Annotated in this window: 55 protein-coding genes and 3 pseudogenes (2 of these 58 cut by a window edge); 34 read left to right on the top strand and 24 right to left on the bottom strand. The window is 72.6% G+C overall.

The features are described from left to right. On the bottom strand, positions 1 to 534 hold the 5' portion of the coding sequence (locus tag ABZ721_RS06475) for an MBL fold metallo-hydrolase (protein ID WP_358787453.1). Its footprint begins 381 nt before the window's first position; the window shows 534 of its 915 coding nt (coding positions 1–534); the start codon lies at positions 532 to 534; its stop codon lies beyond the left edge, outside the window. Between the two features lie 99 nt (positions 535 to 633). Between ABZ721_RS06475 and ABZ721_RS06470 the strand changes: the two genes are divergently transcribed. Both ABZ721_RS06470 and ABZ721_RS06465 read left to right on the top strand, forming a co-directional pair. Further along, entirely contained in the window at positions 634 to 1548 is a 915-nt protein-coding gene (locus ABZ721_RS06470) for an AraC family transcriptional regulator (RefSeq protein WP_358787452.1), read from the top strand. A 223-nt stretch (positions 1549 to 1771) separates the two neighbouring features. Next, a complete protein-coding gene (locus ABZ721_RS06465) occupies positions 1772 to 2149 on the top strand; it encodes a hypothetical protein (RefSeq protein ID WP_358787451.1) in 378 nt (125 codons plus the stop codon). Here ABZ721_RS06465 and ABZ721_RS06460 read toward each other — a convergent pair. The 3 genes from ABZ721_RS06460 to ABZ721_RS06450 all read right to left on the bottom strand — a co-directional run bounded on the left by ABZ721_RS06460 (position 2146) and on the right by ABZ721_RS06450 (position 4183). Beyond that, entirely contained in the window at positions 2146 to 2877 is a 732-nt protein-coding gene (locus tag ABZ721_RS06460; RefSeq protein ID WP_358787450.1) for a class F sortase, read from the bottom strand. The genes ABZ721_RS06465 and ABZ721_RS06460 overlap by 4 nt on opposite strands. A gap of 174 nt (positions 2878 to 3051) precedes the next feature. After that, positions 3052 to 3489 carry a hypothetical protein gene (locus ABZ721_RS06455; RefSeq protein ID WP_358787449.1) on the bottom strand — a complete coding sequence of 146 codons (438 nt, stop codon included), beginning with the start codon at positions 3487 to 3489 and terminating at the stop codon, positions 3052 to 3054. A gap of 259 nt (positions 3490 to 3748) precedes the next feature. Then, positions 3749 to 4183, bottom strand: coding sequence for a MarR family transcriptional regulator (locus ABZ721_RS06450; RefSeq protein ID WP_358787448.1), 435 nt, complete (start codon positions 4181 to 4183; stop codon positions 3749 to 3751). Between the two features lie 85 nt (positions 4184 to 4268). Between ABZ721_RS06450 and ABZ721_RS06445 the strand changes: the two genes are divergently transcribed. Continuing rightward, positions 4269 to 5333 carry a hypothetical protein gene (locus ABZ721_RS06445; RefSeq protein ID WP_358787447.1) on the top strand — a complete coding sequence of 355 codons (1065 nt, stop codon included), beginning with the start codon at positions 4269 to 4271 and terminating at the stop codon, positions 5331 to 5333. Positions 5334 to 5491: 158 nt separating this feature from the next. On the opposite strand, the gene ABZ721_RS06440 is transcribed toward ABZ721_RS06445, so the two are convergent. The 3 genes from ABZ721_RS06440 to ABZ721_RS06430 all read right to left on the bottom strand — a co-directional run bounded on the left by ABZ721_RS06440 (position 5492) and on the right by ABZ721_RS06430 (position 8122). Continuing rightward, the gene (locus tag ABZ721_RS06440) at positions 5492 to 6916 is read right to left on the bottom strand and encodes a lipase family protein (protein WP_358787446.1); all 1425 of its coding nucleotides are present in this window, start codon (positions 6914 to 6916) and stop codon (positions 5492 to 5494) included. Then, the gene (locus tag ABZ721_RS06435; protein WP_358787445.1) at positions 6913 to 7086 is read right to left on the bottom strand and encodes a hypothetical protein; all 174 of its coding nucleotides are present in this window, start codon (positions 7084 to 7086) and stop codon (positions 6913 to 6915) included. Before ABZ721_RS06435 ends, ABZ721_RS06440 begins: the two co-directional genes overlap by 4 nt. 367 nt (positions 7087 to 7453) lie before the next feature. Next, positions 7454 to 8122 (bottom strand): DUF4097 family beta strand repeat-containing protein, encoded by a 669-nt coding sequence (locus ABZ721_RS06430; protein ID WP_358787444.1) that lies wholly within the window; start codon positions 8120 to 8122, stop codon positions 7454 to 7456. A 108-nt stretch (positions 8123 to 8230) separates the two neighbouring features. Between ABZ721_RS06430 and ABZ721_RS06425 the strand changes: the two are divergent. Together ABZ721_RS06425 and ABZ721_RS06420 are read left to right on the top strand one after the other, a co-directional pair. Then, positions 8231 to 8545 (top strand): annotated as a pseudogene (locus tag ABZ721_RS06425) (helix-turn-helix domain-containing protein); the annotation flags it as partial. A 99-nt stretch (positions 8546 to 8644) separates the two neighbouring features. Continuing rightward, positions 8645 to 9118, top strand: coding sequence for a MarR family transcriptional regulator (locus ABZ721_RS06420; RefSeq protein WP_358787470.1), 474 nt, complete (start codon positions 8645 to 8647; stop codon positions 9116 to 9118). Between the two features lie 33 nt (positions 9119 to 9151). Here ABZ721_RS06420 and ABZ721_RS06415 read toward each other — a convergent pair whose 3' ends face one another. Next, a complete protein-coding gene (locus ABZ721_RS06415) occupies positions 9152 to 9883 on the bottom strand; it encodes a 3-keto-5-aminohexanoate cleavage protein (RefSeq protein ID WP_358787443.1) in 732 nt (243 codons plus the stop codon). A gap of 65 nt (positions 9884 to 9948) precedes the next feature. Here ABZ721_RS06415 and ABZ721_RS06410 point away from each other — a divergent pair. Then, positions 9949 to 10086 (top strand): annotated as a pseudogene (locus ABZ721_RS06410) (short-chain dehydrogenase/reductase); the annotation flags it as partial. A gap of 27 nt (positions 10087 to 10113) precedes the next feature. Here the strand turns inward: ABZ721_RS06410 and ABZ721_RS06405 are convergent. Further along, the gene (locus ABZ721_RS06405) at positions 10114 to 11310 is read right to left on the bottom strand and encodes an MFS transporter (RefSeq protein WP_358787442.1); all 1197 of its coding nucleotides are present in this window, start codon (positions 11308 to 11310) and stop codon (positions 10114 to 10116) included. 99 nt (positions 11311 to 11409) lie between these two features. Between ABZ721_RS06405 and ABZ721_RS06400 the strand changes: the two genes are divergently transcribed. Together ABZ721_RS06400 and ABZ721_RS06395 are read left to right on the top strand one after the other, a co-directional pair. Continuing rightward, the gene (locus ABZ721_RS06400) at positions 11410 to 12495 is read left to right on the top strand and encodes a helix-turn-helix domain-containing protein (RefSeq protein WP_358787441.1); all 1086 of its coding nucleotides are present in this window, start codon (positions 11410 to 11412) and stop codon (positions 12493 to 12495) included. A gap of 146 nt (positions 12496 to 12641) precedes the next feature. Continuing rightward, positions 12642 to 13820 carry an acyl-CoA dehydrogenase family protein gene (locus ABZ721_RS06395; protein WP_358787440.1) on the top strand — a complete coding sequence of 393 codons (1179 nt, stop codon included), beginning with the start codon at positions 12642 to 12644 and terminating at the stop codon, positions 13818 to 13820. A gap of 56 nt (positions 13821 to 13876) precedes the next feature. Here ABZ721_RS06395 and ABZ721_RS06390 read toward each other — a convergent pair whose 3' ends face one another. Next, complete coding sequence (locus tag ABZ721_RS06390; protein WP_358787469.1) at positions 13877 to 14368, bottom strand: amino acid transporter; 492 nt, start codon at positions 14366 to 14368, stop codon at positions 13877 to 13879. Positions 14369 to 14570: 202 nt separating this feature from the next. On the opposite strand from ABZ721_RS06390, the gene ABZ721_RS06385 reads away from it, so the two are divergent. Together ABZ721_RS06385 and ABZ721_RS06380 are read left to right on the top strand one after the other, a co-directional pair. Continuing rightward, positions 14571 to 15488, top strand: a complete 918-nt coding sequence (locus tag ABZ721_RS06385) for an NADP-dependent oxidoreductase (protein WP_358787439.1) — start codon at positions 14571 to 14573, stop codon at positions 15486 to 15488. Between the two features lie 46 nt (positions 15489 to 15534). Further along, positions 15535 to 15852 carry an NIPSNAP family protein gene (locus ABZ721_RS06380; protein WP_358787438.1) on the top strand — a complete coding sequence of 106 codons (318 nt, stop codon included), beginning with the start codon at positions 15535 to 15537 and terminating at the stop codon, positions 15850 to 15852. A gap of 1 nt (position 15853) precedes the next feature. Here the strand turns inward: ABZ721_RS06380 and ABZ721_RS06375 are convergent, their stop codons facing one another. Further along, positions 15854 to 16396 (bottom strand): GNAT family protein, encoded by a 543-nt coding sequence (locus ABZ721_RS06375; RefSeq protein WP_358787437.1) that lies wholly within the window; start codon positions 16394 to 16396, stop codon positions 15854 to 15856. Between the two features lie 146 nt (positions 16397 to 16542). Between ABZ721_RS06375 and ABZ721_RS06370 the strand changes: the two genes are divergently transcribed. The 3 genes from ABZ721_RS06370 to ABZ721_RS06360 all read left to right on the top strand — a co-directional run bounded on the left by ABZ721_RS06370 (position 16543) and on the right by ABZ721_RS06360 (position 18507). Further along, positions 16543 to 17082 (top strand): isochorismatase family protein, encoded by a 540-nt coding sequence (locus tag ABZ721_RS06370; protein WP_358787436.1) that lies wholly within the window; start codon positions 16543 to 16545, stop codon positions 17080 to 17082. Next, positions 17079 to 18095, top strand: a complete 1017-nt coding sequence (locus tag ABZ721_RS06365) for a GNAT family N-acetyltransferase (protein ID WP_358787435.1) — start codon at positions 17079 to 17081, stop codon at positions 18093 to 18095. The genes ABZ721_RS06370 and ABZ721_RS06365 overlap by 4 nt, the downstream gene beginning before the upstream one ends. Positions 18096 to 18171: 76 nt before the next feature. Further along, positions 18172 to 18507, top strand: coding sequence for a HEAT repeat domain-containing protein (locus tag ABZ721_RS06360; RefSeq protein ID WP_358787434.1), 336 nt, complete (start codon positions 18172 to 18174; stop codon positions 18505 to 18507). 64 nt (positions 18508 to 18571) lie between these two features. Here ABZ721_RS06360 and ABZ721_RS06355 read toward each other — a convergent pair whose 3' ends face one another. After that, entirely contained in the window at positions 18572 to 19801 is a 1230-nt protein-coding gene (locus ABZ721_RS06355) for an amidase domain-containing protein (protein ID WP_358787433.1), read from the bottom strand. Between the two features lie 257 nt (positions 19802 to 20058). On the opposite strand from ABZ721_RS06355, the gene ABZ721_RS06350 reads away from it, so the two are divergent. After that, complete coding sequence (locus tag ABZ721_RS06350; RefSeq protein WP_358787432.1) at positions 20059 to 21048, top strand: winged helix-turn-helix domain-containing protein; 990 nt, start codon at positions 20059 to 20061, stop codon at positions 21046 to 21048. A gap of 2 nt (positions 21049 to 21050) precedes the next feature. Here ABZ721_RS06350 and ABZ721_RS06345 read toward each other — a convergent pair whose 3' ends face one another. Then, positions 21051 to 22385 (bottom strand): MFS transporter, encoded by a 1335-nt coding sequence (locus ABZ721_RS06345; RefSeq protein WP_358787431.1) that lies wholly within the window; start codon positions 22383 to 22385, stop codon positions 21051 to 21053. Positions 22386 to 22457: 72 nt separating this feature from the next. Here ABZ721_RS06345 and ABZ721_RS06340 point away from each other — a divergent pair, with 72 nt between their 5' ends. From ABZ721_RS06340 to ABZ721_RS06330, 3 genes are all read left to right on the top strand, one after another. Beyond that, positions 22458 to 23447 carry a helix-turn-helix domain-containing protein gene (locus ABZ721_RS06340; RefSeq protein ID WP_358787430.1) on the top strand — a complete coding sequence of 330 codons (990 nt, stop codon included), beginning with the start codon at positions 22458 to 22460 and terminating at the stop codon, positions 23445 to 23447. A gap of 122 nt (positions 23448 to 23569) precedes the next feature. Further along, a complete protein-coding gene (locus tag ABZ721_RS06335; protein WP_358787429.1) occupies positions 23570 to 24064 on the top strand; it encodes a DUF4396 domain-containing protein in 495 nt (164 codons plus the stop codon). Positions 24065 to 24339: 275 nt separating this feature from the next. Then, positions 24340 to 24744, top strand: a complete 405-nt coding sequence (locus ABZ721_RS06330) for an STAS domain-containing protein (protein ID WP_358787428.1) — start codon at positions 24340 to 24342, stop codon at positions 24742 to 24744. A 28-nt stretch (positions 24745 to 24772) separates the two neighbouring features. On the opposite strand, the gene ABZ721_RS06325 is transcribed toward ABZ721_RS06330, so the two are convergent. From ABZ721_RS06325 to ABZ721_RS06315, 3 genes are read right to left on the bottom strand one after another with little or no spacing between them, the layout of a single operon-like run. Further along, complete coding sequence (locus tag ABZ721_RS06325; RefSeq protein WP_358787427.1) at positions 24773 to 25120, bottom strand: STAS domain-containing protein; 348 nt, start codon at positions 25118 to 25120, stop codon at positions 24773 to 24775. Between the two features lie 23 nt (positions 25121 to 25143). Continuing rightward, entirely contained in the window at positions 25144 to 26274 is a 1131-nt protein-coding gene (locus ABZ721_RS06320; RefSeq protein WP_358787426.1) for a cobalamin-dependent protein, read from the bottom strand. Further along, positions 26271 to 27887, bottom strand: a complete 1617-nt coding sequence (locus tag ABZ721_RS06315; RefSeq protein WP_358787425.1) for a PP2C family protein-serine/threonine phosphatase — start codon at positions 27885 to 27887, stop codon at positions 26271 to 26273. The genes ABZ721_RS06320 and ABZ721_RS06315 overlap by 4 nt, the downstream gene beginning before the upstream one ends. A 513-nt stretch (positions 27888 to 28400) precedes the next feature. Here ABZ721_RS06315 and rph point away from each other — a divergent pair. The 3 genes from rph (at position 28401) to ABZ721_RS06300 (ending at position 32068) form a co-directional block, all read left to right on the top strand. Next, a complete protein-coding gene (rph, locus tag ABZ721_RS06310; RefSeq protein WP_358787424.1) occupies positions 28401 to 30998 on the top strand; it encodes a rifamycin-inactivating phosphotransferase in 2598 nt (865 codons plus the stop codon). A 261-nt stretch (positions 30999 to 31259) separates the two neighbouring features. Continuing rightward, on the top strand, positions 31260 to 31604 hold the full coding sequence (locus tag ABZ721_RS06305; protein ID WP_358787423.1) for a metalloregulator ArsR/SmtB family transcription factor: 345 nt from the start codon (positions 31260 to 31262) through the stop codon (positions 31602 to 31604). After that, positions 31601 to 32068 (top strand): SRPBCC family protein, encoded by a 468-nt coding sequence (locus ABZ721_RS06300; RefSeq protein ID WP_358787422.1) that lies wholly within the window; start codon positions 31601 to 31603, stop codon positions 32066 to 32068. The genes ABZ721_RS06305 and ABZ721_RS06300 overlap by 4 nt, the downstream gene beginning before the upstream one ends. Positions 32069 to 32162: 94 nt before the next feature. Here the strand turns inward: ABZ721_RS06300 and ABZ721_RS06295 are convergent, their stop codons facing one another. Next, complete coding sequence (locus ABZ721_RS06295) at positions 32163 to 34262, bottom strand: MMPL family transporter (protein WP_358787421.1); 2100 nt, start codon at positions 34260 to 34262, stop codon at positions 32163 to 32165. 161 nt (positions 34263 to 34423) lie between these two features. Between ABZ721_RS06295 and ABZ721_RS06290 the strand changes: the two genes are divergently transcribed. Both ABZ721_RS06290 and ABZ721_RS06285 read left to right on the top strand, forming a co-directional pair. Continuing rightward, positions 34424 to 34924 carry a MarR family transcriptional regulator gene (locus tag ABZ721_RS06290; RefSeq protein ID WP_358787420.1) on the top strand — a complete coding sequence of 167 codons (501 nt, stop codon included), beginning with the start codon at positions 34424 to 34426 and terminating at the stop codon, positions 34922 to 34924. 293 nt (positions 34925 to 35217) lie between these two features. Next, on the top strand, positions 35218 to 37023 hold the full coding sequence (locus tag ABZ721_RS06285) for an arabinofuranosidase catalytic domain-containing protein (RefSeq protein WP_358787468.1): 1806 nt from the start codon (positions 35218 to 35220) through the stop codon (positions 37021 to 37023). A 35-nt stretch (positions 37024 to 37058) separates the two neighbouring features. Here the strand turns inward: ABZ721_RS06285 and ABZ721_RS06280 are convergent, their stop codons facing one another. After that, positions 37059 to 37577 (bottom strand): DUF402 domain-containing protein, encoded by a 519-nt coding sequence (locus ABZ721_RS06280; RefSeq protein ID WP_358787419.1) that lies wholly within the window; start codon positions 37575 to 37577, stop codon positions 37059 to 37061. A 60-nt stretch (positions 37578 to 37637) separates the two neighbouring features. Beyond that, positions 37638 to 38048 (bottom strand): STAS domain-containing protein, encoded by a 411-nt coding sequence (locus ABZ721_RS06275; RefSeq protein WP_358787418.1) that lies wholly within the window; start codon positions 38046 to 38048, stop codon positions 37638 to 37640. Between the two features lie 181 nt (positions 38049 to 38229). Here ABZ721_RS06275 and ABZ721_RS06270 point away from each other — a divergent pair, with 181 nt between their 5' ends. The 5 genes from ABZ721_RS06270 to ABZ721_RS06250 all read left to right on the top strand — a co-directional run bounded on the left by ABZ721_RS06270 (position 38230) and on the right by ABZ721_RS06250 (position 41854). After that, a complete protein-coding gene (locus tag ABZ721_RS06270) occupies positions 38230 to 38580 on the top strand; it encodes a helix-turn-helix domain-containing protein (RefSeq protein ID WP_358787417.1) in 351 nt (116 codons plus the stop codon). 228 nt (positions 38581 to 38808) lie between these two features. Then, positions 38809 to 39552 (top strand): GAF and ANTAR domain-containing protein, encoded by a 744-nt coding sequence (locus tag ABZ721_RS06265; RefSeq protein WP_358787416.1) that lies wholly within the window; start codon positions 38809 to 38811, stop codon positions 39550 to 39552. Next, complete coding sequence (locus ABZ721_RS06260) at positions 39549 to 40277, top strand: GAF and ANTAR domain-containing protein (RefSeq protein ID WP_358787415.1); 729 nt, start codon at positions 39549 to 39551, stop codon at positions 40275 to 40277. The genes ABZ721_RS06265 and ABZ721_RS06260 overlap by 4 nt, the downstream gene beginning before the upstream one ends. A 7-nt stretch (positions 40278 to 40284) precedes the next feature. Continuing rightward, positions 40285 to 40977, top strand: a complete 693-nt coding sequence (locus ABZ721_RS06255; protein WP_358787414.1) for a GAF and ANTAR domain-containing protein — start codon at positions 40285 to 40287, stop codon at positions 40975 to 40977. Positions 40978 to 41089: 112 nt separating this feature from the next. Continuing rightward, on the top strand, positions 41090 to 41854 hold the full coding sequence (locus ABZ721_RS06250; protein WP_358787413.1) for a hypothetical protein: 765 nt from the start codon (positions 41090 to 41092) through the stop codon (positions 41852 to 41854). A 76-nt stretch (positions 41855 to 41930) separates the two neighbouring features. On the opposite strand, the gene ABZ721_RS06245 is transcribed toward ABZ721_RS06250, so the two are convergent. Further along, positions 41931 to 42902: an alpha/beta fold hydrolase gene (locus ABZ721_RS06245; RefSeq protein WP_358787412.1), complete on the bottom strand. Its 972-nt coding sequence runs from the start codon at positions 42900 to 42902 to the stop codon at positions 41931 to 41933. A 408-nt stretch (positions 42903 to 43310) separates the two neighbouring features. On the opposite strand from ABZ721_RS06245, the gene ABZ721_RS06240 reads away from it, so the two are divergent. After that, positions 43311 to 43859: a DUF1062 domain-containing protein gene (locus ABZ721_RS06240; RefSeq protein ID WP_358787411.1), complete on the top strand. Its 549-nt coding sequence runs from the start codon at positions 43311 to 43313 to the stop codon at positions 43857 to 43859. Between the two features lie 930 nt (positions 43860 to 44789). Here ABZ721_RS06240 and ABZ721_RS06235 read toward each other — a convergent pair. Next, a complete protein-coding gene (locus tag ABZ721_RS06235) occupies positions 44790 to 45518 on the bottom strand; it encodes an SDR family oxidoreductase (protein ID WP_358787410.1) in 729 nt (242 codons plus the stop codon). Between the two features lie 126 nt (positions 45519 to 45644). Here ABZ721_RS06235 and ABZ721_RS06230 point away from each other — a divergent pair, with 126 nt between their 5' ends. Continuing rightward, positions 45645 to 46550, top strand: coding sequence for a LysR family transcriptional regulator (locus ABZ721_RS06230; protein ID WP_358787409.1), 906 nt, complete (start codon positions 45645 to 45647; stop codon positions 46548 to 46550). Here the strand turns inward: ABZ721_RS06230 and ABZ721_RS06225 are convergent. Together ABZ721_RS06225 and ABZ721_RS06220 are read right to left on the bottom strand one after the other, a co-directional pair. Continuing rightward, a pseudogene (locus tag ABZ721_RS06225) lies at positions 46528 to 46632 on the bottom strand (cysteine hydrolase); the annotation flags it as partial. The gene ABZ721_RS06230 and the pseudogene ABZ721_RS06225 overlap by 23 nt on opposite strands. Before the next feature lie 79 nt (positions 46633 to 46711). Next, positions 46712 to 47905, bottom strand: coding sequence for an amidohydrolase (locus tag ABZ721_RS06220; RefSeq protein WP_358787408.1), 1194 nt, complete (start codon positions 47903 to 47905; stop codon positions 46712 to 46714). A gap of 197 nt (positions 47906 to 48102) precedes the next feature. Between ABZ721_RS06220 and ABZ721_RS06215 the strand changes: the two genes are divergently transcribed. Beyond that, positions 48103 to 48483, top strand: coding sequence for an STAS domain-containing protein (locus tag ABZ721_RS06215; RefSeq protein ID WP_358787407.1), 381 nt, complete (start codon positions 48103 to 48105; stop codon positions 48481 to 48483). A gap of 4 nt (positions 48484 to 48487) precedes the next feature. On the opposite strand, the gene ABZ721_RS06210 is transcribed toward ABZ721_RS06215, so the two are convergent. After that, positions 48488 to 49450: a helix-turn-helix domain-containing protein gene (locus ABZ721_RS06210; protein ID WP_358787406.1), complete on the bottom strand. Its 963-nt coding sequence runs from the start codon at positions 49448 to 49450 to the stop codon at positions 48488 to 48490. Positions 49451 to 49610: 160 nt separating this feature from the next. Between ABZ721_RS06210 and ABZ721_RS06205 the strand changes: the two genes are divergently transcribed. From ABZ721_RS06205 to ABZ721_RS06190, 4 genes are all read left to right on the top strand, one after another. Then, complete coding sequence (locus ABZ721_RS06205) at positions 49611 to 50537, top strand: NAD-dependent epimerase/dehydratase family protein (RefSeq protein ID WP_358787405.1); 927 nt, start codon at positions 49611 to 49613, stop codon at positions 50535 to 50537. A gap of 166 nt (positions 50538 to 50703) precedes the next feature. Continuing rightward, the gene (locus ABZ721_RS06200) at positions 50704 to 53070 is read left to right on the top strand and encodes an Orn/Lys/Arg decarboxylase N-terminal domain-containing protein (protein WP_358787404.1); all 2367 of its coding nucleotides are present in this window, start codon (positions 50704 to 50706) and stop codon (positions 53068 to 53070) included. Positions 53071 to 53126: 56 nt separating this feature from the next. Continuing rightward, positions 53127 to 53411 (top strand): polyprenyl synthetase, encoded by a 285-nt coding sequence (locus tag ABZ721_RS06195; protein ID WP_358787403.1) that lies wholly within the window; start codon positions 53127 to 53129, stop codon positions 53409 to 53411. Further along, a protein-coding gene (locus tag ABZ721_RS06190; RefSeq protein WP_358787402.1) for a polyprenyl synthetase family protein crosses the window boundary here: on the top strand, positions 53404 to 54436 show its 5' portion. The gene runs 20 nt beyond the window's last position; 1033 of the gene's 1053 nt are visible here — the first part of the coding sequence; the start codon lies at positions 53404 to 53406; the stop codon falls past the right edge of the window. Before ABZ721_RS06195 ends, ABZ721_RS06190 begins: the two co-directional genes overlap by 8 nt.

Here is a 54436-nt window from a genome sequence, read left to right as displayed (position 1 = left end):
GTCCTCGTAGACCAGCCGGTCGTCGTCCCTGACGCCGTTGCCGTAGGCGTTGTCCGGGCCGAAGTGGAAGTCGTCCGCGGCCGGTATGAGGTAGCGGGCGTTGGGGAACGCCGGCTCCCACCCTCCGTCCGTCCCGACGGTGTTCCATCCGACGTGGTCACCGTGGACGTGCGTGTTGACGACGACGTCGACGTCCGCCGGCTGGATGCCGACGCGCGCGAGCCCGCCCAGGAAGTCGCCCTGCCAGTGATGGAACTGCGGGGACCCGGGACGCTCGCGTCCGTTGCCGACGCCGGTGTCGACCAGGACGGTCCGCCCGCCGCTGCGCAGCACCCAGGTCTGCAGCGCCATCACGGCCCGGTCGCTGTCCGGCTCCCAGTGATCCGGCGCCAACCAGTCCTCGTTGTCCTTCCACTGCCCGGCCTCGGAGTCCGGCACCAGCCCGCGCGCGGGCGCGAACGCCCCCTGCCACTCGACGACTCGGATGACCTCGACATCGCCGAGCACGATGCTCTGCTTGCTCTCATTCGTCATGACACGAGCCTAGGAGCGGAAAATCAGCCTCTCAATGCCTGTTCTGCTCATCTGAATACGCTTCCGTCTCATGGTTGATGCTCCAGGTACGCTGACCCCATGGACGTGGTGAGCGACGCAGTCTCCGCGATACGCATCGGACAGCCTTCCTCGAACCGGGTCGCCGTGAGCGGACGCTGGTGCGCGCGGCTCGCCCCGTACGACGGCGCCGGCTTCCACGTGGTGCTGGAGGGCAGCTGCTGGCTCCTGCCGGACGGCGGCTCACCGGTATCGCTCGGTGCGGGCGACGTGGTGCTGCTGCCGCACGGCACGGGACATGTGATCGCGGACGCACCCGCCGATGCGGCGACCGTGCGGCAGGCGGTGCCCTTCGAGCGGTGGCTCACGGGCGACGCACCGCCCCGCCGGGCGTCCGCCACCGGCAACAAGGTGGCGATGCTGTGCGGCAAGTACCGACTGGACCGCAGCCGCCTGCACCCGCTCATGGCGGAGATGCCGGAGGTCGTGCATCTGCCGAACCGCGTCGGTGCCCACGCCGAACTGCGCGCCGCCATCGATCTGCTGGGTCACGAACTCGGCACGCAGGGACCGGGCTCGTGCATCGCGGTCCCCAGCCTCCTCGACCTCCTGCTCGTCTACATGATCCGCTCCTGGACGGCCCAGGGGCGCGGCACGTGGCCGGCCGTACTGGGCGACCCGGTGGCGGCCGCCGCCCTGCGGGCCCTGCACTCGGACCTGGCCGCCCCGTGGACGATCGACCGGCTGGCCGCCGAAGCGGGCGTGTCCCGCGCGACCCTGTCCCGCCGCTTCACCACCCTGGTCGGCCGCCCGCCGATGGCCTACCTGACCTGGTGGCGCCTGACCTTCGCCGCCACGCTGCTCCGCGACACCCCGGATCCCCTGGCCGCCATCGCCCGCCGCGTCGGCTACGGCACCCCGTACGCCCTCTCGCACGCCTTCACCCGGGAGTTCGGCACCACCCCGGGCCAGTACCGGGCATCGACCACGGGGTGAGCGGGGCCAGTTACACGCGGCAGCGACAGCCGTCGGCGCTGGTGGCCCTCGACTTCGAGACCGCCTGGCGCCTGTGCACGCGGGGCGTCGGACCGGCTGCCGCCCCGGCGCGCGCCCGCGTCGACGGGGATCGCCGACTCGGCCGGGCCGTCTGCCGGACCCTATCCATCGTGTACTGAGGCCCGGCTCCGGTCGCCCGGTCCGGCCGTGCAGGATACGACGCATGAGTTACCACTACGAAGTCGTCCTCACCTGCTTCCTGCGCGCCGACACGCCCGACACCGTATTGGCGGCTCTGCGCTGGCATCTCGGCCTGGACCAGGAGCGACCCGCCGGCCTGGACGAGGACCTGCACCCGTACCAACTGCTCGCCCCGGACCCGGACAGCCGTCTTCCCGGAGGGGACTTCGCCGCCCTCTCGGCTGAGGGCGGACTGCACGCATGGGGTCTGTTCAGCCGGAACCACTGGCTGGACGACGACCTGGGCGAGCTGGCGACGATCCAGGACCTGCTCGCGCCCCATGTCGAGGACCCGGGATACGGCGGGTACTTCCGCGAGGAGCACGACGCCGAGCCGACCGTTCTCACCTTTCGCCGCTAAGGCAGGGGGCGCCGCGTGTCGGTGAGGTGGGCGAAGGCGACGACGTTGCCCAGGTACTGCTTGCGGCGCTTGTCGAAGCCGCCCCCGCAGGTGATCAGGCGCAGTTCGGGGCGCGGGGTGGGCCCGTAGACCTTCTGGTCGGGGAATGCCTTGGCGGTGTAGGCCTCGACGGCGTCGATGGTGAACCGTGCGACGGTGCCGTCGGCGCGGTCGATGTCGATCAGCGCGCCTTTCGGGAGGGCGCCCAGGTTGTAGAAGACCGCCGGTCCGGTGTGGGTGTCGACGTGGCCGCCGATGATGGCGGTGCCGACGGATCCCGGCGTGGTCCCGTCCTGGTACCAGCCGGCCAGGTTGGGGTCCTTCTCGGGGGGCGAGGCCAGTTGGCCGTTCTTCAGCAGGGACAGTCCGGTCAGGGGGGCGTCGACCCTGATCGCGGGGATCCGTACGCGCGTCGGGCGTGACGGTGCCAGCGGCGGCGGGACCAGGTCCGTGGGGGGAGCCGGGGCGGCGGGGGAGGGCGCCGGGTCCGCGGGGGCGACGGGGTCGGGAGTGGGCGGTGCGGTGTGCGGCGCGAACTGCTGGGCCGCACTCGGCTGCGGCGGCGGCGCCGCGCGCTGCAGACCGTGGTTGATCAGTCCGATCCCCAGGGCCACCATGACGAGCGCCGGCAGCATCCATCGCGCCCAGGGCGGGAGGGAGCGCGCGTGCGGGCGGGGAGGTCGGGCCACTCGTCCCCCAAAAGGGTGTGTCGGCCGCCCGGAGGAGCACCGGTCGGCGGCCTGCGTACGTCCTGCGGTCGGCCCTGTGCCGCGGGTCCGGTGCCCCGCCTTCGCGCGGCGGGGCACCGGACACGGTCACGGCCGCAGCTACGACTGCGGCATCAGGCCGGCGAAGGGTTCCGGTCAGGCCTGGTTGCCGTTGTGGCGGCGGCGCAGCATCAGCGCGCCGATGCCGACCGCGCCGATCAGGGCGCCGCCCGCCGCCAGGTCTCCGATGCCGGAGCTCTCGCTGGTGGAGCCGGTACCGGTGTGCATGGTGCCGCTGGGAACCTTGGCGTCCGGGCACGCGCGTGCGGCGAAGGAGGCGGCGGCGTTGGCCTCGCTCTCCAGCTTGGTGACGTTGTCCTGCTCGGCCTTACCGGGGTGGCCGCCGGCGGCGACGGTCTTCTTGTAGTCCGCCACCGCTGCGTTGTACGCGGACTCCGCCGTCTGGGCGTCCGCGACGGCCTTCGCGCACTCGGTGGTCACCGGCAGTGGGGCAGCGGCGTGAGCGGCCGGAACGGTCAGGACGAGTGCGGCACCCAGAGCAGCGGTACCGCACAGAGTCGAGAGGGAACGCATGTGATGGACCTCCAGCGAGAACCGGGCGCGGCACCACGCACCGCGAGGAACCCTGGCTCACAGTGACCACGCAATCCCAGCCCCGCGCGGACCGCAGCACGGGCCGGCCCCGGATACGCCGTTCCTCGGGCGCGGGGCTCGCCGGATGTCGCCATCAGCGCAGTTCACCGCGCCCGGCGGCCCGGCGGAGGGCGAAGCGGCGGCCTGCACGCCGAACGGGTGACCGGCGGCCTGCGGGTGCGCCGCGGTCGCCGGGTGTTCACCGCCCCTGCGGGCCGCCGTCGTTGTAGCGCAGGAGGTAGTCGGCGAAGCGGTGGAGGTCCTCGGGGTCCCAGTCGGCCAGCCGCTCGTGGAAGGCGGTCCGGCGGCGGCCGGTGACCTGGGCGAGGGTGTGCAGTCCGGCCGGGGTGAGGTGCAGGACGTGGGACCGGTGGTCGGCGGGGTCGGGGCGGCGCTCGACGAAGCCGAGGCCCTCCAGTGCGGCGACCTGCCGGCTGACCGTCGACTTGTCGAGCAGGTAGTGGGCCGCGAGGTCCGCCGCGCGGCAGCCCTGCTCGTCCTCCAGGTGGGCGAGCAGGGTGAAGGAGACGAGGGACAGCTCGGGGTGCATGCGGGCCGCGGAGGCGCGGGCGCGGCGTGCGAAGGCGGTCATCTCGCGCTGGATGATCTCGACGTTGTCGTCGCGGGAGTCCATGGTTCGGCCTTTCCGGGAAGTAGTTGTATAGTACAACGTAAAGAAAGTTGTATAAGCCAACTACTTCGCATTGCGAGCCGCGACGATGACCTCCCCCTCCCACCACAGCCGGCCGGCAGCCTCCACCGGAGACCTCCGCCACGTGGTCGTCCACCTGCTCACCCCGCTGCTGATGTGTATCGGCATGGGGCTGGCCTACCTGGGCGCGTTCGCCGATCCCGCGCCGCACCACCTGCCGGTGGCGGTCGTCGGCGCGGGCCCCAGCGCGCAGGTGCTCGCCCAGACCCTGAACGACACCTCCGACGGCAAGCTCGCGGTCCGCACCGTCGCCGACCGGGCGACGGCGGAGCACCAGCTCGCGTCGCGGGACATCTACGGCGCCTACGTCATGGACGCCAAGGCGCCCGCGCTGCTGGTGGCGTCCGCCGGATCCGACACGACCGCCACCGTCGTGCAGAAGGTCTTCACCCCGATAGCCGCCCGGCAGGGAGCCCCGCTGGCCGTGACCGACATCGTGCCGTCCACGTCGCACGACCCGACCGGCCAGGGCATCTTCTTCCTGCTCGTCGCCCTCAGCATCGGTTCCTACGCCTCGGTCGCGGTGATCGGGGGAGTGGGCGGCGTGCTGCCGATGCGGGTGCGCGCGCTGCTGGCGGTCGCGACCTCCGCCGTCGTCAGCGTGATCGGCGTCGCGCTGGCCGGCCCGCTCTTCCACCTCGTCGACCACGGGCTGTGGGGGGTGTGGGGGATGGCCTGGGTCTACTCCGCCGGAATCCTGCTGGCGGGCACCGGACTGCACTCGTTCCTCAAGCGCTGGACGACCCTGAGTCTGATGGTCCTGTTCGTCATGCTCAACTTCACCAGCTCCGGCGGCATCTTCCGCCCGGAGATGCAGAACGGCTTCTTCGCCGCCCTCCACGCCTTCTGGAACGGATCGGGCTTCGTCGAGGGCACCCGCAGCCTGGTCTACTTCGGCAGCGACGGACTCGCCCCCCAAGTGGTCAAGTTGGTGCTGTGGCTGATCGGCGGCCTGGCCTTGGCCGGCGTGGCCGGCCTCGCCGAGGCCCGCGCCGCGCGCCGCGGTGCGTCAGCCGCTCCCGAGACGTCGGCCGAGGTGGAGGAGGAACTCGAGGAGGCGGTCGCGGTCTGACAGGCCGCCTGCGCCGCCGCGAGAACAAAGAGGTTGCGCACCCGTGGAGTTGAGGGTGGACCGGGTGTCGCGGGCGGCCACCGTGTTCCCTCCCGTGCCGCGCCCCTGGGGGTTGCGGTGGACGCGGCACGGGAGGGAACGGGCAACGGGCCGGCGGGTCAGGGCTGGAGGGGCATCGTCCAGCAGTTGGAGGGGGCCGGCTTGCCGGAGAGGCGGTCGGTGATCCAGGAGACGGCGTCACCCTGGTCGGTGATGAGCGGGACGAGGTGGTTGCTGAGGATCTTGTCGCCGAGGTTCGGCAGGTTGATGGGGTCGTAGGTGACGTTGCCGCCCTTGCGGCACCAGTCGACGGCCAGCTGCCGGGCCTGGGCGTGGGGAACGATGTCGTCCTGGACACCGGTGGCCACTCGGACCGGGCCGGAGGGCTTGAGCGTGCCGATGCGCTGCTTGTCCAGGGCGGCCTGCGCGCTGGGTTCGGCGGCGATGATGTCGCCGATGGACTGGCCGTTCTTGGTCCACTTGCTGCTCTTGGCGAAGCCGTAGCCGAAGATCGCGTCGCCGACGCACATGGTCGACGCGTCGAGGAGAGCGGCCTTGCCGCTTGCGCTGATGTTCGCCTCGACGACCGCCCGCAGGTCGGGCTCGGCCTGGGCGAATCCATTGATCGACCAGGCCAGCGCACCCGCGAGCGCGCTGCCGTCGATGCCCTTCATGACCGCGGTGAGGTTGGCCGGCGGTGCGCCCGCGTAGGTGCCGGCCAGGGGAACGTCCGGTGCGTAGGCGGGCTGGAGTTCCGCGGCGGCGGCGCTGGCGCCGCCGCCCTGGCTGTAGCCGTACAGGCCGGTACGGGATGACGCGGTGATCGACGCTCCGGGGACGGCGTGCGCGGCCCGGGCGGCGTCCAGCAGGGCGTGCGCCTCGTCGAGGCGGTTGACGTAGGTGTGCAGGCGGTCGGTGGCGCCGAGCCCGACGTAGTCGGTGACGACGACCGCCGTGCCGGTGGCGAGGAGTCGGTAGATCGCCAGCGCCTCGTAGCCCACGGAGACCGTGTCGCCGTTGAGGGTGAGGGGGTGCTGCAGGGCGAAGGACGGGGCGCACTGGTCGCCCTGGCCCATGGTGCCCGAGGCCAGCGCGACCAGGGGGCGCGGTCCGGCGCCCTTCCAGGCCGCCGTCGGTTCGATGTAGGCGCCGGTCACGGCGACGGGCAGCCCCGCCGAGTCGGTGGACTTGTACATCAGGCGGGTCGCCGTGCCCGGCATCGGGCGGCCGTCCAGGCCGGGGATGCTCAGCCCGAGTGGCAGCGGCTCGGTACGGATCACGGCACCGTTGGCGGCGGGCAGTTCGGCGGGCGGATTGTAGAACGCGGGGATGGTGACTCCGCGCGAGACGACGGGTTCGGTCGCCGCCGCCGAGGCGGGGACCGCCGACAGGCCCGCGCAGATCGTGCCGGCGGCGACGAGGCCGGCCAGGAGGCGCAGGCCCGCGGGCGAGCTGCGGCGGGCCGTCTCCCTTGCCGGCCGGGAGGCGGACCGGCTGACGGGGCCGGCGAGGGTGGAACGGGAACGGGCTCTCTTGCGGCTCATGCGTGCTCCTCGTTCGTCGTGGGGAAGGTCGCGCCGGTGGGGCGGAAGCGCGAGTCCGGCAGCCCGGGGGAGCGGTGCGCGCCCTCCGGGCGGGCATGCGCCTCGGGGAGGGGGCCGCCGTCCGGGATCCGTCCTCGATCCGTCGGCGATCCGTCCGGTCGGGCGGTCATCGAGCTGCCCGAGCGGGTCCCGCTCCGCAGGGCTCGATGACGCCTGACCTCCTCCGATGCGGCGCAGCGCACGCCAAGGACCGTACGGACCAGCGTGGTTACTCGCCAGTCAGTTACCGCAGCGTAGGTCCGGCCGCCAGCCAGTGACAAGACGTCTGCATGCGCCATTTCCGCGCCGCGCGCCAGGCCGCGGGCACCGGTGGACAGCCGGAGGGGAGGGCGCGCGAGCGCGGCCCCGGACAGGTCCGGGGCCGCGGGACGGGCGTGTGGGTGTGCGGATGTGTCGGCTCTGCCGCGTGCGCAGAGCGGTGGTGAACCGGCCGAAGCCGGGGTGGGGGTGGGCGGTACGGGATGGAGGGCTGCGGGATTACAGGCTGCGGGCGGTGATGTCGCCGTAGGCGGTGGTCGCGTGGATGGTCAGGTCCGCGGTGCCCTCGGTGTTCTTGAGCGCGTTGTGGATCCGGCCGTAGGTGGTGCCGGCGTCCAGGGAGGCGGAGACGCCGGGGGCGGCGCCGACCGACACGGAGCCGGCGTCGGTGCGCAGGACGACGGTGCCGCTCATGGCCTCGGTGACGTGCAGGTCGCCCTTCTTGGTGCTGATCTCCGCGGAGCCGCCCAGGCGGCCGACCGCGATGTCGCCGGCGAGGAGGGCGAGTCGGGCACCCAGTGCCTCGTCGAGCTTGACCGTGCCCTCGGCGCTCTCGAAGGTGACGTCGCCGAGCCGTCCGACGCCCCGGAGGTCGGCGCTGGCCGCCTTCGCCTCGACGCGGGAGCCGGCGGGCAGCTGAACGGTCACCTCGACCGATCCGCTGCTGCCGAGAACCCGGTGCTTCGCCGGGGCCGCGTCGATCCGCAGGACGCCGTCCTCGTAGGCGACCGTGACCTGTTGCGCCGCCTTCACATCGCGACCGCTCTTCGGGTCCACCGGCAGGACCTCGACCGTGGTGTCGGCGCGGTCGGCGGCGATGAACTGGATGCGTCCGGCGGGGACGTTCACGACGGCGGAGATCGGGGCGGTGGTGTCGAAGTTCTGCATGGTGCTCTCCTTGGCCTCGGTGTTTCTGATGAGTGAAACGCTACGTTGCGTTCGAGGGTCGAGCAATGGTCTTGTTGCATCGTAAATAGATATGTGCTGGTGAGAGCTATGAAAGTGTTGCAATGGCCCTGTGAAGCAATGCAACGCAGTGTCTTTTCGCGTTGCAATGAGATGGAAGTGAACGCTATGGTGGCGGCACCGCCTAGCCCGAAGGAGCCCGCGATGCCGGGAGGCAGACTCACCCAGCAGGAGCGCCAGCAGATCGCGCTGGGGCTGGCCGACGACCTCGCCTACGCGGAGATCGCGCGACGCCTGGACCGTCCGACCTCCACCATCACGCGCGAGGTGATGCGCAACGGCGGTCCCACCGCCTACCGCGCCGATCTGGCCCACCGCGCCACCGAACGCCGTACCCACCGCCCGCGGCAGGCCCCGCCCCGGGGCCCGGCCCTGCCGCCGCAGCCGCACGGACGCGACGCCGAAGCCGTGCGTGCGTACGAGGACGTGTTCACCGATGTCCTCATGCAGGCGGGCACGCCCAAGATGATGGCCCGGGTGCTGGTCTGCCTCTACACCACTGACGAGGGACGTCTCACCGCGTCCGAACTCGTCGAGCGGTTGCAGGTCAGCCCGGCGTCCATCTCCAAAGCGATCACGTTCCTCGACAGCCAGGGCCTGATCCGCCGGGAAAGCGACGGCCGCCGCCGCGAGCGCTACGTCGTCGACGACGACGTCTGGTACCAGGCGATGATTTCCAGCGCCCGGTCCAACGCCCTGATCATCGATACCGCACGCCAGGGCGTCGGCGTCCTCGGCCGGGAAACCCCCGCCGCCGCCCGCCTGGAGAACATCGCCCGCTTCCTCGACTTCGTCAGCGAGGGCATCACCCGCGCCGCGGAGCAGGCCAGGGAAGTCCTCCACACGCAGGCCGCGACGGTGCCGGGCGGCAGCGCCGCGCCCGGTCCGGGCGCCGCGCAGGCGGCCCCGGCCGAGTGAGGTCCGTCAGCTCGGGTCGTCGGCTCACATCCGTCAGCGGAGCGGCGTGCGCGCCTGCTGGATCAGGTCGTGGGCGGCGTCGAGGAGGCCGGTGTTGCCGGCGGCGGGGGTGCCGTCCGGGAGGTGCAGTACGTCCTCGAGTCCGATCCGCATGTGCAGGCCGAGGGAGGCGGCCAACTGCAGGACGGGCCAGGCGGCGGCGTCCGTTCCGTGCAGCAGGATCGGCGACGCGGCGGGACGCAGCTCGTCCAGCAGGCGGGTGGCCGCGTCGGGTGCGGTTTCCGGAGCGGTGTCGGTGACCTCCGCGAGGACGCGCAGCACGCGGTGCGCGTGTGGCCAGCCCAGGAAACGCTGTGCTGCCGGAGTGCCGGAGTAGATGCCCGCCTCGACGCCGATGCCGCGCTCCAGCAGCGCGGTGGCCACGACGTCGGCACCGTCCTCGTGCCAGTTCACCGAGGCATGGTCGGGGAGCACGGTCCACGAGCGGACCTGGGCGGCGCGCTCGTCGGGGTCCGGCGTGGTCCAGGCCCCCGTGGTGACCCCGACGGCGACGCCGGGGACGGCGGCGCGGACGGCCGTGAGCGCCGCGGCCACGCCCGCGGCGTCCAGCGTGTCGTCCCCGTCGGGGTTCTTGGGATGGAGATGGATGTCCTGGGCCCCCGCGCCGACGGCCGCGGCAGCCGCGGCCGCCAGCTCGTCGGGAGTCAGCGGGAGTTGGGCACATGCGGCGCGATCCCGGGCACCATTGAGGCATACCTGCAGCATGGTCGCCATCCTCGCAGGTCGCTGCGGCCGGCAGCGGTAACCGCGCGAGCGCAAGCGCGGCGCAGGCCGACAACACCCCGCTGCGCCTGGCGCTCGGCGGCGACGCGGTCGACGCTCTGGCCGGAGACCTGGACGCGGTGCGGGCCGAACTCACCGCGTGGGAGAAGGTCTCGCGGGGGACGGACTTCGACGCGCCCCAGTAGCCGGACCGGGTAGGCGGGCAGGCTCTTTCAGGTGCCCCCTTCGGCGGCCACGGCGCCGGCGGACAGCAGCGTCGCGGCGGCCAGGCTGCCCCACAGGGCGGCCGCCCCGTGGGGTGCGAGTGCGGTGATGGCCGCGGGGGAGACCGCGAGGCCGAAGCCCGTGGAGAGCTGGAAGCGGGCCAGGGTGCGTCCCAGGACGTGGGCCGGGGCAAGGGCGGTGGCCAGTGCGGTGGCGCTGCCGGCGTAGACGATCTCGCCGAGGGTGCAGAGGACGGACACCGTGGCGACGGCCGGGGCGCCCCAGCCGTGTCCCAGTGAGGTGGCCGCGAGGAAGCCGAGGTAGGACATGGTCAGGAGCACCCCGGCGAGGGCCAGCACGCTGCGCCGGGGATAGCGGGACAGCAGGACGGTGACCGGCACCTGCAGTATGACCACCAGCACCGTGTTGGCGACGAGGATCGCCGCCGACCACACCGGGGACGCGTGCAACTGGGTCACCAGGACCAGCGGCAGAGCGATCTCGGGCACGTTGAGGCAGAACGCGTAGATCACGTTGGCGGCCAGCAGCGCCCGCATCCGGGGCGCCGGCCCGTCGTCGGTCCGGGTGCCCGGAGCGGCGTTCGGCGGCGCGTGGAGATGGACCGACCAGGCCAGGGTCGCCGCGACCAGATAGGCGAGTCCGGTGACGGCGGCCAGGATCTGCAGCGCCGTGGTGCCGCCCGCCAGGCACGCGGCGGCGACGAGCGCGCCCGCGCCCATACCGGCGTTGCGCAGTGCGCGGCCCGCCGCGAGGGCGGCGTCACGTTCCCGGCCGTGGGTGACCGTGGCGACGAGTGCGGCGTGCGCGGCCGGCCAGGCCTGGTTGCCGATGCCGAGGAAGAGCGCCGCGGCCGCGAACGGCCCGACGTGCCCCGCCGGGGTCGCCAGCAGCAGGACCACCCCCACCACCCGCACCAGCATCGACGCCGCCACCACGGTGCTGCGGGCGCCGCGGTCGAGCCAGCGGCCCACCGCGGGCATGCACACCAGGCCGACGACGATGCCGGCCGTCATCGCGATGCCGGTGGACGGCGCGGACAGGTCCAGCACCGTCACCCCGTAGAGCAGCAGGAAGGGTCGCAGCAGGCCGGTGCCGAGTGCGTCCACGGCCAGCGCGACGGCGTAGCGCGGACCGCCGGTCGCGCGGACGAGGACGCGGGGCTGGATCTTGGTGGTGGTTGCCATGCCGTCCACGGTGGGTTCGGCCGTCCGACCGGTCGCGTCGGTTGACGGAGACCGTCAACCGACGCCGTCGCCGGCCGGACGATCCGTGATGATGAGGGCGTGACGTTGAGGATCGACATCAGCGGCGTGTCCGCCGAGCGGCTGCGGTTCGCCGCCTCCCCGCTGGCCGAACTGACCGCGATGCTGCACGTGCTGGCCGAGCCGGGGCACCACCCGCAGCTGGCCGGCTGGGCGGCGGAGGTGTGGGCCGGGCTGTCGCCGGAGCTGTCCGAGCGGTTGCGGGAGGCGGAGTTCCTCTGGCGCTCCTCGCAGGCCGACTTCCTGATTCCCGGCTGGCCGCGACCGACCCTCGCCGAGGAGTTGGACGACGTGGACCGTATCGACGACGCGACCTATGTGACCGCCGCCCTCGTCACCACCTGCGGCAGCAACCGGATCCACTTCGGCGCGCGGTCCCCGCTCACCGACGTGACGGCGCGCGAGCGCGCCCTGGACCTGGCCCAGGCCCGCGGTGCGGTCCAGGAGGCCTTCGCGGAGCGGCTGCTCGCGGATCCGGCCGCCGTCCGGGCGCGGGTGCGCGACACCCTCGAACAGTGCGTCGAGGCCTTCTTCGAGGCCGCCTGGGCGGGTGCCGCCGTGCAACTCGCCACCGACCTGCGCCGCAAGAACGACCTGCTGAGGCGCCAGGGCGTCGAAGCGGCCCTGGCCTCGGTCTCCGGCGCGGTCACGCTGGCGCCGGACGGCGACTGCATCATCGTGGACAAGCTGCAGGACAAGGCGACCGCCGCCCGCGGCGCGGGCGTCACCTTCATCCCCAGCGTCTTCAACCGCCCGCACCTGGTGGCGGTCCACGCGCCCGGCTGGCAGCCGGTGGTGCAGTACCCCGTGGCCGAGCCCACCCCGTCCGAGCCCGTCGCGCTGGAGACGGTCTCCCTGCGCCTGGAGGCACTCGCCCACCCGGTCCGGCTGCGGTTGCTGCGCACCCTGGCCCGCGGCCCGCACACCACCGGCGAGCTGGGTCACGCCTGGGAGCTCTCGCCGCCGGAGGTCTCGCGCCACCTCGCCGTCCTGCGCCGCGCGGGCCTGCTGACCGCCCGGCGCGACGGACGCTACGTCCGCTACACCCTCAACGTCCCCGACCTGGCCGCGCTGGGCACCGATCTGCTGGCGGCCGTGCTGCGGTGAGCGGCGGCGGGGCCGCGCAGGGCCGGCCGGTAGCGCGGCCGTCCTGGTGACGGCGGGTGCGGCAGGAGGTATCGGCGGACGGCGGCCGGGTAGGGGCACCCCCGTGGTGGATCATCCACCAGCCCGGAGCGGATGGGGACGAAGACATGAGCGACGGCACGCTGGACGAGGATCTCTACCGGTTCGAAGACCTGCTGTCCGCCGATGAGGCGGAGATCCTGCGGCGGGTCCGGACCTTCCTGCAGAAGGAAGTGGCGCCGCACGCCAACGACTGGTGGGGCCGGGCCGCCTTCCCCCACCACCTCATCCCGCGCTACGCCGAGCTCGACATCGCCGGCCTGCCGTACGAGGAGTGCCACGGCACCCCGGTCAGCAACCTGCTCACCGGTTTCATCGCCCTGGAGATGGCGCGCGTCGACGCGTCCATGGCCACCTTCTACGGTGTGCACTCCGGTCTCGCCATGGGCAGCATCGCCCGCTGCGGTTCGCCCGAGCAGCGCCGCCGCTGGCTGCCGGCGATGGGCCGCATGGAGCAGATCGGCGCCTTCGCCCTCACCGAACCGCAGGGCGGCTCCGACGTCGCGGCGGGCCTGCGCACCACCGCCCGGCGCGAGGGCGACACCTGGGTCCTGAACGGGGCGAAGCGCTGGACGGGCAACGCGACCTTCGCCGACCTGATCGTCGTGTGGGCCAAGGACGAGGACAGCGGGCACGTCCTGGGCTTCGTGGTCAGCGGGTCCACCCCCGGATTCACCGCCACCCCCATCGAGAACAAGATCGCGCTGCGGACCGTGGAGAACGCCGACATCGTCCTGGAGGACTGCCGGGTCCCCGAGGCCGACCGGCTGCAGAACGCGAACGGGTTCCGCGACACGGCGGACGTTCTGCGCCACACCCGCAGCGGCGTCGCCTGGGAAGCGGTCGGCGTGATGCTCGGCGCGTACCGGATCGCCCTGGACTACACCCTCGAACGCGAGCAGTTCGGCGGCCCGATCGCCCGCTTCCAGCTGGTCCAGGACCTGCTGGTACGGATGCTCGGCAACGCCACCGCCTGTCTGGGCATGGTCGTGCGGCTGGCGCAGCTGGAGGACGCGGGCACGTTCCGCGACGAGCACTCCGCCCTCGCCAAGGCGTACTGCACCAGCCGCATGCGCGAGACCGTCGGCTGGGGCCGTGAGCTGCTGGCCGGCAACGGGATCGTGCTGGACTACGGCATCGGCCGGTTCGTCGCCGACGCCGAGGCGCTGTACTCCTACGAGGGCACGCGCGAGATCAACACCCTGGTCACCGGCCGCGCCGTGACGGGCATCGGAGCGTTCGTCTGAGCAAGTGAGCAAGTGAGCAAGTGAGCAACGGCGGCGGCGCGGCCTGCCGGCCTGGTTCAGAAGTGTGTGGCGATGCCGAAGGCACCGCGCAGCCGAGCCATGTCGTGCAGGTCGCGCTCCGTGGGTTCGTACCCCTGGTGGAAGTAGACCTGCTGCTCGGCGGACAGGCACGGTACCGGCGTCCCGCGCACGGTGCCCGTCACGAAGCACGCCGGGGGATACACGAAGGGACGCTCCGGATCGGGTGACGCCTGGACGGCCGATCCGTCAGCGGAGAAGACCAGCGGGTGGAGATCGATCTCCCGCCCGTCCGGCGCCGCCATCACGAACCGGATGGGCCGCCGGTCCAGCGTCTCGGCGAATCCCTCCGCGGCCAGGGCCGCGAGCACGGCGGGCTCCTGGTCCTGCCGGTGCATCAGATCCAGATCGCGGTGGCCCCGGGTCTGCGCACCGAGCAGAGCGTCGATGCCCCAACCCCCGCCGACCCAGACCTCCACCCTCGCCCGCCGCAGCAGGGCCAGGACGAGCAACACGCCATCGGCTGTCATCACCCGGTGCAGAGTAGGGGTGCCGGCCGCCGGGAGCGAGTCATTTCCTCGTGAACGGACCGTCGTCGCGGGAAGACAACCTCCTGCTGCGCCGTTGAACGAACGCGATGGCGCGGTGGCTGCGGAACCGTGCGGATGCGACCGTCCCCGCGGTTGTCCTGGCAAGACGGTCGTCCTGACGAGGAAGAACGGTGATGGCGCGATGAAGGCGGTCCGGTTCCACGAGTACGGCGGGATCGATGTGCTCCGGGTGGAAGAGGTGGAGCGCCCTGTGCCCGGTCCCGGGCAGGTGCTGGTCGAGGTCCGCGCGGCCGGGATCCAGCCCGGCGAGGTGATGATCCGCGAGGGTGCGCGGCACGGCCGCTGGCCGGCGATCTTCCCCAGCGGGCAGGGCAGCGATCTGGCCGGGGTCGTGGTGGAGACCGGCCCGCAGGTGCGCGGGTTCGCCGTGGGCGACGAGGTGGTCGGCTACACCCACAGCAGGGCGAGCCACGCGCAGTTCGTCGTGGTCGAGGACGTGGCACTGACCTCCCGGCCGGAGGGACTGTCCTGGGACGTGGCCGGGTCGCTGTACGTGGCGGGCACGACCGCGTACGCCACCGTCTTCGCGGTGGACCCCGGCCCTGACGACACGGTCGTCGTGTCCGGCGCGGCCGGCGGCGTCGGATCCCTGGCCGTGCAGCTCGCCCGGCGGCGCGGCGCGACGGTGATCGGGCTGGCGAGCGAGCGGAACCACGGCTGGCTGAAGGATCGCGACATCGTCCCGGTCGCGTACGGGGAGGGTGTGGCCGCGCGGATCCAGGAGGCCTCCGGCGGGCGCGTCGACGCGTTCATCGACACGTTCGGCGACGGCTACGTGGAGCTGGCGGTGGAACTGGGTGTGCGGCCCGAGCGGATGAACACGATTCGCGACTGGCAGGCCGCGGCCAAGGTCGGGGCACGGACCTACGGAGAAGGTGCGGCGGCCAGTGCGGTCGTGCTGGGCGAGCTGGCCCGGCTCGCGGCACGCGGCGAGTTGGAGGTGCCGATCGCCCGCACGTACCCCCTGGAGCGCGTCCAGGACGCGTACCGCGACCTGGAGCAGGGACACACGCACGGCAAGATCGTGCTGCACCCCTGAACCGGTCCCGATCGGCTCGCGTGAGAGGTGAGGCATGATGGCGCCCATGATCACCATTCATCTCAAGTACGAGATCGACGCTGACAAGCTGGCCGAGTTCGAGGAGTACGGTCGCCGCTGGGTCAGGCTCGTCAACCAGTTCGGCGGAACGCACCACGGCTACTTCCTGCCGAGTGAGGGGGACAGCGACATCGCCTACGCCCTCTTCTCGTTCCCCGGCTTCGCGGAGTACGAGCAGTACCGCAAGGACAGCATGTCCGACCCGGAGTGCCTGGAGACGCTGAAGCTGGCGCAGGACTCGGGCTGTATCAAGCGGTACGAGCGCCGCTTCCTGCGGCCCCTCGACCAAGTGGCCGGGCAGTAGGTCAGGGAGTGGGCGGAGTGGTGCTGCCGCCCAGTCTCCGCTCCCAGAACACTTCGTCGTGCCAGGCGCCGTCGGTGTGGAAGTGGTCGTGGGCGATGCCCCAGGACGTGAACCCGTGCCTGCGGAGGATCGCCTGCGAGGCGAGGTTGGCCAGTTGGGTGTGTGCCTCCAGCCGGTGCAGGTTCAGCTCGTCCTCGGCGATCCGCACCGCGAGGCCGACGGCGCGGCTCGTGTGTCCGAGCCCCTGGCAGGACGAGGCGACCCAGTAGCCGAGGAATCCCTTCTGGAACGGGCCGCGCAGGATCGAGCTGATGCTGACCTGCCCGATGACGCTCCCGTCGCTGACCACGACGCCGGGCCACGCGAGCCCTCGGCTGTGGGAGTCCAGGAGGCCTTCGACGACTGAGGTCTGCCCTGCGGGGGTGTAGAACTCCGGGGGTCTTGCGGGCAGCCAGCGCGCGTACGCCTCCCGGTCCCGGGCGTGCAGGGCGGCCAGGACGGGTCCGTCGGAGGGTTCGATCAGGCGAAGCGAGGTTGCGCTCAAGGGTGTTCTGCCGTCTTGTGAGATGCGGTCGTGGGCCGGTCGTCCGGAAGCCTAGCGGGCCGCGCACCACGGGCCGGGGCGAGGCGGTGATCCGACCGCGGGCGACACCCCGCACAGCGTTCCCGGCAGCGCGTTAGGGTGCGGCCATGACGACGATGCTGGATCCCGCCCGTACCGCACTGGTGCTGATCGACTTCATGCCGCGCATCATCGCCCTGCCGCTGGCACCCCGCTCGGGGGACGAGGCGTTGCGAGCGGCCTGCGCGCTGGCCGAGCGCTGTGCCGCGGCCGGCGCGCTGGTGGTGGCGGTGCGGGTGGACCGGCCCGGGGTGGAGGCGCAGCCGCCGGGCAGCGAACTGCACCCCGCGGTGGCCGAGGTGGCGGACCAGGTGCTGGTCAAGGGCACGGTCGGGGCCTTCCACGCCACCGGTCTGGACGCGCTGCTGCGTGACCGGGGCATCACCACGCTGGTGCTCGGCGGGATCGCCACCAACATGGGCGTGGAGTCCACGGCTCGTGCCGCCGACGATCTGGACTACCAGTTGGTCTTCGCCGAGGACACGATGACGGCCCTGTCCGCGGAGGAGCACGCGGCGGCGATCCGACTCGACTTCCCGCGGTTCGGCACGGTGACGACCGGCCCCGAGCTGACCCTGGCCGCGGTGCCGGCCCACCCGGCCCGATGACCGGGCGCGGCGACGTCTCGATCACGCCCCTGGACCTCGACGGGGCCGGTGAGCTGGACGACTTCTACCAGCCGCACCGGCAGGCGCTGCTGGCGGAGCGCCCGTGGGACCCACCGGCGTGCCGCACGGCCTTTCTCGGACAGCTGCGCCGTCCCAAGCAGGGAACCCGTTCGCTGGCCTGGGGCGCACGGTACGACGGACATCCCGCCGGCGTCCTCGCAGTCGGCATGACGGACGGCGCGAAGGGTGCGGACCGTGCGGACATCGTGCACCTCTCCGTGCACCCGGATGTCCGCCGCAGGGGGATCGGGACGGCGCTGCTGTCGAGCGCCGCTCAGCACTTCGCGGACACGCAGGTCCGTGCATTCGACGCGTTCGTCGTGGGCTCCGAGACGGCCCCGGAGCCCGGCAGGGAATTCGCGCAGGCAACGGGAGCCGTATCCGGAGCGCGGTATCAGCGCTTGACGCTGCACCTCGACGCGCGCGCGATGGACGCGCACAAGATCCCTCCCGGGTACGCGATCCTGCGCTGGCGCGGAGGTGTTCCCCCCGAGCACGTGGGGGCTCTCGCGCAGCTGTCCGCGAGCCTCGCGGAAGCGGAGGCCACCCGTTCCACGAGCGAGCGGGCGGTCGAGCAGGCCGACGCCGACCGGACCGATGCCCTGTACCGGACCCTGCGGGTGTGGGGTTTCAGAATGTACGTGAGCGCCGTGCGCCATGTGGCCACAGGTGAGTTGGTGGGCTACTCCTCGCTGGGCCTGGCCGCGTCGCACCGCCGGCACGCCACCCAGTGGGACACCATCGTCCGCCCGTCCCATCGCGGCCACGGCCTCGGCGCCGCTCTCAAGCAGGCGAACATGTCGTGGGCCGGGGAACACGAGCCGGAGCTGGCCACGGTCACGACGTGGAACGCCGTCGGGAACGACGCGATGGTGCGCGTCAATGAGGCCATGGGCTTCCGGGAGGATGCCCGCGGGGCACTGTGGGAATGGGATGTGGCCGGTCTGGCCTGAGCGTCGAAGCGTGCCGCGGAGCCGGGCGCACCAAGGGGGGTGGCACGGCCCCAGGGGTGTCCATAGGCTGGCGGGTGTGACGGACACCTTCCGCGAGGCGATGCGGCTGATGCGAACGCGCGATCCGCAACGCCGGGAGGACGGGTTCCACCAACTCCTCCCGCATGCGGCTGACTTCGTCGACGAGCTGCTCGGCGAGTTCGCGCAGGAGCAGGATCAGGGTTTGCGCCGCTGGCTGCTCGAGCTGATCGGGGCCACCCGCGCCCCCGCCGCCCTGCCGACGCTCAGCGAGCAACTCCACAGCCCCGACGAGTCGATACGGCACTGGGCGGCCGTCGGCCTGACCCGGCTCGACACCCCCGAAGCCCGGACCGTGCTGTGGAGAGCCCGCGCCAACGGCACGATCACCTGACAGCTCCGGCCGAGCCCTGGCCCTGGCCCTCGTGTCATCGAAGGTCAGGGCCGGGGTCGGTGGCTCAACCGGTCTGGAAGGTGTCCTTGATATGCACGGGGTAGAACACCAGCCGGCGCCCTTGCCCGCTCATCGGGCCGTCGGGATTCTCCGTCGGTGGGTCTGCCGTCGCTATCTTGATCCCGATGCTGAGCGGGATGTTGTTGCGGTGCGGCGTGTGCTGCGAGTACGTCGGTTCGGTGAAGCCCAGCTCCGTGTAGGTGCCGGAGATGAGCATGGTGTGGTCGATCGAGCCGTCGGGCCGACCGTTGGGGTCCCAGTCGACGAACAACAGGTCACCGGGCTGAAGCTGCCAGATGTCCTCGGCGTCCGCCGGTGAGCCGACGGCCCACTTCTCGCCGCGCTTCGGATTGCCGGCGTAGTCGTAGAGCCACGAGGCAACCGACCACGTCTTGGATGGGCCGCGCGGGCCCCACAGGTCGTCGGTCCAGTTGTCGGGATTCTCGTTGTCGATGCCGTCGGCCTTGGACCAGCCGCCGTCGTGCAGCATCTGCGAGGCGAAGTTCGTGCAGTCGTTGCCGAATTGGTCGTAGTCGGGGTTGTACTGGTCACCCACCAGCCATTCGGTGCCCGCGAGGGTGCCGCTCCGCGACCAGACGCGCGCGTACTCCGCGGCCCGCTGCCGGTTGTACGTACCCGAGGCGGCGGCCTGAGCTGCCGCCTTCGACGGCGCCGGCACCATCGGCCGCGGCCCCGTCGCCGAGGGCGAGGTGGCCTCCGTGCTGGGAATCGGCGCGTACGCCACGTGCACGATGTGCCAGGTCTTCTCGACCCGCTCCAGCTCGACTTCGTACCTGTCGCTGAGGGTCGAATTGCCCAGCGCTTCGTCGTTCCACGCCAGGAAGGTCCCGGCGGTCGCCGAAACGGTCGCCTTCCTGCCCCGGATCTGGACGTGCGGTCCGGCCGCCACACCCGTGTGCACTTCCCTCGCCCGCAGACCCCGTTCGGCCGCCACCTCGTCGGCTATCCGGGCCAGGTCCGAGGCTGCCTTGAGGGGTTGTTCGTCCGCCTGCCCGTCGGCGAGGCGGGTCACGGCCGCGTCGGCCCCCTGCGATCCCAGCCAGCCCTTGTCCCGGGCGACGAAGTAGTCGCGAACGAGTTGCATCACGCGCTGCTTCTGCCCGTGGGGCGGCTTGCCGTGCCCTTGGTCGACGGCGCCGGCCGACGTCGCCGGCACGACCAGCGACACCGCCAGAACCCCCGCGACGGTGGCTCCCCGTATCCGTGCTCTCATGCTTCCCCCTCCATGCTGTGCTGTGCGGTGGTAGGTCTGCTCTGTGTCCTCGACGGTAGGCACGGGAACGGGCCGTGAGGGGATTCGCAGTTCTGGCCGGAGTTCCCGGCAGCGCGTGACGCGGTGGTGTATGGGGCCGCGGCTCCTTTCCCGCTGCGGGGACGAGGCCGGAAATCGATGGATGCGCCGGACCGGGCGGACGTAGAGTGCGCAGCCGTCGGGGGACCGAGGGCAGCCCCCCGGGGGACGGGGGCGCCATGCTACGCATTCACTTCACCGGCGAGGATCTCGGACGCGTCCGGGTGGCGGCGGGACCCGCCCCGATGTGGGAAACCGTCCTGAGCCTGCACCGGATCCAGCGCGGCGAGGACGGCGTGCTGTTGCGGCAGTGGCGGCGTTCGGTGCGGCCCGCCCTGCCCCGGTCGGTGGGAATGCTCACCTCACTCGTCCCACGCCAGGGTTACTTCCCGGACTTCCTGACCCCGGCCGGGGCACCGCTGGAGTTGGCGGAGGGGGTGGAGGGACTGCTGAGCAGCCCGCGTACGGTGCTCCGGCGGGACATGAACGCTCTTGCCGCCGAACGGAAGGTGCCCCCGTGGGCCCGCGAGGTCGGTGACGGCAGCGTCGGCATGCTGCGGCACCTCGTGCGGGCCCTCCATGCCTACCACCAGGTCGCCGTCGCGCCGTTCCGTGATCTGATCCGGGCGCAGATCGACGCCGATCGCGCCGTGCGGGCCCGAGCGCTGCTGGACGGCGGGACCGACGCGCTGCTGGCGGGCATGCCTCCCAGTATCCGGTGGAAGGCTCCGGTGCTGGAGGTCGACTATCCGGTGCCGCAGGAACTCCGTTTGCACGGCCGGGGGCTGCTTCTGATCCCGTCGTTCTTCTGCTGGCGGACGGGCGTGACGCTGCTGCACGACGCGCACACGCCCGTCCTGGTGTATCCGGTGCGCCACCGGCTGCCGGCGGTCGGGGATCCCGGCAGATCGGGCCGCCCCCTCGCGGCGCTGCTCGGGCAGACACGGGCCGCCGTGCTGGAGGCCGCGCACACGCCGCGGACCATCGCGGAACTCGCCCGTCACGTGGGCGTGTCGCTCTCCGCCGCGAGCCAGCACGTCGCGGTGCTGCGCGATGCCGGGCTGCTGGTGAGCACCCGCCTGGGCGGCGGTGTCCTGCATCGGCGCACGCCGCTGGGGTCCGCTCTCCTCCAGGGCCAGACACTGACGGGCTTCCCGTCGAGTCCGTGACGTCAGTCGCCGGGGACCGCCTCCGCCGCCGTCGGCGGGGCCGCGCGGTGCAGGGTGCGGATGGCCGGGATGGCGAGGAGAGCGGCGCAGCCCGCCAGGCAGGTGCCTGCCGAGACCAGCAGCAGGCGCTGCGGGGAGGCGAGGGCGGTGGCCGGTCCGGCCAGGATCTGGCCGAGCGCGATCCCGGACACCGAGCCGCACAGCTCGTACGCGGAGACCCGGTTGAGTACCGCGGGCGGGGTGTGGGTCTGCACGCTGGTCGCCCACATCACCGACCAGAACGCCAGGCCGCCGCCGGCCAGGGCGTGGCCCGCGAGCAGGACCGGCAGGCCGGCGCCGAGCGCCACGCACAGCGGCAGCGCGGTGAACAGGCCGATGGCCGCGGCGCCGGCGGCCAGCGGCCGGGCCGGGCGCAGGCGCAGCGCCAGCAGGCCGCCGAGCACGGTGCCGACGCCGAGGAAGGAGATCGCCAGGCCGTAGGTGTCGGCGCCGAGCCGGGCGCTGATCAGGGCCGAGCTGAGCGGCACCAACGGGCCGAAGATCAGCACGCCGTACCCCATCCAGATCAGGATGACCGCCCACATCCAGGTGCGGGAGCGGAACTCCTGCCACCCCTGGCGCAGGTCGCGGCGCAGCGCACTCTCCTGGCGAGCGGCGCTGCCGGCGGCGGACGGGGCGTCCGCGCGGGCGGTGGCGGGGGTGAGGCGGATCAGTGCCAGGCACAGGGCGCTGAGCACGAAGGTGCCCGCGTCGATCGCGTACACGGTCCCGGCGCCGGTCAGCGCGATCAGCAGCCCCGCCAGGGCGGGTCCGAGCAGTTGGGCGAGCGCGTCGGCCACCTTGAGCGTGGCGTTGGCCCGCTGCGGTTCGCGGGCGACCAGCGGGACCATCCCGTTCACCCCCGGCAGGAACATCGCCACCGCCGCACCGGCCACGGCCGACATGGCCACCAGCAGCCAGAACGGCGGTGCCCCGACGAAGAACGCGGCCGCCAGCGCGCCTTGGGTGACCACTCGGACGAGGTCCGCGCCGACCATCATCCGGCGCGCGCCCAGCCGGTCGGCGAACACCCCGCCGAACAGCACCAGGACGACGAACGTGCCGGTCCAGGTCCCGAGGACGAAGCCGACCCCCGAGATCCCGTACAGCGGGCCGACCGCGAGCGCGGCGGCCACCGGCATCATCGCGTCGCCGATCAGGGAGACCGCGCGGGCGGTGAAGTAGAGCGAGAAGCGCCGGTCCCACAAGGGGGAGCGGGCGGACGGGCCGACGGCGGGCGGCCCGCCGAGCGGCGGGGGAGGGGACGGGGGCGGGGTCTGCGTCTGCGGGGTCGTCACAGCTCGCCATCCTGGTCCGGACTTATCGGCCGCCCCAGTGTCCCGAACGACATCATGGAGTACTTTCGCGCCATGACGTCCTCCTCGCCGGCGAAGACCCCGGCGCCCCACCGGGTGGTGGCCCTGCTGCAGTCCCCGCAGTCGACCTTTCCGCTGGCCTGCGCCTCCGAGGTGTTCGGCGACCACGGCCCCGCGATCCCCGTCCGCTATGCCTTCGAGGTCTGCGCCGAACCGCCCGGCCCGGTGCGCACCCAGGCCGGCTACGACCTGCTGGTCACGGAGGGTCTGGGCGCGTTGGAGCGCGCGGACACCGTGCTGGTGCCCGGCTGGCAGCAGGCGCCGGGCACCGACGTGCCGGCGGCGACGATCGCGGCGGTCCGCCGGGCGCACCGGCGCGGGGCACGGATCGTCGGCATCTGTTCGGGAGCCTTCGTGCTCGCCGCCGCCGGACTGCTGGACGGCCGGCGGGCCGCCACCCACTGGGCCCAGGCCGCCGAGCTGGCCGCCCGCTTCCCGCAGGTGCGGGTCGATCCCGCGGTGCTCTACGTGGACCTCGGCGACGTCGCCACCAGCGCCGGATCGGCGGCCGGCGTGGACCTGTGCCTGCACCTGGTGAGCGCCGACCAGGGGGCCGCCTACGCACTGCGGGTCGCCCGGCAGATGGTGATGCCGCCGCACCGCGAGGGCTGCCAGCTGCAGTACGCCGAACTGCCCACCTCCGGGCCGGTCGGCGACTCGCTGGCTCCGCTGCTGGAGTGGCTGTCCGGCCGGCTGGACCAGCCCGTCAGCGTCGCGGAGATGGCGCTCCGCTCCCAGGTCTCGGCCCGCACGCTGACCCGGCGCTTCACCGAGCAGCTGGGCATCAGCCCCGGCCGCTGGCTGCTGGACCGGCGGATCGCCGCCACCCGAGCCCTGCTGGAGGAGACGGACCTGCCGGTGGAGACCATCGCCCACCGCGTCGGCCTCTCCTCCGCCGTCAACCTGCGCCGCCGCTTCCACGAGGCCCTGCGCACCACCCCGGCCGCCTACCGCCGCACGTTCCGTGCGAACGAGGTCCGGTAGGGCACCCGCGCGGGAGTATCGCAGTGGCGGTCGACTTCCTCGCCGGAATACCCCTGGGGGGTATATGGTTCTGCTGTGTGGACAGGGGAACAGCCGCACCGGACGGAATGGGGACGAGGATCATGGACCACACCGCGCACCACACCGGCAGCACCCACGAGCACGCCGGGCATGAGGTGGGAGGGGTGACGTGGGCGGCGGCCGCGAAGGCGACGCTGCACTGCCTGACCGGGTGCGCCATCGGCGAGATCCTCGGTATGGCCATCGGCACCGCGCTGGGGTGGGGCAACGTCCCCACCATGGCGCTGGCGATCGTGCTGGCCTTCGTCTTCGGCTACTCGCTGACCCTCTTCGCGATCCGCCGGGCGGGCCTGGGCCTCAGGACCGCGATCAAGGTGGCGCTGGCCGCCGACACCGTCTCCATCATCGTGATGGAACTCGTCGACAACGGGATCATCGCCCTGGTGCCCGGCGCGATGGAAGCCCACCTGGACGAGGCCCTGTTCTGGACGTCCCTGCTGGGCGGACTGGTCATCGCGTTCCTGCTCACGACGCCGGTCAACAAGTGGATGATCGGCCGTGGCAAGGGCCACGCCGTCGTCCACGCCTACCACTGACACCGCTGCCGGGGCGCTCCCGGCCGGAAAGAGCCGTCGGGAAGGCCATCGGCGGGCCGAGGTGTGCAATGGTGGAGGGGAAGCACCAGCCTCGTTCCGCCGGTTCAGCGGCGCGGGTCCCGCCCCCGGGCGGGCCGCGGGCCCTCGACGGCCGAACCTCGCGCGGCATCGTGCCGTGGGTCGGGCGGAACGCGCCCCGGGCTGCACCCCGATGATTGAGGGCGCCCGACGTGGAGTCGTTCAAGGTCCGGACAGCGATATTCGGCGCTACCGCTGTGATCACTCCCTGCGGCGATCTCGACCGGCCGGCCTCCCCGGCGCTGGGGGCGGCGCTGGCCGCTCTGCCGCCCACGCTGGACGGCGTCATCCTCGATATGGGACGCGTCCTGTTCATGGACGGCGCGGGCGTGCGCTTCCTCGAGGAGTTGCGCGGCTACGCCGTGGCCCACAGCGCGCACCTGGTCTCCTTCGGGTGGCAGCCGCAGCCCTCGACGGCCCGGCCCGCGCGCTGCGCCCGGTACACCCCGGTCGACAGCCCGGCGGCGGAAGGCTTCGCCGAGCCGCTGTGCACCGCCCAGGCGGTCTGCCGCGCCGCGCAGAGCCGGGTCTTCGTCGCGCGGGCCCAGGGCGTGGAGCAGGCCCACGGCCGGCAGCATCCGTGTGACGATCCGACGGGCTGACGGGACGGCGGGGGCCGGTCGGCGCGGGTCAGCCGGCCTGGCCGGGCGCCGTCAGGTGCTCGTAGGTGCCGGTGAGCTCGAGCAGGCGTCTGAGGACCGGACCGATGTTGTCCAGGTGGAAGCCGATCGCGTCCTGGCCGGCGGTGCGGTGCAGTTGCAGGAGCGCCGACAGCCCCATGGAGTCGACCGTCCGCAAGTCGCCGCAGTCAAGGCGTAGTTCCCTGACGCCCTCGCAGTCGAGCAGGGCGAGCCGCACCCGGTCGAGGAGCTCACCGCAGGTGTCGTAGTCCAGGTCGCCGGCGAGGTCCAGGCACACGGCGTGCGGACCGGAGGGCGACTGCGTCGCGCGGAGGACCGCGTCGAAGGAGGTGGTCACGGGTTCGTCCAGCGTCTTGGGGGTCAGGGGCGGGAAGTGAGGGCGGCGCGTCCGGCGTCCAGGATGCGCAGGGCCCGGGGGAAGTCGCGCAGTTGATCCCCCAGCAGGTCCAGGGCCGGCGGCAGGGAGCGGGCCGGGACGTTCCGGGCGGTGAGTACCTCGGCCGTCCAGACGAGGAAGCTGGTGAAGACGTCGTCGGCGTCGACGTACAGGGCCGCGGTGAGGAATCCGACGATGTGCGCGAGATCCTCGGCGGTGCGTTCGCGCTGGTCGTCGCTGTACTCGCGCATCGCGGGGAAGCGCTGCTCGAGCCGCTGGAAGGTGTCGCGCACGAGTTGGGTGGAGGACCGGGCGACCGCCGTGTACTCCTGGTCGGACAGGTGCGGCAGGTCGTCGACGGCCTGATGGGCGGCTGCCGGCTGGGGCAGCGGGCCGGCGGCGAGTTTGTCGGCGGCCCCGCGCGCCTCCGCCGCCCAGGCGTCGGCGCCCAGCAGCCGGGCGTAGCGGCCGTCGACCCCGAAGGCGAGGCCGCCGACCATCACCGGCGTGCCGGCGGCCTGGACGGCGGTGATCGCGCTGTGGGCCAGCGGCAGGCGGGTGGGCAGCGAACTGGACAGGCACACCGCGTCCGGCCCGGTGCGGTGGATGTGGCCGATCAGGTGCGCGGTGGGTACCTGCGCCCCGAGGTAGTCCACCCGCCAGCCGCGCAGCCGCAGCGTCTCGGCGACCAGGCGCGCGGGCAGTGCGTGCCACTCCTGGTCGACGCAGGCGACGGTGATCCGGCCGCGGTGGGCGGCGGGGCGCTGGGCGGGCAGGGCGGCGATGATGCGGTCGTTGATGGCGGTGGCGGCGTGTTCGGCGGCCACGTCCATGCGGTTGGCGGCCCACTCGACGCCGACCTTGTGCTGCACGGCTCCGATGACGTCCAGCAGTACCGCTTCGGGCTCCACCCCGGCGTTGAGGGCGTCGGTCACGACGTCGACCGCCCAGTACTCGTCGGCCGCCTGGATGGCGGCCCACAGTCTGTCCACCCACGCAACGGACCGGTCGTGGGCATGCGGTGCGGAGAGACGGGCGCCGACGTCCTGGCGGGCCGGCTCGGCGGTGAGGTCGGTGCTGGTGGCACTGCTGAGGGCGGCGCTGGAGATGCTCATGCGGTGCGCCTGCCCCGAGCCGCGTCCCCGGCACCGGGGTGCGGGCCACGGGGTGCGGTGATGGCCATGACGGCGATGTCGTCGTGCCCGCCGTCACCGATCCACTGCGAGGCGATCATCTGGATGCGCTCCACGACCGCCTCGGCGGGCATGCCGGCGCATTCGGCCGCGGCGCGCCGCAGGCGCTGGTCCCCGAACATGGTGTCGCCCAGCGGACCGCCCCGGGCCTCGGTGACGCCGTCGGTGAACAGCAGGCACGAGTCGCCGGGCGCCAGGCGGACCTGCGCGGTCCGGGAGGTGATGGCCGGCAGGACGCCGATCAGGCTCCCGCCGGTGTCGGCCTCCTCGACCCTGCCGTCACGGCGCACGATCAGCGGCGCGGGGTGGCCTGCCGAGGTCAGCCGCAGCAGCGCGTCGGGCCCGTCGCGGCGGACCGAGGCCAGCACGAGGGTGGCGAAGCGCGTGTGGTGGCTGGTGCGGATGGCGTTGTTCAGCAGGCGCAGGACCCGGGCGTGGTCGTCGGCCATCGGCAGCAGTGCGTGCAGGGTGTTGCGGATCTTGCCGGTCAGGACCGCGGCTTCCAGTCCCTTGCCCGCGACGTCCCCCAGCACGGCGAGGGTGTCGGGACAGTCCTCCCCGGGCGGGTGGACATCGTAGAAGTCCCCGCCGATGCGGTCGGTGTCCTCGCTGGCCCGGTAGCCGCCCGCGAAGTCCACCCCCGCCACGTGCCGCAGGGTCGGCGGCAGGAGCTCGCGCATGAGCGTGTCGGAGATGGTGTTCTGCTCCGCGTAGAGGCGGGCGGCCGACATCGCCGCGCCCGCCCGCGCGGCGAACAGCCCGGCCAGCGCCTCCTCGGCGCCGGTGAAGGCGGTCTTGTGCGCGCGGCGCAGCAGGATCAGCGCGCCCGCCGACACGCCGTGGCCCGGGAGCGGCGTGATCGCCAGCGATCCGACCTCGCCGAAGCCGACCGGGACCATCCAGTCCGGCGCGCAGGCGGGATCGACCCACCGGGAGGGCACGGGCGGGAATCCGCGCAGCGCCTCCGCGAGACCCGGCACCGCGTCCGGCGCGTGCGAGACGACGGTCCGGGTGAGCCGGCCCCGGTGGTCGCAGACGACCATCGGCAGTTTCCGGCCCGCGGCGGGTGCGATGACCAGTGCCGCATCCGCGAGGTGCTCCGCGGCCAGCCGCGCGGTGACTTCCATGCACCGCTCCAGATTCAGCGAGGACAGCAGGGCGCTGGAGGCCTCGATCAGGAACTGCGTCCGTCCGCGTTCGGCTTCCAGCTCCCGCAGCACGGACTGGTATGCGGTCTCGTCCACCAGCCACCACGCCGTATCGCCGTCCGCCGGCTCCGACGGGTGCGCCGAGAAGGATCGATCCCCTATCGATCCGCTGACCGCCACCGGACGAGGTGCCGCGCCGGCCGTCGCGAGCCACGCCGGGGAGGTGAGCGGCAGACCGGGGCGGGCGGCGGGCAGCAGGTCGCACGCGATGTCGTTGAGTTCCACGACCCGCCCGTCCGCGTCGAGCACCACCACCGGGCACGGGGCGGAGGCAGCACTCAGCGAACCGGCCGCGGTGCTGCGGGATCGGGCTGGGGAAAAAGCCATGTAATGGGGCCCCTACGCGTGGACCCACACCTCACTTCGCGATGACGGACAAGACTGTTGCTCTGTAGCAACAGTCCCGCACCGCGAGGCGCCGCGCAACCACCGGCAGGCCCGCGAGGCGTGGCCCCGGGGTCCATCGCCCTGTCAGCAGGGGCTTCGACCGGCCACACCCGCACAAGGGGGTGCGAAGTTTCACATCTCGTTCCTGCGGCTCGGCGTCCGGCGCGGCCCCGAATGGGGAATCCCGTCGTTCCGACCGAGTGAAAAACAGCAAAGGCAAGGAGATTCCTCTCCTCGCCTCTCCTAATTTATAGCGCACCCGGGGGCTTGCGGCAAGGCCCCGGTGGTGGCGCAGAATCCTCGACCGAGGCCACTACCTGCGGAAATGAGGGCATGGAGTACATGCGCGACGAAGGACCCCGCCACGTTGGCGGCGCCGGCAGTTCGACCGACCTGTGCAATTCAACCGACCAGTGCGGTGCGACCGAGCACGGCCGTTCCGGAGGTATCGCGATGACCGAGCAGTACGTGCTGGACTTCCAGGACGTCGACGAGACGCACGTCGCGGCCGTCGGCGGCAAGGGCGCAAACCTGGGGGCGCTGTCGCGGATCGAGGGCATCAGTGTGCCGGCCGGGTTCTGCGTGACGACGGACGCGTTCCGGCGCGCCATGGCCGAAGCGCCGTCGCTCGACATCCGGCTCGACGAGCTGTCGCGTGTGGACCCGGACGACCGGGAGGGGATCCGCGCGCTCAGCGCGGAGATCCGCCGGATCATCGAGGAGATCGCCGTCCCCGCGGACATCGCGGAGGCGATCATCCGGGCGGTCGGCGGGCTCGGCGAGCAGGCCGCCTACGCGGTCCGCTCCAGCGCGACGGCGGAGGACTCGCCGACGGCCTCCTTCGCGGGCCAGCAGGACACGTACCTCAACATCCTGGGGTCCGCGGCGGTCCTGCGGCACGTCAGCCGGTGCTGGGCCTCGCTGTTCACCGAGCGGGCCGTGACCTACCGCAGGCGCAACGGCTTCGACCGGGGCGCGGTCGACATGGCCGTGGTCGTGCAGCGGATGGTGCTCCCGGACGCCTCCGGCATCCTGTTCACGGCTGAGCCCGTCACGGGCAACCGGAAGGTGGCCGCCGTGGACGCCGGCTTCGGCCTCGGCGAGGCGCTGGTCTCCGGCCTGGTCAATCCGGACGTCTTCAAGGTGCGCGACGGCGAGATCATCGCCAGGACCGTCGGCGCCAAGCAGCGGGCCGTTCTGGCCGTGCCCGCCGGCGGCACGCGGGAGGTGGCGGTCGACGCGGAGCGGCAGGAGGTGCCGGCGCTGACGGACGCGCAGGCCGTGCGGCTCGTGCAGCTCGGGCGGCGGATCGAAGCGCACTTCGGCCGCCCGCAGGACATCGAATGGTGCCTGGTCGACGGCGACTTCCAGATCGTGCAGAGCCGGCCGATCACCACGCTGTTCCCCATCCCGGTGGCCGGCGACGCGGACAACCACGTCTACGTCTCCGTCGGTCACCAGCAGATGATGACCGACCCCATGAAGCCCCTGGGCATCTCCGTCTGGCAGTTGACGGCGATGGCGCCGATGCAGGAGGCCGGCGGGAGGCTGTTCGTCGACGCCGGCAGGGCCCTGGGATCGCCCGCGAGCCGCACGGGATTCCTGGACATGGTGGGGAGGTCCGATCCGCTGACCCGGGACGCGCTGGAGACCGTCCTGGACCGCGGCGACTTCGTCCCGTCGCTCCCGGACGAGGCCCCCAGCAGGGCGTGGACCGGCGACGCATCCGCGCCGCACGAGCCCGATCCCGCCATCGTCACCGAGCTGATCGAGCGCAGCCAGGCGTCGCTCGCCGCCCTGCGGCGCGACATCCGGACCAAGAGCGGGCCGGAGTTGTTCGAGTTCCTGGGCGAGGCGTTCACCGAGCACAAGCGCATCCTCGCCGACCCGCTGAACATGCAGGCCATCATGGCGGGGATGGAGGCCACCTGGTGGCTCAACGACAACCTGCGGGAGTGGCTGGGCGAGAAGAACGCGGCTGACACGCTCACCTTGTCCGCCCCCGACAACATCACCTCGGAGATGGGACTGGCCCTGCTGGACGTCGCGGACGTGATCCGCCCCTGTCCGGAGGTCGTGGCGTTCCTGCAGGGCGTCGAGGACGACGGGTTCCTCGACGAACTGGCCAAGGTCGCGGGCGGCACGGAGGCGCGCGACGCCATCGAGGCCTACCTCGACCGGTACGGCATGCGCTGCGTCGGCGAGATCGACATCACGCGGCCGCGGTGGTGCGAGCACCCCACCGCGCTCGTGCCCGTGATCCTCGACAACGTCAGGAACTTCGAACCGGGCGCCGCCGAGCGGCGCTTCGAGCAGGGGCGGCAGGCGGCGCGGCAGAAGGAGCGGGAGGTGCTGGAGCGTCTGCGGGCCCTGCCGGACGGGGAGCGCAAGGCTGCCGACGCCCAGCGGATGATCAATCAGGTGCGGGCCTTCGTCGGATACCGGGAGTACCCGAAGTACGGCATCATCAGCCGGTTCCTCGTCTACAAGCAGGCCCTGATGGCGGAGGCCGAACGCCTGGTGGAGGCCGGGGTGCTGGCCGACCGGGAGGACGTCTTCCACCTCACCTTCCCCGAGTTCCACGACGCCGTGCGCTCGCACCAGGTGGACGGCCGGCTCATCCTGCGGCGCAAGGAGGCCTTCGCGTCGTACCGCGCGCTCACACCGCCGCGGGTGCTCACCTCGGACGGCGAGGCCATCAACGGGGCGTACCGGCGCGATGACGTGCCGGCCGGTGCCCTGGTCGGCCTGCCGGTCTCCGCCGGGACCGTCGAGGGGCGGGCCCGCGTCATCCTCGACATCGCGGACGCCGTCCTCGAGCCGGGCGACATCCTGGTCACGGCCTTCACGGACCCCAGCTGGTCGCCCCTGTTCGTCGGCATCGCGGGCCTGGTGACGGAGGTGGGCGGTCTGATGACCCATGGCGCGGTGATCGCCCGCGAGTACGGCCTGCCGGCCGTGGTGGGTGTGGAGCGGGCGACCCGGCTGATCCGGGACGGGCAGCGGATCCGCGTGCACGGAACCGACGGGTACGTCGAGATCCTGCCCTGACCGATCGGGACCGATCCCGGCCCCCACCGGCACGTTCCGCACGTTCGGTCGGAGTCCGCGACCGGTGAGGGGTCCTCGGCGTCGGTGGGGGCGCAGGCGTGGTGCCGCACGCAGGGCCGTGGCGAGGGTGAGCGCCGCCCCCTGCCCGGCAGGCCCTGCGCCTCCAGCACGTCGCGGGATGCTCCGTCGACAACCGTTGACGGCGGCCCGGCACGCAGCTATATTCAACCTATCGGTTGATAAACAGATTGGTTGATTTCAGTGACGGTCGACGCAGCGGAAGCGCAACTGGACCGGGCGTTCGCCGCGCTGGGCGATCCGGTCCGGCGGGCCCTGATCGCCCGGCTGTCCCGCGGCGACGCCACCGTCAACGAGCTCGCCGAACCGTTCGCCATCACCAAGCAGGCGGTCTCGCGGCACATCCAGGTGCTGGAGGCTGCCGGTCTGATCACCCGCAGCAGGGATGCCCAGCGGCGCCCGTGCCATTTGGACGCGGCCGCGCTGGAGCGGCTGACCAGCTGGATCGACACGTACCGGCTGGAGGTCGAGCGGCGCCACCGCCGGCTCGACGCCGTCCTGGACACCATGAAGGAGCAGGAGAAATGAACGAGACCACGATCGTCGCCCAGCCCGGCACTCCGTTCATCGAGGTCGTCCGGGAGTTCGAGGCGCCCCGCGAGCGCGTCTTCCGGGCGTGGACCGACCCGGACCTGGTGCCGCAGTGGCTCGGCCCGCGCGGCATGACCATGAAGCTGTTCGAGTTCGACGCGACCACCGGCGGCAGCTACCGCTACATCCACGCCGACGACCACGGCGAGTACGGCTTCCGCGGTGTGTTCCACAGCGTGGTCCCGGACGAGCTGGTCATCCAGACGTTCGAGTACGACGGCGCGCCGCACCAGGTCAGCCTGGAGACGATGACGTTCGAGGACCAGGGCGACGGCCGTACCCGCGTGCACAGCCGCAGCGTGTACCCGACGGTCGAGAGCCGCGACGCGATGGTCGCCGCCGGCATGGAGCACGGCCTGCGCGAGTCGATGGAGCGGCTGGACGAAGTGCTGGCCCGATGACCTGCCCCACGACCGGCTGGACTACGGGCCCGCTGACCGGCAGGGCGGCCGGCCGGGTGGCCGGGTCCCGCCGGTCGTCGGGGCGCCGGCCGCACTAGTCCCCGGTCTTCCGGATCCTTCCCGGCCACCAGACGCGGTCGCCGAGGTCGTGGACGAGTCCCGGTACCACCAGGGACCGCACCAGCAGCGTGTCGAGCAGGACGCCGAAGGCGACGATGAACGCGATCTGGGCCAGGAACGCGAGTGGGATCACGCCCAGGGCGGCGAAGGTCGCGGCCAGCACCACGCCAGCCGAGGTGATCACCCCGCCGGTGGCGGTCAGCCCCCGGAGCACCCCGTCCCGCGTTCCGTGCCGGGCGGTCTCCTCCCGGACCCGGGTCATCAGGAAGATGTTGTAGTCGACACCCAGCGCCACGAGGAAGACGAATCCGTAGAGCGGCACGGACGGATCGGTGGCGGAGAAGCCGAACACGTGGGGGAAGACGACGGCGGCCACGCCGAGCGTCGCCAGGTACGACAGGGCGACGCTGGCGACCAGCAGCAGCGGCGCGACGATCGAGCGCAGCAGTGCGATCAGGATGAGCAGCACGCAGAGCAGGACGACCGGGATGATGACAGTGCGGTCGCGTTCGGCGGTCTGCCGGGTGTCGTACTGCTGGGCAGTGAAGCCGCCGACCAGGGCGTGCGCGTCGGGGACGGCGTGGACCGCTCTGCGCAGCGCGGCGACGGTGCGGATCGCGGCGTCGCTGTCGACCGCGTCGGTCAAGGTGGCGTCCAGGGCGACCCGGCCGTTCACGACGCGGGCGGGGGCGCCGGGCGCACCGCCGCCTCCGGCGGTGACGGAGGCGACGCCGCGGACCTGCCGCGCGGCCGCGGCCACCTGCTCGGCGCCGGCGGCGTCGCTGATCAGCACGGCGGGGTTGCCCGAGCCGCCGGGGAAGTGCGCGGCGAGCATCCGCTGGGCGGTGACGGAGGGCTGGGTGGTGGTGAACAGCTCGCTCTGCGGCACACCGCCGGAGTCGAGGGTGGGGGCGAAGCCGGCCAGGGCGAGCAGGGTCAGCGCGCCGGCCACCCAGACGCGGCGGGGGCGCCGTCCCACGAGGGCGGCGACGCGCCGCCAGATGCCGTGCACCGGCGCGGTGCCGTCCTGGCGGGGGCGGGCCGGCCAGAACGCGCCCCGGCCGCAGAGCACCAGCGCGGCGGGAAGGAAGGTGAGGGCGGACAGCACCGCGCAGGCGATGCCGATCGCGCCGACGGGGCCCAGCGCCTGGTTGTTGGTCAGGTCCGAGAGCAGCAGGACCAGCAGCCCCAGGCCGACGGTCAGTCCGGAGGCGACGACCGGTTCGACGCACTGCCGCCAGGCGATCCGGATCGCGGTCCAGCGGTCCCCGGTCACCTGCAGTTCCTCGCGGAACCGGGCGGAGAGCAGCAGCCCGTAGTCCGTCGCGGCACCGATCACCAGGATCGACAGGATGCCCTGCACCTGGCCGTCGACCCGGACCACCCCGTGCCGGGCGAGGGCGTAGACGATCGCGCAGGCCACGCCGAGGGCGAAGACCGCGCCGAGGATCACCAGGAACGGCAGGACCACGCTGCGGTAGACGCACAGCAGGATGACCAGCACCACGGCCAGGGCGACGCCGAGCAGGATTCCGTCGATGCCGGCGAACGCGCTCTTGAGGTCCTGCTGCAGCGCCGCCGGCCCGGCGATGCCGACCTGGGTGCCGGGCACCGCGGTGACCTCGGCCCGGACGGCGTCCACCGTGGTGGAGAGCCGGTCGCCGAGGTCGGAGCGCACCTGGACGACGCCCTCCAGCGCCCGGCCGTCCTTCGACGGCAGGGCCGGGGACGGGGCGCCGACGGCCCCGTCCACGCCGGCGGCGCGCCGCAGCGCGGCCGTCGCCGCCGCTTGCTGGGCCGGTCCGACGGCGGCGCCGCGGTCCGCCTGCCAGACCACGATGACCGGCAGCGTGGAGGCGGCCTGGAAGGACTTCTTGAGCGTGGCCACCTCCGTGGATTCCGCGCTCTGGGGCAGGAAGGCCGCGTTGTCGTTGCTGGCGACCTCGCCCAGCTTGCCGGCGTAGGGGCCGAGCGCCCCGCCCAGGCCCAGCCAGACGACGAGGAGCAGCAGGGCCACCAGGAGGCGCGGGCGGCGCGACCGGCCGGCGGGCGCAGGGGTGGTGCGGGAGCGCATGGGGGGTCCTCTGGCGCGACAACAGGGGGACGCGCCCAATATACTTCAATCATTGAGATACTCAATGATTGAACGGTACGCGGGGTGGTCGCCCCGCGTGGCGGCCGCTGGACCCGCGTCTAGACTTGCCACCCCGCCACCGTCGGAAGGTACGAGGACAGGTGCCCCGCCCCGAGCCCCCCACACCCGACGGCACCAGCCGCCAGGACTTCGCCCGGCTGCTCCAGCGGCTGTCGGCGGAGATGAACATGCTCAGCCATGACTTCGCCGCGGCCCAGGGGCTCCACGCGACGGACGTCCAGGCGCTGCTCGCGGTCATGAACGCCGCCCGCAGCTCCCACCCGACTCCCGCCACGCCCAGTTGGCTGAGCCAGGAGCTGAGCCTGACCTCCGGTGCGGTGACGGCGGTCCTGGACCGGCTGGAGCGGGCCGGCCACGTCCGGCGGGCCCGCGACGGGGTGGACCGCCGCCAGGTCCAGATCCACTACAACCCCGGCGCCGGATCGCTGGCCGCGGCGTGGTTCCAGCCCGTCGGCGCGTCGACGGACGCCGTGCGCGCCGAGTTCACCGACGCCGAACTGGGCACCGTCACCCGCTTCCTCGACCGGATGACCGAAGAACTGGAAGAGCTGCGCCACCGGCGCCGCGACACCGACCGCTGACGCCGACCGTCGACACCGGCCACCCGCACGAAATGCAACACGCCCGAACGCGACCGTGACCCGCGAAAGATAACGAAGCAACAAATATTGACACCTTCGACCGGCGCGCGTAGCTTCCCGGCGAAGGCGTCGTGCGGCGCGAACTCCGGTGCCGTGTCGGCGGGTTGGGTGCACAGTCCCCGTCCTCGTCACCGGGAGCGAACGCCATGCGCCGAGAGAGATCAGCCGCCGGGAGCACCGCTTCGCGCAGGCCGGTGACGTCGCCGACGCCCCACTGCCGGCGGCTGCTGTCCGTGGCGGCCATCGTCACGCTCGTCCTCGGCACCCTGCTCGGGCTCCCCGCCGTGTCGCAGGCGGCCGGGACGCTGCCCTGCGACCTCTACGGTGCCGCCGGCACCCCCTGCGTCGCCGCGCACAGCACCACCCGGGCCCTGCTGTCGTCCTACACCGGGCCGCTGTACCAGGTCACCCGTGCCTCGGACGGGGCCCGCGCCGACATCGGCGTGTTCGCCGCGGGCGGCTACGCCAACGCGGCCCAGCAGGACACGTTCTGCCAGAACACCACCTGCCGGATCAACAAGGTCTACGACCAGACCGCACGGCACAACGACCTGCTCCCCGGCCCCGCGGGCACCGCGGGCATGGGAGCCGACCGCGGGGCGGACGCGAGCGAGATCGCCGTGTCGGCGGGCGGGCACAAGGTGTACGGCATCTGGATCTCTCCCGGTGTCGGCTACCGCTACACCGGTGCCGCCTCCGGCGTCGCGGTGAACGGCGCGCCCGAGGGGGCGTACATGGTGGCCAGCGGCACCCACGTCGGCTCCGACTGCTGCTTCGACTACGGCAACGCGGAGAGCACCCCGGCCGACACCGGCAACGGGCACATGGATGCCGTGTCCATCGCGACCACCTGCTACTTCGCCCCGTGCACCGGCTCCGGCCCCTGGGTCGAGGCCGACCTGGAGAACGGCATGTTCCAGGGCAACAACGGCTCCAACACCGCCAACCGCGGCAACAGCAGCGCGTTCGTGACGGCCGTGCTGAAGAACAACGGGCAGACCCGGTACGCCCTCAAGGGCGGCGACTCGCGGACCGGCGGGCTGACGACGTGGTGGGACGGTGCCCTGCCCACCCGCGGCGGCTACCAGCCCATGCACCAGGAGGGCGGCATCATCCTGGGCACCGGCGGCGACAACAGCAACTGGAACAAGGGCACCTTCTTCGAGGGCGTCATGGTCGCGGGCTACCCGACCGACGCCGCCGAGAACGCCGTCCAGGCCAACATCGTCTCCGTGGGCTACTCCGGCGCCACCGACGTACCCAACGGCCCCCAGGGCACGGTCACGGGACCGGGCGGCAAGTGCGTCGACGCCGCCGCCGACGACACCGGCGGCAACGGCACCGCCGTCCAGCTGTGGGACTGCCAGACCTGGGCGGAGGACCAGCACTGGCAGCACAACGCCGACAACTCCCTGAGCACGATCGGCAAGTGCCTGGACATCAACGGCAACGGCACGGCGGGCGGGACGCAGGTCGAGCTGTGGGACTGCAACGGCGTCGGCGGGCAGAAGTGGGTGCAGCAGGCCGATGGCTCCCTGCTCAACCCGCAGTCCGGCCGCTGCCTGGACTCACCCAACGACGCTACCGGCAACGGCACCCGCCTGCGGATCTGGGACTGCAACGGCTCCGCGGCCCAGAAGTTCGCGGTCAACGGCGGCGCCCCGGTCACCGGCCCCGGCGCGAAGTGCGCCGACGTGGCGGCCGACGACACCGGCGGCAACGGCTCGGCCGTCCAGCTGTGGGACTGCCAGTCCTGGGCCGTGGACCAGCACTGGTACCACGACGCGGGCGGCGCGCTGCGGACCCTGGGCCGCTGCCTGGACATCAACGGCAACGGCACGGCGGGCGGGACGCAGGTCGAGCTGTGGGACTGCAATGGTGTGGGCGGGCAGAAGTGGGTGCAGCAGGCCGATGACTCCCTGCTCAACCCGCAGTCCGGCCGCTGCCTGGACTCACCCAACGGCGCGACGGCCAACGGCGCCCGCCTGCGGATCTGGGACTGCAACGGCTCCGTGGCCCAGAAGTTCTCCCTGGCCTGACGGCCGGCCGGCGGGCGGCCGCCCCGGTGCCGCGGCTAACGGACGAGATCGAGCCAATTGCGGTACACCGAAGCGAACGGTTCGAGGCCGGCACCCCGGCGGCGGCCCGCCGCCATCAACCAGGCACAGGTCCGGCGGGCCTGGTCGACGACGTCGTCGGGATAGCCGTAGCGCACGCGGTGCTCGTCGAACTCCTCCTCGTCCTCGACCCGGGCCTCGCCGCCGGGAAACCGCACGACGTCGAGATCGAGGTCCACGGTGCGCAGGACGGTCCCGTCCGCACTCCACTCGGGCACGGTGCACACGTCGCAGTACAGCTCGGGGCCCGGGTCCACGCAGAACGTGGCCGTCCACCACGCGCCGCGCGGGACCGCCATCACGTACGCGAACCGGCTCGTCCAGCCGCCCGCGGCCGAATCGACCGGCACGCCCCGCGCCGTGCCCACCCACACGCCGTGCTGGTCCTCGCCGAGCCGGGTGGCGGTCCAGCGTGCGCTCAGCGTGCCGTCGTACTTCCGGATGTCCACCAGCACGGAACCGCTCCCTGTCGTCATGCCAGGACGCTAACCCGGTATCCGGCCGCAATCGGCGCCTTCGGGGGCGGGCCCGCCGCTTCAGGTGAGCAGGGCCAGGGCGCTGTCCAGGCCGGCGTGGCGCGGGAAGACGGTGCCGGCGCCGGTCAGGTCCAGGACCTGGGCGGAGAACGTGTGCGCGCCGGCCAGGTGCACGGTCAGCGCGCGGGCGGCGGCCTTCCGGCGCAGGTGCAGAAGGGCGTTGAGCGCGGTTGCGCCGAAGAAGCCGACCCCGGACAGGTCCACCAGGACGGCCCTGACCCCGTCGAGGGGGCGGTCGAAGGCGAGCACTTCGGCGGTGTCCAGGTCGAGATCGCCGCTCAGCCGGTAGATCAGCAGCCCGGCTCGGCGCTCGTGCGTGCAGCCGGCCCGCGCGGATCGCTCGGCGGGCGGCGTGACGGCCGGTGTCGGAGCGACGGGTATGCGGGGCGGGAAGTTCGGGTTGGGGCTCATCGCCGGCATTCCTCCGTCCCTGGGTGAGCTGCGCCGCGGGCTGTGGGGGAGCAGGGATGGCGCGTGCGCGTGTTCGACGGCTGCTCTCATCTTCCGTCCACTCCTGGAAGTACGTCAAGGGAAACACGAAAACTTTAGCGTGCTTTTGAAAGCACGGTCCATGCGTCGTACGATGGCGCACATGAGTGACGCTTCCGTGTCCCGCGTCCCCTGGACGTTCCTGACCAACCACGCCCGGGTGCTGGTCCAGATCGCGCGCGATCCCACCCTGCGCGTGCGCGACATCGCCGCGCGCTGCGAGCTGACGGAGCGGGCCGTGCAGCGGATCATCGCCGACCTGGAGACCGACGGCTACCTCAGCCACACCCGTACCGGCCGGACCAACCGGTACCAGGTCATCCCCGACACGCAACTGCGCCATCCCGCGGACGCCGGCGCCACGGTCGCGGACCTCCTGGCCGCCGCCCTGACCCGCCACCACGACGGCGAGCAGGCCCGGCGGCCGGCCGCCGAGTCGGTTCCGGCCGAGTGACCTCCCGGCCGGAGTCACAGTGGCCGGACAGGTGCCGCAACGCGCGGTCGCCGCGTGTTCCGGTCCCTGTCGGGTAGGCGACCGGAAAGAAGCGCGCCCTACCTCTAGGGTTGAGGCAGCCGGCGAATATCGCGGCCGATCTCCCTGGATCCAGCAAGGGGGGTGCTCATCCCAGACCGACGCGGTGGTACCCGAGCGGCGGATGGGCATGCCGAGAGGTGAGGTGCGGTGGTCGGCGGCCATGCGTTGGCGGCAGTGCTCGCGAGCCTGCACCCCTCCGGTGACGACCGGGGTCTGGTGGGCGCGGATCCGCAGTTGTGCGCCCAGGTCCTCACCGTGGACGGCATCGCGGTCTCCGCGATGACGGACACCGGCCTGAGCGAGCTGCTCTGGTCGACGGAGGGGATCAGCGCCCGGCTGGAGGACCTGCAGTACACGCTGGGCCAGGGGCCCGGCCCCGAGACGGCCCTGTCCGGCGCACCGGTCCTGGTGCCCGACCTGGCCACGGTGCAGGCCCAGCGGTGGCCCGCGCTGCTGCCGCAGGCCCTGGCGCTGGGCATCGGAGCGGTCTTCTGCCTGCCGCTGCAGACCGGCGCCGAGTGCCTGGGCACCATGACGTTGCAGCGCGCGGCGCCCGGACGGCTGCCGGACGCCCGGATGACCGACGCCAGGCTGGTGGCCGACACGGTGAGCGCCGTGCTGCTGGAGGGCGGCGCGCAGCAGGAGGCCTTCGCCGGCGCGGAGCAGGATTCGGATTTCTACCGGGCCGTCGTCCATCAGGCCAGCGGCATGGTCAGTGTGCAGGCCGGGGTGTCGCTGACCCAGGCCCTGCTGCGGCTGCGCGCCCATGCCTTCGGGCACGAACGGTCCGTGACGGAGGTCGCCGAGGATGTGGTGGCTCGGCGGTTGAGCTTCCGAGATGATCAGGACGGGCCGGACATCAGTGCCGGTGAAGGGACTGAAAGGCCATGACGCGTGAGGAACAACTGCTGGCAGCCATGGTCGAGGCCGTGGACAGACTGGTCGACGACTTCGACCTGATCGACTTCCTGCACCAGTTGTGCGATCGCTGCAACGAGCTGCTGGACGTCTCCGCCGTGGGGGTCATGCTCGCCGACCCGAACGGCCAGCTGCAGCTGATCGCCGCCTCCGACGAACACGCCCGGCTGCTGGAGCTGTTCGCCCTGCAGGCCGACGAAGGGCCCTGCGTGGCGTGCTACCGCGACGCCGTCGCCCGGCTGAACATCACCCTCGGTTCCCCCGCCCACACCGCCGAGTACCCGCGCTTTGCCGAACGCGCCCGCCAGGCGGGCTTCGCCACCACCCACGCACTGCCGATGCGGGTGCGGCAGCAAGCGGTGGGCGCGCTCAACCTCTTCGACACCCGCGAACAGCACCTCAGCGCCGACGACGCGAAGGTCGCGCAGGCGCTGGCCGACGTGGCGACCATCGCCGTCCTGCAGCACCGCACCATCATCCACCCCACCATCGACCCGGCCCAGCTGCGCTCCGCGCTGGCCAGCCGCATCGTCATCGAACAGGCCAAGGGCGTGATGGCCGAACACTGGAACACCGGTCTCGACGAGGCGTTCGACGGCCTGCGGCGGCACGCCGGCGAGCGCGGGCTGACCCTGACGACCCTGTGCCGGCAGATCATCGACGGCACCTTGAACGCCTCCAGCATGGAACGGGACTGACACGGCCATGCCCGAGGATCACCACGCCGCGGCGTGGCAGCACATCAGCGCGGTCGGTGAGGCCGCCGGCATCACCGTCGTCGGCGCGTGTCAGGCCTGCGCCGACGACGTGGAGGCCGACTTCGCCGGCGTCACCCTCATCAGCGCGGGAAAGCTGCGGCTGCTGGCCGCCGCCACCGACGAGCGCGCCCGAGCGGTCGAGGACGCCCAGTTGGTGGCGGGCGAAGGCCCCTGCACGGAGGCCCTCACCCGCCGTGGCCCCGTCGAAGTACCGGACCTGCACGACGAGGCCGCCCGGTGGCCGGCCTTCGCCTCGATCGCCGCCGAGCAGGGCGTCCGCAGCATCCTGGCCCTGCCCCTGATGATCGGCACCCTCCGCCTCGGAGCCATGGACCTCAACCGCTGCGCTCCCGGCCGGTTCACCCCGGCGCAGCGGGACCGGGCCGGCGCGTACGCCCGTATCCTCGCCCTGCTCGCCCTCGACGAGCACCCGCGCCTGCTCACCACCCGGCTGCAGCCCACCGAGCGCGGACCGCAGGGATATCCGCCGAGCGTCTACCAGGCCGCCGGCGTCCTCGCCGCCAGATGGGGGCTGGCGCCCGACGACGCCCTCGCCCGCATCCGCGCCCACTCCTTCCGTCACAACCAGCCTCTGCTGCGCACGGCCGAACACGTGCTCGACCACCAGCGACTGGACTGACCGCGGGCTTCGGGTCGATCGGGATTCGGGGCCGTGCACTCGATGAGGTGATTCGCTCCGACGGGCAGGTGAATTGAGTCGACCCCGTGCACGGGGGCGGTTGGATGGGCAGATGAATCCGTCGACCGTGGCCGTGGTCACCTGTTGCGTTGTTGCGTCAATTTCCTTGCTGGCCCTGATGGTTCGCTGCATTCCGCAACGCTGGCGGGACGACTCCACGCTGAAGGACAGCATCGACCATTTCTCGTCGCTCAACAGGACCTTGTTCAGTTTCATCCTCGCCCTGTCGATCGTCTCCGCCGGAACGAGCCTGAGCAAAGCAGCCGACAGCGTCAGCGACGAGGGGGCGAGCCTGACCAATCTCTACTGGGCGACCCGGCCGCTGCCCCAGTCCACCCGTGCCTCGGTGCGTCAACTGACCCGTCAGTACACGGTCACGGTGATCGACGACGAATGGCGCGCGATGGCGAAGGGCCAGGTCAGCACGCGGGCACAGGACCAGTACGACGCGCTGCGGCGGGAACTGCAGGACGCCCCGACCGGCGGGACTGCGCAGGAGCAGACCTTCACGCGGGATTCCCTGGTGGCTCTGCGGGCGGTGGGGGACGCGCGGCGGGCGCGGATGCTGGCAGTGTCCCAGGAGATTCCCGACTACCTCTGGATCGGCCTGATTCTGTCGGCGATCCTGCTGGTGGCCGCCGCCGCGGTCCAGATCCCCGCTCTGACGGCGCCGGGAATCGTGAGTATCGGCCTGCTGAGCCTGCTGGTCTCGTCGGTACTGGCGGTGCTGTCGGCCATGAACCACCCGTTCGGCGGGGGCGTTCATGTGGAGCCCGACGCCCTGCAGTTCGCGCTGCGGCGTTTCTCGGACATCTGAGGGACTGATGGCGGTCAACGGGTGAACGCGTGACGGGTGTGGGCCTTCCCCTGTGGGAGGGCCCACACCCGCGGGGTCACAGGGGCAGGCCGTAGCCGGAGCAGTCCGCCCGGAAGTCCGGGTCGTCGGCGCCGAGGGCGTTGAGGACGTTCTGGAGGGCGGGGCCGTCCGCGAACATCCCGATGTGGCCGACCGGATCGTCGGCGCACTGGTCCTGGATCAGGACGTTGCGGACGGCCGGGCCGGAGAGGAACGCGTGGGTGTAGGGCGTGACCACGGTGTCCCGGTTCGTCTCGATGACGGTGTAGCGGGGCCCGGGGACGGTGTCGCCGTCGGCGAACAACTCCTGCACGAAGGGCGATCCCACCTCCTGCTGCACCAGGCCGGGCAGTCGCAGCAGCCCCAGGACGTTGTTGGCGAAGCCGAGGACGTTGAGCTTCTGACCCAGCGTCACGATCCCGTTCAGGGTCGTGCCGTGGTTGCTGGGAGCGAGAGCGACGAAGCTGCGGACCTTGGCCGCCCCGCCGAGCCGCTTGATGTAATAGTTCGGCAGCAGACCGCCCTGGGAATGCCCCACGAGGTCGACCTTGGGCGCGCCGGTGCGCTGCAGCACCGTGTCCACGAACGACTGCAGGGTCTTGGCGGACTGCGGGATGTCGCCCAGGCCGCCGATCCTTCCGGCGGAGAGCCAGGTCATGCCGTAGTTGAACGCGTAGACGCAGTAACCCTCGTTGGCGAGCGTGGGTGACAGGACGGCCCAGTTCGCACCGAGGTCCACGAAGGTGGCGTGAACGAGCACCACCGGGGTCGGGTGCGCGGGACTGGGCTTGCAGTGCCAGTTGTTGGCGCCGGCGACCGCGTCGGGGCTGAGGACGAAGTTGCTGACCGCGGTGCCGAGGTCGCCGACCGGGTAGGCCGGCGTGGACGCCGTCGCCGACGGCGCCGCGACGAGCAGGGCGAGCGCCGTCGCCGCCGCGGCGCCGACCGCCCAGCCTCGCCTGCGGGCGCCCGGTGCTCGGTCGGCGCGATCTCTGCGCGTCAGTCTCATGGTGGACGGGTCCTCTCGTGGGGGCTGTGACGGTCGCCGGGCCCGTGCCGGGGCAGCGCGGACCGTCCGCGTCAGGCGGTGTTACCGATCGGTAAACCGGCTGGTCACCATCGTGAAGTCGCCGGGCGGAATGCAGGACAGGAAGGCGCCCAGAATTCGGGGCCGATGATTGTGACGGATGACAACCGCCACGAGGCCGGGGACTTGTGATCGAGGGCGATGCCCGCGGGAAAACCGGTGGAACGGCGTCACCGTGCGCCGCTACCGTGCTGCCGAGCCAGATCGTCTAGCCAAGGGCGTGCCGTTGTACACCGTGTGAGACCCCCCGAGCGCTGATTCGTCGCGCGTCGCGCCTGCGCGCCGTGCCTCTTTTTGCTGCGGACTTCTCACTGGAACCGGTGTACCTCTGTGCTCAAAACCTGGGCGGTCATGCCCACCTGCCTGCCACTCGTCCTGCGCCGCTGCCCGGCGTGCGCGTCCGAGAGCTTCCGCGCAAGCGGAAAATTCCGCGTCAACGCACACCACAAGCTCCTCGACGCCTGGCTCCTCGTGCTCTGCACCATCTGCGGGGACACGGCAAAGCTCACGATCCTGGAGCGGACGGACGTGCGCTCCGTACGACCTGAGCTGCTGAACCGGCTGCACGACAACGACCCGGCCCTGACAGCTGAGCTGCTCCAGGACCCGGCCCTCCTGCGCCGCAATCGCGTCGCCCTCGACTGGGGCGACGCCTGGCGGCTCGACACCGGGGGAGCGGACCATCTGGACCGTGAGAGGGTCGACATCCTGGTCCGGTTCAGGGCGCGGATCCCTGTCCGGCCGGCACGACTGATCGCTGAAGGGTTCGGCCTGTCGCGGGCCGAGGTCGAGCGCCTGATCACGGAGGGGAACCTCGTGTCGGCGGTCCGGCTGAGCGGCAAGCTCTCCGACGACTTCACCTTCACGCTCAAGCGCTGAGCCCATCCGGCCCAGGGGCCTGCCCGGCGACTCCCGCCGGCCAGGCCCCTGGGCCGGAACCACCACCCGGCCCCACGATGGGCCGCCCGTACGGGGCGACCGCTACTCGTAGCATTCGGCGCGGAGGTGCGATGTCGAGTGTGCACGGCCGGGTAGCGGCCGATGGTGGTGAGCAGCCGTTGCCGACGCGCGCCCTGAACCGGGAATCGACACGGGTCCGGCAGTTCCTGGCCACGGGGCAGTGGTGCCCCACCGAAGCGGACGTGGAGGCGGTGGGCCGGGTCTTGGCTCGCCTGACCGCCCCGCTCCCCGCCCGCGGGGCAGGCGCCGCCCGGGCGAGGGCCGTGGCCCGGGACCGGCGACTCCAGCGAACCTGGCGCACGGCGGTGCATCACCTCGACGCAGGTGCCGTCAGCGCCCCGACCGCCGCCCTGTTGGCCGCAGTTGCTCGCGCCTTCCTGCCATGGAACGCCTTCCCGACGCCACCGGTTGCCGCAGCGGCGGCGCGCTACGCGTCCGCCCGGGGCACCGCGGACCGACAGCCGGCTCCGCCGACCGAGGCGGCCGAAGCCCTCCTTCCCGACCTGGTCACACTCTTCGCCGCCGTCGCCGCCGCGACCCCGGCCGGGCCAACTGCGCCCACACCCCCGGCGGTGACGTGGCAAAGCCGGCACAGAGGCAAGTTCCGGCACTACGGCAGGCCCGGGACTGACGTGTGGACGGCTGACACCTTCCGCTGCCCCGGATGTGGCAGTGCAGATGGCCCGTGGACGGTGTCCTGCGACTGGCGCATGATCACACTGTGCTGCTCGTGCGGGCAGGCGACCGGTGACCACGGCCTCACCTTCTCCGAGGTCTGGCTCCTCCTGCGGGACGTGTGAGCGAGAAGCGCGACGTGGGGTGACCGGGTGGGCAGGTGGGCGGCTGGGGTCAGGCTGCGAGGCGGGCGCCGCCGTCGACGTGCAGGACAGTGCCGGTGACGTACGGGTTGTCGATGGCGTAGAGAACGGCCTTGACCAGGTCCTGCGGGGTGCCCACCCGGCCGGCCGGGTTGCGCTCGGCCACGCCGCGCAGGAACGCCTCCTTGTCGGCGCCCAGGCCGTCCCACGCACCGGTGTCGACGATGCCGGGGGAGACGGCGTTCACCCGGACCGGGGCGAGCTCCACCGCCAGCGCCTGCACCAGGAAGGCGAGCGCGCCGTTGGTGGTGGCCATCACCGTGCGCTGTGGGGCGGGCCGCCAGGCGGCCACGCCGGAGAAGAAGGTGAACGTGCCGTGCTGGGACACCTGGCCTGCCAGGTGCTTGGCCAGGAGCAGCGGGCCGATCACCTTGGCGGAGAACGCCCGCTGGATGTCGTCCAGCCGCAGCTCCCGCAGCGGGCCGTTCGCCGGGATCGCCGCGGTGGAGACCAGGTGGTCGAAGCGGCCGAGCGTCCCGGCGAAGTCGGCGATCGACTGCTCGTCGGTGAGGTCGAGCCCGAGTACCTGTGAGGACCCGGACAGCTCGGCGGCCGTCCACTCCAGCCGGCGCGGATCCGGGCCGGCCAGGACGAGCGCGGCGCCGGCCGCCGAAGCGGCCCGGGCGATCGCGCGCCCGGTGTGCGCGCCCGCGCCCACCACGACAAGCCGCTGCCCTTCGAGAGGTGTGTTGTCGGACATCGGGAGAACTCCTTCGCCTGGGGGACGGGCCGTCCGCTGCTTCCGCGGCGGCCACAGGTCGACCTTCTCCCGGAGCCCTGCCATGAGTCCAAGGCTTGTTCTTCACCTCAGCGATAAGATCTGCTCATGGCACAGCCGACGCTGCGACAGCTCGAGTACCTGGTCACCGTGGTCGACACCGGTTCCTTCACCCGTGCGGCCGAGCAGTTGCACGTCACTCAGCCCGCGCTCTCCCACCAGATGCGCGTGCTGGAGCGAACGGTCGGGGGTCCGCTGCTCGAGCGGCTGCCGCGTTCGGTGCGGCTGACTCCGGTGGGCCGGGCGGTGCTGCCGCACGCGCGCGCCGCGTTGGCCGAGGCCGAACGCGTGCACACGGTGGCACGGCGCGCGGCCGGCCTGGAGGAGGGCGAGCTGGAGGTCGCCGCCGTGTACTCGGTCAGCCTCGGCCTCCTGCCGCCCGTCCTGCGGGCCTGGCGCGGCCGGCACCCGGGCGTACGGATCCGGCTGCGCGAGTACCCGCACGCCGACCGGCTCCAGGCCGCCATGGCCGCCGGCTGCGCCGACCTCGCTGTCGGGCCCGCGCCGTCCGGCTGGGAAGGGCCCGTCCGCGACCTCGGCGTCGAGGAGTTCGCCGTCGTCCTGCCCGCCGACGACCCGCAGGCCCACCACCCCGAGGGCACCGGCACCGTCGTCCTCGCCGAGCTCGCGGACCGCGCCTGGGTCCACTACGCCCCGGACAACGGCCTCGCCGAGCTGTTCGAGCAGGTCTGCGCCCGGGCGGGCTTCCGTCCGCAGGTGGCGATCCGCGCCGAACAGACCTCCGCCGTCCCGCTGCTCGCCGCGGCCGGGCTGGGCCCCGCGCTGGTGCCGGCCAACATCGTCCCCCCGCACTTCGACGGCGTCGTGCTCCGTCCCGACCCCCCGGTCCGGCGCGCCCTGACGGCCTACACCCGCACCCGCCCCGACCCGCTGACCGTGGCTTTCGCCGACCTCCTCGCCGAGCAGGCGGCTACCGCGGCGCGATCGTCCTGAGCCGGTCCTCGACGGTGACCACGTCCGCCCACGGCGGGAACAGCCGCTCGGTGAGGACCCGGTGCACGTCGGGGTCCAGGTCCCGGCCGCAGCGCGACGACGTGGATCACGTGATCAGCGCGCCCCGGTGCCCGCCCGGCGCGTGGGCCGATCGCCGGGGGTCACAGCCCGGCGTCCGCCTTCTGCCGCCAGAGCTCCCACGCGCCGTCGCGCAGGGTGCCGTCGTGCAGGACGTCGGCCGCCGTGCAGGCCAGCGCCTCCGCCGCGGCGAGCATCACGGTGCGGGCGCGGGGCGAGGCGGCGGCGACGGCGAATTCCGTGGTGTGGTCGGAGCCGGTGGAATCCATGATGGCCACGAACGGGTGCAGCGCCGGTACCCGGGTGCTGACGTCGCCGATGTCCGACGAGCCCAGGTAGACACCCGGCGCGGGCTCCGTGAGGGTGATCCCGGTCCGCGCGAGATGGCCGGCGAAGCGCTCGGAGAGCACCGCGTTGTCGCGGAAGTGCTGGTAGCCGGTGCCGGCGTCGACGACCTCCACCGTGGTCCCCGTCGCCCGTGCGATGCCCCGCGCGCACTCGTCGAGCTGCTCGACACCGCGTCGCAGCTCGGCCGTGGTGGCGCCGCGCAGGCCGAAGAGGCCCTCCGCGTAGTCGGGGACGATGTTGGTCGCCGTCCCGCCCTGCGTCACGATGCCCTGGACGTGCGAACCGGCCGGGCGGCGCCGGTCGAGCACGGAGAGCGTGTTGAACAGTTCGATCAGGGCCGCGAGGGCGTCGATGCCCTCCGTGGGGTTCCCGGTGGGATGCGCGGCCCGTCCGTGGAAGCCGATGCGGACCCGGGCCGAGGCGGTGAGCGGCGCCCAGGCCCAGTCGTGGACACCGGGGTGGAACATCAGCGCCGCGTCCACGCCGTCGAACAGTCCGGCCCGGACCGCGGCGACCTTGCCGCCGCCGCTCTCCTCCGCCGGCGTGCCCACGACCATCAGCGTGCCCTCGATCCGTGGCAGCGCGTCGTGCAGCGCCAGCCCCGCCCCCAGCCCGGCGGCCGCGATGAGGTTGTGCCCGCAGGCGTGGCCGAGGCCCGGCAGGGCGTCGTACTCCAGCAGCAGCGCGACGCGGGGCCCCTGTCCGCTGCCGGCCCGCGCGACGAACGCCGTGGGCATCTCCGCCACCGGGCGGGTGACCGCGAATCCGGCCTCGTCCAGGGCTCCGCTGAGCAGATCGGCGGCATGGTGCTCCTGGAACGCCAGTTCCGGGTCGTCGTGCAGGGCGAGGCTCACCGCCCACAGCTGTTCGGCACGCGCGCGGACGTGGTCGCGGATACGGGCGGGGAGCGCTTGCGGGCGATCGGCCATGCTCTGCGTCTTCCACCGTCCGCCGGAAGAATGCGGCCGGATCGGCGCGCGGGGACGGGGAGGCCCGGCGCACGCCGCCGGCTCCGCACATTGGGGCGCGTCGTTCCGCCGCGAACGGGCATCTACCTTGTGAACGGCGCCCGATATGCGCACAGCCCGCCGCGACCGGCGGGAAGAGACGTTCGGTGGTGGATCGGATGGAGCCGTTGCAGGTACGCCCGATCGGGCCGCCCCGGGACGGCGTGCGGGTGCTCGCGCTGTCCGGCGAGCTGGACTACGCCACCGAGCGGACCTTCGTCGTCATGGCCTGCCAGGCCCTGGCCGAGGGATGCCGGCGGTTGATCGTGGAGTGCTCCGGGCTGACGTTCTGCGACTCCGAGGGACTGGGCGGCCTCCTGGACGTTCGCCTGGCGGCGGAGCAGCGCGACGTGCTGCTGGTGCTGGCCGCGATCAGCTCCCCGCTGCGGCACGTCCTGGCGCTCACCGACGTCCTGCAGGTGTTCGTGGTCGCCGACACCGTCGAACAGGCCCTGCGCGTGGCGGGCACGGCCGCCGGTTTCGGCGGCCCGGAGCTTTGAACCGTCAGTCCTTCCGCGCCGGCTCAGCACCCCGGCGGGAGCGGGCACGGTAGGCGGTGGGGGTCAGCCGGACCCGGCGGACGAGGTGGTGGCGCAGGGAGTCGGCACTGCCCAGGCCGCTGTCCTCGGCGATGCGGTCGACCGGAAGGTCCGTGACCTCCAGGAGTTCGCGTGCCCGGTCCACCCGCTGTTCGAGCAGCCACTGCAGGGGCGTGAGGCCGGTCTCGGCCTGGAAGCGGCGGGAGAGGGTACGCACGCTGGTGTGCGCGTGCGCGGCCAGATCGGCCAGGGTGAGCGACTGGTCGAGGCGGTCCAGTGCCCAGGCCCGTGTCTCGGCGAGCGAGAACGCCCCGGCCTGCGGCAGCGGGGCGTCCAGCCGCTGGGCCTGGCCGCCGTGCCGCGCGGGTGACACGACCGCGAGGCGCGCGACCGCGTTGGCCACGGCCGCGCCGTGGTCGGCGCGGATCAGGTGCAGGCACAGGTCCATCCCCGCGGCGAGGCCGGCCGAGGTCAGGATCGGTCCGTCGTCGACGAACAGCACGTCGCCCACCACGTCCACCGTCGGGAAGCGCTCGGCGAGTTCCGCCGAGAACGGCCAGTAGGTGGTGGCCCGGCGGCCGTCCAGCAGCCCGGCCTGCGCGAGCACGAAGGCACCGGTGCAGATCGAGGCGATCCGGCTCCCCGCCGCGGCGGCCGCGCGCAGGGCGGCCAGGACGCGCGGATCGGCGTCGTGCCGCGCACCCGTGCCGGTGACGATCACCGTGTCGGCGTCCCCCACGATCTCCAGCCCGTGCGCCAGCTGGACCCGCAGGCTGCCGTAGGCGTCCACGAGCCCGGGCTCGGCGGTGCCGACCCGCACCTCGTACGCGGGCCCACCGGCCACCAGGGCCGCGCCGAAGACCAGTTCGGGGATGGACAGGTCGAAGGTCGTGACCGGGGGCACGGCCAGGACGGCGACGCGATGCATGGCCAGATCCTCCGGATCGGTGTCGTGATCACGGGTGGCTGCCGTCCCGTGGCTGACGGAAGCTGGAGCAGCGCCGCCGTCGCAGACGTCAGCGTCGCGCGGCCCGGCCGCATTCCGTCCTCGCCCTGTGCCCTGCCGTGTCCTGAGCCTGGAGATCCCCATGTCCCGTCATGTCGTCGTCGGCGCCGGTGCGCCGGGTCGCGCCGCCGCCCTGCTCCTCGCCGAGCAGGGCGTCCCCGTCCGCCAGATCACCCGCAGCGGCGGCGGGCCCGAACATCCGCTGATCGAACGCGTGGCGGCGGACGTGTGCGACACCGAGCGGCTGATCGCGCTCACCGCGGACGCCGACGTCCTGATCAACTGTGCGATTCCGGCCTACGACCGGTGGGCCGCGGAGGTACCGGCCTTCGCCGCCGCGCTGCTGGCCGCGGCGGAACGCAGCGGCGCCCGCTACGTGATGCTCGGCAACCTCTACGGCTACGGCGACGTCCAGGGACCGATCACCGAGGACCTGCCGATGGCACCGGTCTCGGTCAAGGGCCGGGTCCGCGCCCGGATGTGGCTGGACGCCCTGGCCGCGCACGACGCCGGCCGGGTGCGCGTCACCGAGGTCCGCGCCGGGGCCTTCCTCGGCGCGGGTGCGGTGAGCCCCTTCACACTGGGCATCGCCGCCCAGGTCCTCGCCGGCGAGGTCGCGACGTACCCCGGCCGACTGGATGTGGCGCACCCCGTTGCGGACGTCGGTGATGTCGCCCGCACGCTGGTGGCCGCCGCGCGCGACGACCGCTCCTGGGGGCGCGCCTGGCACGTGCCGGCCGTCACGCACCTTCCCGTGGGCGCGCTGACGGAGCGGTACGCGAAGGTCAACGGCGCACCCGCGCCCCGTCTGCGGCGGCTCGACCGGGCCGCGCTGACCGAACTCGCCGTCGGCGTACCGATCTACGGCGAGCTCGTCGAAATGCTCTACGCCACCGAGCACCCGCACCTCCTGGACTCCACCGAGACCGAGCGGGTCCTCGGCGTCCACCCCGGCGACCTGGACGAGGTCCTGCTCGCCACCGCCCGCGGCCGGGCCGGTTCGCGGTAGGTCAGCGGGGCCGGCGCGGTAGCCCGCCCCGCTCACCGTGCCGGGGCGCCGACCGGTTCGCGAGCCGCTCGTACGAGTGACGTGCCGGCTGTTTCCGGCGCGGCCCCTGGCGCCTGCCCCCGACACTTGCCACGTCGGGCCGCTGGTACAACCGGGGGAGAGCGTCATGGCGAACGGCAGTGTCCTGCTGGCCTTGCGGGAGGACCCGCTGGGCCGGGGGGTCGGCGGGGAGCAGTTGCGACGTATCGGCAAGGAGTTGGAGAACCGCGGGCTGGAAGTGCGGTGGGCGCGGACGGTCGAGAGCGCGTGCGCGATGTTGCGCACCGAGGCCGGCCTGACCGCCGCCGTCGTGGCCTGGGACCTGCCGTCGGAAGGCGGCGGGGCGGCCGGCGGCGCAGCGGCCCGCGGTGACGCGGCCGACGCCGAGGGCGCGGCCGTGCTGCGGCAGATCTCCCGCCGGTTCAAGGACCTGCCGGTGTTCGTCGTCATGTCCGAGACGGCCGACCTCGGGATGGACCGGCTGCCGTTGTGGGTGGCGGAGATCGCCGTCGGCTACATCTGGCCCCTGGAGGACACGCCTTCCTTCATCGCCGGACGGGTCGTCAGCGCGGCGCGCGCCTACGGCGACGGCGTGCTGCCACCGTTCTTCAAGGCCCTGCGGCAGTTCGACGACGCCCATGAGTACTCCTGGCACACCCCGGCGCACTCCGGGGGAGTGGCGTTCCTGAAATCCCCCGTCGGCCGGGCGTTCTTCGACTACTACGGGGAGCGGCTCTTCCGCACCGACCTGTCGATCTCGGTGGAGGAACTGGGGTCCCTCTTCGAGCACAGCGGCCCCATCGGGGACGCCGAACGCAACGCCGCCCGGGTCTTCGGCGCGGACCGGACGTACTTCGTCCTGCACGGGAACTCCACGGCCGACCGCATGGTCGGCCACTACTGCGTCACCACCGACGAGATCGCCCTCGTGGACCGCAACTGCCACAAGTCGGTCCTGCACGGGTTGGTGATCTCCGGAGCCCGCCCCGTCTACCTCGTCCCGACCCGCAACGGCTACGGCCTGGCAGGCCCCCTCCCCGTCAGCGCGACCCTTCCGGAGGCGGTGGCCGCCAGGATCGCCGCCCATCCGCTGACCCCGGGTGCGGTCTCCCCGCAGGCGCAGTACGCGGTGATCACCAACTCCACCTATGACGGGCTGTGCTACGACACCGTGCGCACGGCGCGCGCCCTGGCCCCCAGCACTCCCCGACTCCACTTCGACGAGGCCTGGTTCGCCTACGCGCGCTTCCACCCGCTGTACGCCGGCCGGTACGGCATGGCCGTCGGCCCGGACACCTTCGCGGGCGAGGAGCGCCCGACGGTCTTCTCCACCCAGTCGACGCACAAGCTGCTGGCGGCCCTGTCGCAGACGGCCATGGTCCATGTGCGGTCCTCGCCCCGGGCCCCGGTCGAACACCACCGGTTCAACGAGGCGTTCATGATGCACGGCACCACCTCCGCGCTGTACCCGGCGATCGCCTCACTCGATGTGGCCGCGGCGATGATGGACGGTCCGCAGGGCGAGTGGCTGATCAACGAGGCGGTCACCGAGGCCATCCGGTTCCGGCAGGCCGTCGTCCGCACCGGCCGCCGGATCGCGGCCGCCGGCGACCGGCCGCCGTGGTTCTTCGGTGTCTGGCAGCCCGACACCGTGACCGACCCGGCCGACGGGACCCGCGTCCCGTTCGCCGACGCCGCCCCGGCGCTGCTGGCGGCCGACCCCCGCTGCTGGGAGCTCGAGCCGGACGCGGCCTGGCACGGCTTCCCGGGGCTGAGCCAGGGGCAGTGCCTGCTGGATCCCATCAAGGTGACCGTGACCTGCCCCGGTGTCGACGCCGGGGGCGGGGCGGACTCCTGGGGCATCCCGGCCCGGATCCTCACCGCCTACCTCGCGCGGCGGGGCATCGTCGTGGAGAAGACCGACACGTACACCACGCTCGTGCTGTTCTCCCTGGGCATCACCAAGGGCAAGTGGGGCACCTTGATGGACGCCCTGATGGACTTCAAGGCCCTGTACGACGCCGACACCCCCCTGCGGCAGGTCCTGCCCCGGCTGGTCGAGCGCCATCCGCAGCGCTACCGGGGGACGACGCTGCGCGCTCTGTGCCAGGAGATGCACGAACACCTCACCCGCGCGGAACTGATCGACGCCCTCGACACGGCCTTCCAGGAGCTGCCCGAGCCCGTCCTCCCGCCCCAGGCCTGCTACCGGCAGCTGATCCGGGGCGGCACCGAACGGCTCCGCCTCGCGGACGCCGTCGGCAGGATCGCCGCCGCCATGGTCACCGTGACCCCGCCGGGCATCCCGGTCCTGATGCCCGGTGAGGCGCTCGGGGCCGTCGACGGACCCGTCCTGCGCTACCTGGGCGCGCTGGAGGCCTTCGACCGGGCCTTTCCCGGCTTCCACAGCGAAGCGCACGGGGTGTCCATCGACCCGGACACCGGCGACTACCTCATCGAGTGCGTACGCCAGGACGTCCGAGCGGGCGAGTGACCCCGAGTACAGCCGACCCCGAGAACTGCCGATCGCGCGATACGAGGAGAGACGTCGTGACACACCCTGACGGCCGCGGGCCGCGTCTGGCCGAGGACACGGTGGCCCTGGTGGCCGGGCTCGCCGATCTGGCGTTCAGCTCTCTGAGCAGTGCCGTGGGCAGCGTCAGCGCTCTGCTGCGCCGCGCGGATCTCGCGGACCTGCTGGCCGACGGCCAGGAGGAGACCAAGGCGCGCGGCCGCCTGCTCCTGGACCGGCATGCCGCCCCGGCCCCGGCCCACCTGGAGATCCTCGCCCGCGCGGTCACCGGCCGCCCGCGACCGGAGCGCGGCAGTGCATGAGGGCGAGGAGCACGTCCTGCTGAAGAAGCGCGTCGACCAGGTCCTCACCACGTTCGTCGCCGCGGAGGCGCAGGCGCTGGCCGACATCGACGGCTGCCTGGCGCCGATAGCGGACCAGCTCCATGCCGCGACCGGCCAGGGCAAGCGGCTGCGGGCGGCGTTCTGCTACTGGGGCTGGCGCGGGGCCGGCCAGCCCGACAGCGAGGCGCTGGTCCGCGCCGCCGGCGCGATCGAACTGGTCCACGCGGCCGCCGTCGTGCACGACGACCTGATCGACCGCAGCCGCACGCGGCACGGGCGCCCCACCGCGCACCTGGCCCTGCGGGAGGCCTTCAGCGATGACGCACGGCCCAAGGGCGGCGCCCGGGCGCTCGCCCTGCTGGTCGGGGACCTGCTGATGTCCATGGCCGGCCAGCTGTTCACCGGCTGCGGCCTGCCCGGCGCCTTCCTCAACAGGGCCCGGCCGATGTGGGCGGTCCTCGCCCGCGAGCTGGTGGCCGGCGAGTGCCTGGAGGTGCTGCGCACCGGCCGCCCCCCGGACCTGGACGCGTCGGTGAAGGTGATCCGCTACAAGACCGCCAAGTACACCGTCGAGCACCCGCTGCGGATCGGCGGCCTCCTCGCCGGCGCCCCGCCGCGGCTGCTGCGCGCGTACAGCGACTACGGACTGCCGCTGGGCGAGGCGTTCCAGCTGCGCGACGACCTGCTGGGCCTGTTCGGCGACCCCGGGCACACCGGCAAGGACCCCGCCGACGACCTGGCCGGGAACCGTCCCACCGCCCTCATGGCGCACGCGCTCGCCGCCGCCGGCCCGGCCGAACACACCGAGCTGCGCCGCCTGCTGGGGCGGCCCGACCTCACCGGGCAGCAGGTGGAACGGGTCCGGGAGATCGCCCGCCGGACCGGAGCCGTGACCCGCGTCGAGGACATGATCACCGTCCGGCTCCGCCAGGCGCGTGAAGCCCTGGCCGACGCGGACCTGCCCGGCGAGGCCCATCGCGCCCTGACGGACCTGGCGGCGTACG

The sequence above is a fragment of the Streptomyces sp. NPDC006733 genome (genome assembly GCF_040636125.1).
In the GTDB taxonomy this organism is placed as follows: Bacteria; Actinomycetota; Actinomycetes; order Streptomycetales; family Streptomycetaceae; genus Actinacidiphila.
Note: the sequence above shows the minus strand (reverse complement) of the source record. Positions and strands in the feature narration are given on the sequence as shown.

Bases quoted from the DNA above. Each gene is read 5' to 3' on its own strand.
- ABZ721_RS06395 (WP_358787440.1), top strand. From the start codon at position 12,642: ATGAGCGACGGCACGCTGGACGAGGATCTCTACCGGTTCGAAGACCTG.
- ABZ721_RS06210 (WP_358787406.1), bottom strand. From the start codon at position 49,450: ATGCATCGCGTCGCCGTCCTGGCCGTGCCCCCGGTCACGACCTTCGAC.
- ABZ721_RS06350 (WP_358787432.1), top strand. From the start codon at position 20,059: ATGCTACGCATTCACTTCACCGGCGAGGATCTCGGACGCGTCCGGGTG.
- ABZ721_RS06205 (WP_358787405.1), top strand. From the start codon at position 49,611: ATGTCCCGTCATGTCGTCGTCGGCGCCGGTGCGCCGGGTCGCGCCGCC.
- ABZ721_RS06255 (WP_358787414.1), top strand. From the start codon at position 40,285: ATGCCCGAGGATCACCACGCCGCGGCGTGGCAGCACATCAGCGCGGTC.
- ABZ721_RS06270 (WP_358787417.1), top strand. From the start codon at position 38,230: ATGAGTGACGCTTCCGTGTCCCGCGTCCCCTGGACGTTCCTGACCAAC.
- ABZ721_RS06470 (WP_358787452.1), top strand. From the start codon at position 634: ATGGACGTGGTGAGCGACGCAGTCTCCGCGATACGCATCGGACAGCCT.
- ABZ721_RS06385 (WP_358787439.1), top strand. From the start codon at position 14,571: ATGAAGGCGGTCCGGTTCCACGAGTACGGCGGGATCGATGTGCTCCGG.
- ABZ721_RS06275 (WP_358787418.1), bottom strand. From the start codon at position 38,048: ATGAGCCCCAACCCGAACTTCCCGCCCCGCATACCCGTCGCTCCGACA.
- ABZ721_RS06230 (WP_358787409.1), top strand. From the start codon at position 45,645: ATGGCACAGCCGACGCTGCGACAGCTCGAGTACCTGGTCACCGTGGTC.
- ABZ721_RS06365 (WP_358787435.1), top strand. From the start codon at position 17,079: ATGACCGGGCGCGGCGACGTCTCGATCACGCCCCTGGACCTCGACGGG.
- ABZ721_RS06315 (WP_358787425.1), bottom strand. From the start codon at position 27,887: ATGGCTTTTTCCCCAGCCCGATCCCGCAGCACCGCGGCCGGTTCGCTG.
- ABZ721_RS06465 (WP_358787451.1), top strand. From the start codon at position 1,772: ATGAGTTACCACTACGAAGTCGTCCTCACCTGCTTCCTGCGCGCCGAC.
- rph (WP_358787424.1), top strand. From the start codon at position 28,401: ATGACCGAGCAGTACGTGCTGGACTTCCAGGACGTCGACGAGACGCAC.
- ABZ721_RS06250 (WP_358787413.1), top strand. From the start codon at position 41,090: ATGAATCCGTCGACCGTGGCCGTGGTCACCTGTTGCGTTGTTGCGTCA.
- ABZ721_RS06450 (WP_358787448.1), bottom strand. From the start codon at position 4,183: ATGGACTCCCGCGACGACAACGTCGAGATCATCCAGCGCGAGATGACC.
- ABZ721_RS06405 (WP_358787442.1), bottom strand. From the start codon at position 11,310: ATGGCAACCACCACCAAGATCCAGCCCCGCGTCCTCGTCCGCGCGACC.
- ABZ721_RS06355 (WP_358787433.1), bottom strand. From the start codon at position 19,801: ATGAGAGCACGGATACGGGGAGCCACCGTCGCGGGGGTTCTGGCGGTG.
- ABZ721_RS06435 (WP_358787445.1), bottom strand. From the start codon at position 7,086: ATGACCGCCCGACCGGACGGATCGCCGACGGATCGAGGACGGATCCCG.
- ABZ721_RS06415 (WP_358787443.1), bottom strand. From the start codon at position 9,883: ATGCTGCAGGTATGCCTCAATGGTGCCCGGGATCGCGCCGCATGTGCC.
- ABZ721_RS06300 (WP_358787422.1), top strand. From the start codon at position 31,601: ATGAACGAGACCACGATCGTCGCCCAGCCCGGCACTCCGTTCATCGAG.
- ABZ721_RS06455 (WP_358787449.1), bottom strand. From the start codon at position 3,489: ATGCGTTCCCTCTCGACTCTGTGCGGTACCGCTGCTCTGGGTGCCGCA.
- ABZ721_RS06280 (WP_358787419.1), bottom strand. From the start codon at position 37,577: ATGACGACAGGGAGCGGTTCCGTGCTGGTGGACATCCGGAAGTACGAC.
- ABZ721_RS06430 (WP_358787444.1), bottom strand. From the start codon at position 8,122: ATGCAGAACTTCGACACCACCGCCCCGATCTCCGCCGTCGTGAACGTC.
- ABZ721_RS06370 (WP_358787436.1), top strand. From the start codon at position 16,543: ATGACGACGATGCTGGATCCCGCCCGTACCGCACTGGTGCTGATCGAC.
- ABZ721_RS06320 (WP_358787426.1), bottom strand. From the start codon at position 26,274: ATGAGCATCTCCAGCGCCGCCCTCAGCAGTGCCACCAGCACCGACCTC.
- ABZ721_RS06235 (WP_358787410.1), bottom strand. From the start codon at position 45,518: ATGTCCGACAACACACCTCTCGAAGGGCAGCGGCTTGTCGTGGTGGGC.
- ABZ721_RS06295 (WP_358787421.1), bottom strand. From the start codon at position 34,262: ATGCGCTCCCGCACCACCCCTGCGCCCGCCGGCCGGTCGCGCCGCCCG.
- ABZ721_RS06445 (WP_358787447.1), top strand. From the start codon at position 4,269: ATGACCTCCCCCTCCCACCACAGCCGGCCGGCAGCCTCCACCGGAGAC.
- ABZ721_RS06200 (WP_358787404.1), top strand. From the start codon at position 50,704: ATGGCGAACGGCAGTGTCCTGCTGGCCTTGCGGGAGGACCCGCTGGGC.
- ABZ721_RS06245 (WP_358787412.1), bottom strand. From the start codon at position 42,902: ATGAGACTGACGCGCAGAGATCGCGCCGACCGAGCACCGGGCGCCCGC.
- ABZ721_RS06335 (WP_358787429.1), top strand. From the start codon at position 23,570: ATGGACCACACCGCGCACCACACCGGCAGCACCCACGAGCACGCCGGG.
- ABZ721_RS06220 (WP_358787408.1), bottom strand. From the start codon at position 47,905: ATGGCCGATCGCCCGCAAGCGCTCCCCGCCCGTATCCGCGACCACGTC.
- ABZ721_RS06390 (WP_358787469.1), bottom strand. From the start codon at position 14,368: ATGACAGCCGATGGCGTGTTGCTCGTCCTGGCCCTGCTGCGGCGGGCG.
- ABZ721_RS06440 (WP_358787446.1), bottom strand. From the start codon at position 6,916: ATGAGCCGCAAGAGAGCCCGTTCCCGTTCCACCCTCGCCGGCCCCGTC.
- ABZ721_RS06380 (WP_358787438.1), top strand. From the start codon at position 15,535: ATGATCACCATTCATCTCAAGTACGAGATCGACGCTGACAAGCTGGCC.
- ABZ721_RS06340 (WP_358787430.1), top strand. From the start codon at position 22,458: ATGACGTCCTCCTCGCCGGCGAAGACCCCGGCGCCCCACCGGGTGGTG.
- ABZ721_RS06420 (WP_358787470.1), top strand. From the start codon at position 8,645: ATGCAGGCGGGCACGCCCAAGATGATGGCCCGGGTGCTGGTCTGCCTC.
- ABZ721_RS06260 (WP_358787415.1), top strand. From the start codon at position 39,549: ATGACGCGTGAGGAACAACTGCTGGCAGCCATGGTCGAGGCCGTGGAC.
- ABZ721_RS06215 (WP_358787407.1), top strand. From the start codon at position 48,103: ATGGAGCCGTTGCAGGTACGCCCGATCGGGCCGCCCCGGGACGGCGTG.